Here is a 57671-nt window from a genome sequence, read left to right as displayed (position 1 = left end):
GAGGCGCGTGTTCCAGCTGTTGCTGTCCTGGTCATCGATGCGCGTACCGCTGTGGTCAGTGAGGCTGTCGGCGCTGTAATGTTGCCACGTTGCCTGTGCTTGTGGCGTCAGGCTGACGGTGTTGCCGTTTTGTAGCGCGGTATCGTAGCGGTAGCCGGTTTCCAGCGAGATGGCACTGGCGCTGGAGTCGTAATCCTCCGAACCAATACCGTCGTTATCAACACTGTTGTTGTAGAAGCCGTACTGATACCAGCTATCCACATACATCCCGTTATGATTTTTCGCATCCGCAAACCAGGTGGCATAAACACCCAGGTTATAGCCATCGGTATGGCCTTTAGCGGAGAACTGGCTGCCGTCCGCGCCTTTGTTACCGGTGCTGTCGGTGTCGGCGTTGACATAGCTGCCCATCCCCCCAACGGCCAGGCTCTGCTCACCGTTGCTCCAGGTCAGGACGTCACCGCCAAGCTGGAACTGGGAGTAGTTATTGTTGATATCAACATTACCGTCCGCCGCCTGCGAGTCCGAGGTACCGGCCTTAAAGCGCATCCAGACGCTACCGTCTTCGTTGTGGTACTGGCTGCCTTCGCGGTCGTAGAGCGTCTGCATTTGCAGGTTACGCACCATCCACTGGTTGCCAAGGTAAGCACCAATGTCGGCACGGTACTGTGGCGTGACGTCGCCACCATCACCACCGTCATCCGATGGGGTCGGTGTTAACGTTGTCGAGTTCAGATACCAGTTACCGTCGTCATGCTGGTACAGGCGGTATTCATACGCACTCATCATCACGCGCCCCTGCATCTGGAAACTGGCGTCATTGCCGCTGCCGCCAACGCTGGTACCGCCAACGTCAATCACTTCAATGCCGTTAGTGGTCGCCATACCCGTGTCACCGGAATTGGTGGGGGTAAATGTCACCGCCGTGGTACCGGAAACATCGCCGGAAATCACGAGTTTGTCCGTCGTAGAATTGTCATCACCCATATAGGTGTTCATGTACAGGCTACCGCCGGTACTCCTGTAGTCGCCGTTGATGGTCAGGGTGTGCCCCGTTTCACCGTTCTGGCTCATGGCGATGCTGCCACTGTTATTGACGTTACCGTTGACCGTGCCCGTGCCACCGAACGTCGCGCCGGAGGCAACATTCACGTTCTGGGTGCTGCTCGTCGCACCAATCACGCCGGTATCGGTAAGCCACAACGTGCCGTCATTGACATGGGTATCGCCGTTATAGGTGTTTTCCGCACTCAGAACGAGGGTGCCCTTGCCTGCTTTGGTCAGGGTTTTGCCGTCCCAGTTTGCGTTACCCGTCTGGTCAGACAGTACGCTGGTCACTTCAAAGGTTTTGCCGGCATCCAGGGTAAAAGTGCCGTGCGCCGGGGTCGCCGAGGTGGTGGTCGCATTCCAGCTTAACGCTTGCGTCAGCAGGTATTGCGAATCATCGTCAGGGTTAACCATGCCACTGACGGTCAGGTAATCCGGTGAGTTCGTAAGATCCATCGACAGGCTGGTAAAGTCGCCGCCGATCGCGTTGTCCATATCCATCAGGGTGATGGTTTCCAGATGCGCATCGGAACTGATGTCCTTCATGCCAGCACCACCCACCTGTAGCGTGCCATCCAGTGTGGCGCTATCACCGATGATCAATGGCTGCTGTGCCGATGTGCTACCAAGCTCGACGTCCAGCGTACTGCCGCTCTGTTGTGTCAGCGTGCCGCTGCCAAGATCCAGCGAGGTGCCCGCCGCCAGCGTCGTCGTGGCACCGGTATCGGTGGTGATGCCGCCAGTGGCGTTGATCGTATCACCTGCGTCCAGCACCAGACTGGCGTGGTTTGTCACCTCGCCCGTCCCCAACGCATTGACGCTGGCTGCCGTCAGCGTGCCGTCGTTGATGTCGGTACCGCCGCTATAGCTGTTATTGCCTGAGAGGATTAATTCTCCGCCGCCCTCTTTGGTGAGCGTTTTGCCATCCCAACCGGTGGTGCTGCTGGGGTCAAGTGAGCTGTCAACGTCTGCCAGGTCGGCGGCGACGTTAAAGCTGCCGTCCGGGTTGCTTAACGTAAAGGTACCGTTGGCATCGGTGGCCGCACCGTCAAGATCGGCGTACCAGGAGAGGGAAGCCGCCAGCTGATACTGCGAGCTGTCGCTGGCATTGATGCGACCATCCACGGTCAGGAAGTCGACCTCTTTTGCGTCAATTCCGGCAATGGTCAGGTTATCGAAATCGCCGCTGATGGCGCTGTTAGCATCAATCAGGGTGAACGTATTCGGGTTATTTTGCAGCGGGTCAGTGACGTTACCAATGCCGGTGATGTTCAGTGAGCCGTCCAGGTTAGCGCTGCCAGCGGTGATGATCGGGCTGCTGGCGCTGGCACCCAGGTCGATATTGAGCGTGCTACCGTCCTGCTGTGTGAACGCGCTGCTGCCAAGATCCAGCGTTGTCCCCGCTGCCAGCGTCGTCGTCGCACCGGTATAGGTGGTGATACCGCCAGTGACATTGACAGTATCGCCCGCGCCCAGCACCAGGGTAGCGTGGTTTGCCACCGCCCCCGTCCCCAGCGCATTGGCGCTGGCTGCCGTCAGCGTACCGCCATTGATTGTCGTGCCGCCGGTGTAGGTGTTATTGCCGGCGAGGGTCAGCGCGCCGTCGCCCTCTTTGGTCAGGGTTTTACCGTCCCAGTTTGCGTTACCCGTCTGGTTAGCCAGCGTCCCCGTGACCGTAAAGGTGTCGCCCGCATCCAGCGTGAAGTTGCCGGAGGCCCCGGAGGCGCTATGCGTACCGTCTGCATACCATGTCAGGCCCATGTTCAGCGTATATTGGGTGTTGTCAGTGGGGTTGATACCTGTGCTGTAGGTGAGATAGTCCGGCGTGGCTGCCGCGGCGTCGATTGTGACGCTATCAAAATCACCGACAATCGCATTCTGCGCGTCGATAATAATCGCCATCGCACCCAGTTCGGTATCAGAGGTGTAGGCCTGCGGTGACGGAGTCGAATGGATATACAGCGTGCCGTCAAGCGCGGCATCTTTGGTGGTGATCAGCGGAGTGGTGGCATCTGTCTGGGCGATGTTGAGCACACTGGTGCTTTGCAACGTCAAACCGTTGGTGATGGCCAGCGTATTGCCACCCATAGTAATGGTACCAGCGTTATCCAGCGAGCCGAGAGTGTCGGCGATGGTGTCGTCAGCCATGGTCCACGTACTGCTGTCATCAAGCGAGAGGTGACTGCCCGACGCCGTGACGCTGCCGTTTTTTATCGTGGAACCGTTGAAGTCCAGGGTGGATGCCGTTTTGCCTGCGACAATGTTGCCGTCAAATGTAGAGTCGGAAGCATTGATAGCCACGTCGCTGTCCAGTTGAAGGGCGGTTGGCGCGGTAAACGTACTGTTGCCGTCTATTATGATGGCGTCGTTATTGGTCAGGGTGGCACCGCTGACAACATGCAGCGCTGCGGCGGCACTGGAGTTGACCGTCGCACCATGGACTTTCAGTGTGTTATTTTGCCCGGTGACCTGGATTGCATCATTATCGGCAGTGATGTTCGACGTGGCGGAACCGGTAATGTTAGCCGTTGATCCCTTAACAACAATGCCAATGCCGTTAGATGTTACGGTGGTGCCCGTAAGCGTTAGCGTCGAGCCGCTGTACGCCTGAATCGCCGAACCATAGCCACTGTTCATGGGATCGGCGACATAGTCGTTCGTTACGCTGGAATCGGTAATATTGACCGTACTCGCGCCAGCAAATATGGTGGGACTGTCGGTGGCTGCGGAAGCGGTGGTGACTGTGCTGTCGGACATATCCAGAGTGGAGCCCTGGCTCAGGTTTATCTGATTCGCCCCCAGTTGGAGGTTGCTACCGTTCTCTATAATCAGGTGACTACCCTCCTGCACATAGATAGATTGTGCGTTGGGCATGTACCCGGAGTAGGTGCCTGCTGTTGCTGTCACGTCGACGCTGTCCAGCGTCAGCCTTGACTGATTCTGCAGCCCAATCAATAGATAGTCGCCGTTACCAGACACTTCGCCACCATGAAGTTCTGCCTGACCGCCCATTTCCAGGTTGAGCGCTGAAGTATATTCCCCGTCAGCCTCCACGGTGGCGTCGTAAAGAGTAAGCTGGGCACCGTTATTCACTTCAATTGCGGGTGAAACTGCGTGACCACCAGAATCCGGCAGGTAATTACCACCACCGTGTGTTGTAATGGTAATAGCACTCCCTTCTTCGTTACTGGCGGAAACGCCGAGGCCCGAAACATACAGCGCGCTGCCGTGATCCTTTGATGAGTAGTCAATGGTGGCGCTGGTGATGGCGTTCTCGCCCACGGAGGTATACTCTTCCGTATTCCCGGCCATGGCAAACGGGCTGGAAACACCGAGCGCGGCGATCAGCGCCTGAGCCAGCAAAGTGCGTTTTGCTTTCAGCGCCGGCTGTGCTTCAGGTTGTGTATCCGGGGAGGTTTTTATATTGTTGACGCCTGCCTGCGTTTTAAGTTTACTGTCGCCACACGCCAGCTCTGAAGTAACAACGTACATATTCCGCACGGCACTCCAGACAATACTGTAGATTTTATTCATATGTTACATCCATTAACATTGATATTAACTACAAGATGATGATTCACCTTGCAATGATAATTAATAGCTCATCAGACCGACGAGGATTGAATGCTGAAAGCGTTATAGGTTACGGTAAAAAAATAGCTGTATTAGCCTGCTGACGTTACCCGCTATAGTTCACGGTTCACACCGAATCGATCGTTGCCGGTGCTACTGGCAAGCGGTTTGATGCCAGTTGCCCTCTCGTCGTAACCGTCTACACGAGCCATATATCCCCTGGCACACGGATGATGATTATCCCTTGATGAGCCCGCTTCCAGTATAATCGGGAAATAATATCTATTATTGAGAAATAAGAGCGTAATAACGATTTTCAGAATTTATAAAGATGACCGGAATAGAAAACTTATCAATGTTATTTTCAAAACAAAAAATAAAACAGAATAAAACAAAGCAAAATGCATTCACCAAATAAATAGTTTTATCTAAATAATAGCAATGTTACCTCTGTTACAACGTTTATGCCGTTTGGGGGATTTTGGAATACCACCCACAAAAAAGGCCCTTTCGGGCCTTTTTAAGTAATCTATTTCACCACTCGCAACGCGGGGCGTCCACCACGAGGTGGCGACGGAGGCGTATCATCGCCATCGTCGCCATCGTCACTTCCCGGCTTATTGCCATCAATGACAGACATCACGGGTTCACCTTCAGCGCTGTCGTCATTCAGGCTGGCAACATCCTCGTCGTATGCCGCTTCCGGCTCGAACATGGTACCTGCGCCGTTTTCACGTGCGTAAATAGCCAGCACAGCAGCCAGCGGGACAGAAACCTGGCGTGGCACGCCGCCAAAGCGTGCATTAAAGCGCACTTCGTCATTTGCCAGCTCCAGGTTACCCACCGCACGTGGCGCAATGTTCAGCACGATCTGCCCGTCACGCGCGTATTCCATTGGAACCTGCACGCCCGGCAACGTCACATCCACCACCAGGTGCGGCGTGAGCTGGTTATCCAGCAGCCATTCATAGAAGGCGCGCAGCAGATACGGACGGCGTGGAGAAAGTTGTGACATTTCCACAGTCATTAGCCTCGGCCGAGACGCATTTCACGTTCCGGTTCAGTTAAAGATGCCAGGAAAGAGTCGCGTTCAAATACGCGAGTCATATAGCCTTTCAGCTCTTTAGCACCCGGGCCGCTGAACTCAACGCCCAGCGTTGGCAGACGCCACAGCAGAGGAGCCAGGTAGCAATCCACCAGGCTGAACTCATCGCTCAGGAAGAAAGGCTTCTGACCAAACACGGGCGCAATCGCCAGCAGCTCTTCACGCAGTTGTTTACGTGCAGCATCCGCTTCAGAGGAGGAACCGTTGACGATAACGTTCATCAGCGAGTACCAGTCTTTCTCGATACGTTGCATGTACAGGCGGCTTTCACCACGCGCAACCGGGTAAACAGGCATCAGTGGCGGATGCGGGAAACGCTCATCAAGATATTCCATAATGATGCGGGATTCCCACAGGGTCAGCTCACGATCTACCAGCGTCGGTACGCTTTGGCTCGGGTTGAGATCGATCAGATCCTGAGGTGGGTTATCCTTTTCCACATGCTCGATCTCAAAACTGACACCCTTCTCGGCCAGCACGATACGAACCTGATGGCTATAAATGTCAGTAGGACCAGAAAACAGCGTCATTACCGAACGTTTGTTGGCAGCGACAGCCATGAAAACCTCCAGGTATATTCAGAATTTTTACTGCTACCAGCCCCAACAGGGCCAGCCAGATGTTGTATCGCCCATCCCAGGGAAAACACATTGTTCAAGAATCGAACAAAAATCGAGTATTCACCGATATTTGGGCAGAAAATTGGATGATAGTTTACCAGATTTTATGACCTTTGTGGTGAGGGGATTCTGGAAATACGGAAAAAGAGGAGATATATGCATTGATTTTGTGGATAACCTAAGCATTATCCATAAAAAAACCCGCCGAAGCGGGTTTTTCGCCAATCGTTCTGCATAAGCAGAAAGCAGATTAACGTTTGGAGAACTGTGGACGACGACGTGCTTTACGCAGACCCACTTTCTTACGTTCAACCTGACGAGCGTCACGAGTAACGAAGCCAGCTTTACGCAGTTCAGAACGCAGGGATTCGTCGTACTCCATCAGAGCGCGGGTGATACCGTGACGGATCGCACCTGCCTGACCGGAGATACCACCACCTTTAACGGTGATGTACAGATCCAGTTTTTCTACCATGTCAACCAGTTCCAGCGGCTGGCGAACTACCATGCGGGCAGTTTCGCGACCGAAGTATTGTTCCAGAGAACGCTGGTTGATTACGATTTTACCGTTGCCCGGTTTGATAAACACGCGAGCGGCGGAGCTTTTGCGGCGACCAGTGCCGTAGTATTGATTTTCAGCCATTGCCTATAATCCCGATTAGATGTCAAGAACTTGCGGTTGCTGTGCCGCGTGGTTGTGCTCGTTGCCTGCATAAACTTTCAGTTTACGGAACATAGCACGACCCAGTGGGCCCTTTGGCAGCATGCCTTTAACCGCGATTTCAATCACACGCTCAGGACGGCGAGCAATCATCTCTTCAAAGGTCGCTTCTTTGATACCACCGATGTGGCCGGTGTGGTGGTAGTACATTTTGTCTTCGCGCTTGTTGCCGGTTACAGCAACTTTTTCTGCGTTCAGAACGATGATGTAATCACCGGTATCAACGTGCGGAGTATATTCCGCTTTATGCTTACCGCGCAGGCGACGAGCCAGTTCGGAAGCCAGACGGCCCAGAGTTTTACCGGTCGCGTCAACAACATACCAGTCGCGCTGTACGGTTTCTGGTTTAGCTGTAAAAGTTTTCATTAAAAGCTTACCCAAATAATAAGTTACACGTTGGTGAACACCCAAACGTTTAGTCAGTTGAGGTTCACACGACAAAGTCCGGCAAACCTACCCCTTCGAATAGCTAATGCCGACACATAGAAAGTTTCGGGAAAAAAACCTTCTCGTAACGTGGGGTCGCAAGATTATAGAGAAGTTGAGGTCAAAGATCGACCCCTAAATGTGATTCAAAACGGGTTTTTCGGGGGGGTGGATGTTGTGCGCTCTGGTGCTCTCACCCCCGGCTCCTCTCCCACCGGGAGAGGGAAACATGGATTACGGCATATGCTCCAGCTTCAGGTATTCCTCGCTCTGCATCTCCTGCAGGCGCGACAGGCAGCGCTGGAATTCAAATTTCAACCGCTCGCCCTGATATACCTCATATAAAGGAACCTCTGCACTCACCACCAGCTTGACGTGACGTTCGTAAAACTCATCCACCAGTGCAATGAAGCGCCGCGCTTCATTCTCCATCAACGGCGTCATTACCGGGACATCCAGCAGCATCACGGTGTGGAACAGGCGCGAAAGCGCAATGTAATCGTGTTGGCTGCGGGCATCCACACAAAGCGTCGCAAAAGAGACCGCCAGGGTTTGGTTCTCTACCCCCTGCGTTTGCAGCGGACGATGGTTAATCTCCAGCGCAGGGGTGTTATCACGTGCCGCTCCCGCCAGTGCCAGCCACAGTTTATTCATCTGACTGGTGGTTTCATCGTTTAAAGGGGAAAGCCACAGATGCGCCTGCGTCAGCGTGCGCAGGCGGTAATCCACTCCGGCATCGACGTTCATGATATCGCAATGCTGCTTAATGGCATCAATGGCAGGCAGGAAACGCGCCCGCTGCAGGCCGTTGCGGTATAGCTCATCCGGCGGGATATTCGAGGTGGCAACCAGCGTAATCCCGCGCGCAAACAGCGCTTTCATCAGGCCACCTAACAACATGGCGTCGGTGATATCAGAAACAAAAAATTCGTCAAAGCAGAGCACATCCGTTTCAGCCTTGAAGCGATCGGCAATAATCTCCAGTGGGTCACTTTTGCCCTGCAGCGCCGTCAGCTCTTCGTGAACCCGCAGCATAAAACGGTGGAAGTGCAGACGTTGTTTACGCCCCCCCGGCAGGCTCTGGTAGAACATATCCATCAGCCAGGTTTTACCGCGCCCGACGCCTCCCCACATATATAAGCCGCGCACCGGGGCGTTAGCCTGCGGCTCTTTTTTCCCAAGAAACCGACCGAATGCCGCCTTCAGCCCGCCGTGTTGTACGATTTCAGCGGGTTTGGCCGTGAGCTCCTGATAGATCACATCCAGACGGTTGACCGCTTCACGCTGAACATCGTCCGGCTGATGTGAGCCCTCATTCAGGGCATGAAGGTAACGCGATGAGGGGGACAGACTTTGCATAATCTTGTTGTTATTCCTTCGGTTAAACCTCACCAGCAGGCATGGCTGATGAAAAAAAGGCCGTTCTACACTACGCGATGATACGTCAGGATTCCACTTCTGCAGAAATAGCGGTTATAGTGGCGTTATCAGGCACAGGCAGGAGCCGAGCCAACACCCTACGGAACCACAAGACAACGGGAGAAGTTCATGACCTGGGAATATGCGCTAATCGGTTTAGTCGTCGGCATCATTATCGGTGCTGTGGCCATGCGTTTCGGTAATCGCAAATTGCGTCAACAACAGTCACTGCAGTACGAACTGGAAAAGAACAAAGCTGAACTGGAAGAGTATCGCGAAGAGCTGGTCAGCCACTTTGCCCGTAGCGCCGAGCTGCTGGATAACATGGCAACCGACTATCGTCAGCTGTATCAACACATGGCGAAAAGCTCCAGCAGCCTGCTGCCAGAGATGACGGCGGAGACGAACCCGTTCCGCAACCGTCTGGCTGACTCTGAAGCCGGTAACGACCAGGCACCGGTTCAGATGCCACGCGATTATTCTGATGGCGCGTCCGGCCTGCTGCGCGGTGGCGCAAAACGCGATTAATCGCACAACCTGAATTTATTTTACGGGCGCAGCGATTGCGCCCGTCCTTTCTCCCTGACCCCAGCTATTATTTAGTCAATTACCTCATTGTTCAGCGGTTTAAAATTCAATAACATCAGGATGTTTTTGGGGCCGTTCTTCTTTCATTCCAGGATACGAGAGTCAGCGTCGATGAACAAAAAAAACCAGCTGTTGAGCGCTTTAGCGTTAAGTGTCGGGTTATCTCTCTCGGCATCCTTCCCTGCTTCGGCCACGCTGCCTGCGCAGGTTCCGGGACAAACTGCCATTCCCAGCCTCGCGCCGATGCTGGAAAAAGTGCTACCTGCGGTAGTCAGCGTGCGAGTCGAAGGAACAGCGCGGCAAAACCAGCGCGTACCTGAAGAACTGAAGAAGTATTTCGGTGATGAGTCTCCCGACCAGTCAGCCCAGCCTTTTGAAGGTCTTGGCTCTGGGGTCATCATTGATGCGGCTAAAGGCTATATTCTGACCAATAACCACGTTATCAGCCAGGCGGATAAAATCAGCGTTCAGCTGAATGACGGGCGAGAATTTGACGCCAAACTGATCGGCGGCGATGACCAGAGCGACATTGCGCTATTGCAGATGCAAAACCCGGGCAACCTGACACAAATTACGATAGCGGACTCCGATAAGCTGCGTGTTGGTGATTTTGCCGTCGCCGTCGGTAACCCGTTCGGTTTAGGACAAACCGTCACTTCGGGTATCGTTTCCGCGCTAGGACGTAGCGGACTGAATCTGGAAGGGCTGGAAAACTTTATTCAGACCGATGCCTCGATTAACCGCGGCAACTCCGGCGGAGCACTGCTTAACCTCAACGGTGAGTTGATTGGCATCAACACCGCCATCCTTGCGCCGGGCGGCGGCAGCATCGGGATTGGTTTCGCCATTCCCAGCAATATGGCCAAAACCCTGTCACAACAGCTGATTCAGTTTGGCGAAGTCAAACGCGGTTTGCTGGGCATTAAGGGGATGGAGATGAGCGCGGATATCGCTAAAGCGTTCAACATCAACGTTCAGCGCGGGGCATTTGTCAGTGAAGTGCTGCCAAATTCCGGCTCGGCAAAAGCAGGCGTGAAATCCGGGGATGTGATCGTCAGCCTCAATGATAAACCGCTGAACAGTTTCGCTGAGCTGCGTTCGCGCATTGCAACGACTGAACCCGGTGCCAAAGTGAAGTTAGGTCTGATTCGTGATGGCAAGCCGCTGGACGTTGAAGTGACGCTGGATAAGAGTACGTCCTCTTCCGCCAGTGCTGAGCTTATCGCCCCGGCACTGCAAGGGGCAACGCTAAGCGACGGGCAGCTTAAAGACGGCACAAAAGGCATTACCGTTGATACCGTCGAGAAGAGCAGCCCAGCCGCACAGGCGGGGTTGCACCAGGATGATGTCATCATCGGTGTAAACCGCAACCGCGTGCAATCTATCGCGGAGATGCGCAAGGTGCTGGAGAGTAAGCCAGCGGTCATTGCCCTGCAGATTATGCGTGGCAATGAGTCTATCTATATTCTGTTGCGCTAATCATGTGTGATTCCGGGCATCTGGCTTCGTGTGATGTCCGGATAACTCATGTTATGCTGCAAATCGTTCCTTTTTTAACGACACGCGCATCATGCTTTTAAAGCTCTTTCGTTCCATTGCCATCGGTTTGATCGTTGCTGGCCTGCTGTTAGTGGCTATGCCGTCTTTACGTCAGTTCAACAAGCTGACGGCCCCCCAGTTTGACAGTACGGATGAAACACCGGCCACCTACAACCAGGCCGTTCGCCGTGCGGCACCTGCCGTGGTTAACGTCTATAACCGTGGCCTTAACAGCTCAAGCCATAATCAGCTGGAGATCCGCACGCTCGGTTCCGGTGTGATTATGGACGAGCGTGGTTACATCATTACCAACAAACACGTGATCAACGATGCCGACCAGATTATCGTCGCATTGCAGGATGGCCGCGTGTTTGAGGCTCTGCTCGTCGGCTCTGACAGCCTGACCGACCTGGCGGTACTGAAAATCAACGCCACGGGCGGCCTGCCGGTCATCCCGATTAACCGCAAACGTACGCCGCACATTGGCGACGTGGTGCTGGCGATTGGTAACCCGTACAACCTGGGTCAGACCATCACTCAGGGGATTATCAGCGCCACCGGTCGAATTGGCCTGAACCCCTCCGGGCGGCAGAACTTCCTGCAGACCGATGCGTCAATCAACCACGGTAACTCTGGCGGCGCGCTGGTCAACTCGCTGGGCGAGCTGATGGGCATCAACACCCTCTCGTTCGATAAGAGTAACGATGGCGAGACGCCGGAAGGTATCGGCTTTGCCATTCCGTTCCAGCTGGCCACCAAAATTATGGATAAGCTCATCCGCGATGGTCGGGTGATCCGCGGCTACATCGGTATTGGTGGGCGTGAGATTGCGCCAATGCACTCGCAAGGTGGCGGTATCGATCAGATCCAGGGCATTGTGGTCAACGAAGTCTCCCCTGGCGGTCCGGCGGCTAACGCAGGTATTCAGGTCAATGACGTCATTATATCGGTGAATGGCAGTCCGGCGGTATCGGCGCTGGAGACGATGGATCAGGTCGCAGAAATACGTCCTGGCTCTATCATTCCGGTCGAAGTCATGCGCAACGATAAGAAGCTGACGATTCAGGTAACGATTCAGGAATACCCGGCCACCAACTGACAGACATAAAAAAACGGAGCACCTGGCTCCGTTTTTTTTGCCGGGTAGCGCGAACGCTTACCCGGCCTGTAAGGGAAAGTCCGTTTTACTTGTTAACGAACTCTTCACCCAGAGTGATATCTTTCTTCAGCGTGTCCAGCATGCCTGTCATCGCGTTTTGTTCGAACGCGCTCAGCTTGCCAATTGACTGATGTTCTTCGATACCGTTTTTACCCAGCAACAGTGGCTGAGAGAAGAAGCGTGCGTGTGCGCCGTCACCTTCAACATAAGCACATTCAACAACACCTTTCTCACCCTGCAGGGCGCGAACCAGTGACAGGCCGAAACGTGCAGCCGCCTGGCCCATAGACAGAGTTGCAGAACCGCCACCCGCCTTCGCTTCCACCACTTCGGTGCCCGCGTTCTGGATACGTTTGGTCAGGTCAGCCACTTCCTGCTCGGTGAAGCTTACGCCAGGGATCTGCGACAGCAGAGGCAGAATAGTCACACCAGAGTGACCACCGATAACCGGTACTTCAACGTCGGTTGGCTGCTTGCCTTTCAGCTCAGCCACGAAGGTGTTGGAACGGATGATGTCCAGCGTGGTCACGCCAAACAGTTTGTTCTTGTCGTAAACACCGGCTTTCTTCAGCACTTCTGCCGCGATAGCAACGGTGGTGTTCACTGGGTTAGTAATGATACCGATACAGGCTTTCGGGCAGATTTCAGCGATCTGCTGTACCAGGTTTTTCACGATACCCGCATTGACGTTGAACAGGTCAGAGCGATCCATACCGGGCTTACGTGCCACACCCGCGGAGATCAGCACAACGTCAGCGCCCTGCAGCGCAGGACGTGCATCTTCACCGGAAAAGCCTTTGATTTTCACAGCTGTCGGGATGTGGCTCAGGTCAACCGCCACACCTGGGGTTACCGGAGCAATATCGTACAGGGAGAGTTCTGAGCCTGAAGGCAGTTGGGTTTTCAGTAGTAGGGCAAGCGCCTGGCCGATACCACCAGCAGCGCCGAGGACTGCGACTTTCATCCTAAACTCCTTATTATGGTTAACTTAAGTATCTGTAACTCCGTTGCGGCGACCATAATTCAGCAGGTAAATAATTACAATTTTCGTAGCTAAAGAATTTGAGGTCACTCGACTTTCTCTATCGTCAGAATGCTATCTGACAACAGACGGCAACGATTTAAGAGGTGGTTACAATACACCCTGCCACGCCACCAAAACAACATCAATTTGATAACATTTAATTTACTTTTAAGCTTATTTGCGTGGCGTGACCCAGGCATGTTTTCTGATAACGAAATCTGATAAAATCACTCCCTTTCATAACATTATTTCAGCCTGGGTTCAGGCAGATTGTTTGCATAAAAATTCATCCACATGCATAATAATGTTGTTTATACCGTTATATTCCGGGTGACTTATGCGAAGCTCGTCTAAGCAAGAAGAATTAGTAAAGGCGTTTAAAGCGCTACTCAAAGAAGAGAAATTCAGTTCTCAGGGAGAAATTGTTCAGGCGTTGCAGGAACAAGGCTTCGATAATATCAATCAGTCGAAAGTCTCCCGTATGCTGACCAAATTTGGCGCGGTGCGTACGCGTAATGCCAAAATGGAAATGGTCTATTGTCTGCCTGCCGAACTTGGCGTGCCGACAACCTCCAGCCCACTGAAGAATCTGGTTCTGGATATCGACTATAACGATGCCGTTGTCGTGATCCACACCAGCCCGGGTGCCGCACAGCTGATTGCCCGCCTGCTGGACTCCTTAGGTAAAGCAGAAGGTATCCTCGGCACCATCGCCGGTGACGACACCATCTTTACCACTCCGGCAAATAATTTCTCCGTCAAAGATCTCTACGAAGCGATTCTGGTTCTGTTCGAACAGGAACTGTAATCCTCTCTCCCCGTAGCACGGCTGCGGGGATTGTTCTGCTCCCGCTGCGTTTCCCCCTGTTTTCTCCCCTCCCTGCTTTGCCAAATAGTGCTTTTTACCACCCACTAACATTCACGCAGTGAATATTACCTCAATAAATCGCACAAAAAATCAAAAGCCAGTATCCCTCTGATTTAGTTAGACATAGCAAGAAGATGTGACGAAAAAATGACCATCACTATGCATTTTGGTTATAAAAATCACGTTTATTAACTCTTAATAACCATTGAAACAATTAGTCTGGTATTAATTTTTATCGTTATTAGTGTATACTTGATTTTGTGATGAGGGTCACGAAACAAAGACCCCAGTAAAAAATTCGACGAGGTAAAGAATCATGAAAATCAAAACTACTGTAGCGATGCTGAGCGTCCTGTCTGTTCTGTCATTCGGTGCTTTTGCGGCTGACTCCATCAACGCCGATCAGGCGCAATCCCGTCAGGCAATTGGCACAGTGTCTGTTGGTGCGGTCAGTGCGTCTCCGATGGACATGCATGACATGCTGAACAAAAAAGCGGAAGAACAGGGTGCGTCATCCTATCGCATCATTGAAGCGCGTACAGGCGACCACTGGCACGCAACCGCTGAGCTGTACAAATAAGTTTTAGTCATACCCGAAAACATCATTCTCCACTCAACGGCACCTGGCATAAAAATAGCAGTTCAACCCTTCTCGCCGTTGAGTACACCCTGCTCAGGAGTAAAGACTATGAAAACCCAATTAATCATCGCAACCCTCGGCCTGGCATCTGTACTTTCTTTCGGCGCGAGCGCAGCCGTTCACCAGGTCAATGCCGACCAGGCACAGACTCTACAGTCGATGGGGAGTATCTCTGTCACATCCGTAACCGGCTCTCCGATGGATATCCGTCAGGAGCTGGCAGCAAAAGCTGAAAAAGCGGGTGCCAGCAGCTATCGCGTCACCGAACTGAACCAGGGTGACCACTGGCATGCTACAGCGGAACTGTATAAATAAACCCTCGTCGTATCTCATCATACGACTTGCCCCTGACCAGAAGGTCAGGGGCTTTTTTTAACGCTTAAATCAGTGGCGCACGTTAAAACGTAACTGTCCTTCCAGCTCTTCTTCTGCTTCATCAAACAATAAAACCAGCGCGCCAAAACGTCTGCGCAGCTTATCAGGCAGATGGATAAACTCTATCTCCAGCGGTAACGGCAACTGGCTGTCGATGACCACTTCCCACAGCGTATCCAGATTCGTGACGCTTTCCTGTTCAAGGTCAAACACCTGGATAAATTCACGATAGAAGTCTTCCTGACTGTCAATCTCGTCAAAATCAAACGTATAGATTTTCATTACCAGCCACCCAGTCCAGGCGAGCGGCAAATGCCGCCCTGTCTATTATAATCCCCCGATATGCAGGGTTTTGACTTCCAGATACTCTTCCAGCCCCAACACAGACCCCTCACGCCCCAGACCTGACTCTTTTACGCCACCAAAAGGTCCCAGCTCTGTGGATACGGCACATTCGTTGATGCCAATCATCCCGCTTTCGATGGCCTGTGAGACGCGGAACACCCGCGACAGGTTCTGGGTATAGAAGTAAGCCGCCAGGCCATATGGTGTGTTATTGGCGCGCTGGATCACTTCATCTTCTGAGGTGAAACGGAAGCAGGCCGCGACAGGGCCAAACGTCTCTTCCCCTGCCAGCTTCATGCCTTCATGGCAGTCTCCGAGCACGGTTGGCATCCAGAAATTACCGCCAAGTGGGTGTGCCTTGCCGCCTGCCAGTACGGTCGCACCGTTGGCAATCGCATCTTCAACGTGTTCCCGCACTTTGTTGACCGCCGAAGGTTCAATCAGCGGCCCGACGACGACCCCTTCTTCCAGACCATTTCCGACCTTCAGCGCGTTCACCGCATCAGCAAGCTGATTAACAAACTTGTCGTAAACGGTTTCCTGAATATAGAAGCGATTAACGCTGACGCAGACCTGCCCGGCATTACGGAATTTGTTGGTAATCGCCCCTTTCACAGCTGCATCAATGTCCGCATCCTCAAAGACGATATAGGGAGCATTTCCTCCCAGCTCCATTGAGACTTTTTTCATTGTCTCTGCGGCGTTTCGCACCAGCGTTTTGCCCACAGAGGTCGACCCGGTAAACGTGATTTTACGCACGTCGTGGCTGGCCATGATCGCATCGCTGATTTCATGCGTGTTTCCCGCTACCGCGTTAAGCACGCCATCCGGCACACCCGCCTGTTTTGCCAGCGCGAGTAATGCAAAGGCGCTGAGCGGAGTGTTGTTTGCCGGTTTGATCACCCCCGTACACCCTGCTGCCAGCGCCGGGCCTAACTTGCGGGTAAGCATTGCCATCGGGAAGTTCCACGGCGTAATCGCCGCCACCACGCCGACAGGTTCGCGGGTTGCCAGAATGCGGGAGCCGGGTTTGACGGGTGGAATAATTTCACCATTCGCGCGTTTGGCCTGCTCGGCAAACCACTGGATAAAGCTGGCAGCATACTCGACTTCACCTTCTGCTTCTTTCAGGGGCTTACCCTGTTCGGTGGTCATTAACCGCCCGAGCCAGCTTTTATTCTCAATAATCAGTTCATACCAGCGATAGAGGATGGTTGAACGCTCTTTCGCGGTTCTGGCGCGCCATGAAGGGAAAGCTTTAGTTGCGGCGGCAATCGCCTCTTCGGTTTCGGTTTTACCGGCTTTCGCCACTTTTGCGATCACTTCACCGGTGGCCGGGTTGAGCACATCAAAGGTCGTGTCCAGCGTTTTCCAGATGCCGTTGACCAGATAGCCGGTCTGAAAAAGGATGTTGTCCTGAAGAGCCAGGGTAGTCATGTGTCCTCCCTTTCTGAATGTAAGAGCCTGCAGAACTAAGTATAGCTACAAAAAAACCGACGCTTTTGGCGTCGGTTTTTTCTTTAATCAGCTATCGGTCAGCGCATTTTCGTAACGGTGCAGCATAAACACCAGCCGCCCTACCGGCTCCGTCACCTGAGGTGGCGCTTCCCAGACCTTCAGTTTCTCCTGGTAGATATCCAGCTCTTCAAGCAGTTGTTTAAAGTAGCGACGGCGTTTGTCATCACTGGATGCGGAGAGCACGTGGTCGGCAGTGCGGCGCAGCTGACGGTGAAAGGCAGACAGATCGTCGTTGATCGGCACGGGGGCATTACGCAAGCGCTGATGTGCGATGATCATCGTTAACGCCAGGCGGAACTTGCCAATATCGTCCGGAAATTTATTCAACAATAAGAACAGTTGCTGATAAAGCGCGGGCAGGTGGTTCTCTTTTCGGCGCGCAGTGTTTGTCGTCAGAGACGATACGGCAGCCGACACGAACTGATTCAACAGCACACGGCCGGTTCGCGCCTGAGAGTTATCCCGCACCAGCAGGATCACCATCATTGCCAGAAAACACCCCACCAGCTGTCCTAATGCACTGTCAAGGAACTGGCTGAAATGGAACGTCATCGGGTTATCCAGCACAATGATGTTGATGGTGCTTGCCAGCGCCCCCAGCGAGCCAATACGGCGTTTCTGAACCTCGATGCCAATGAAGAACGCCAGCACCGCAAGGCTAATACAGAGCAACAACATGCTTTGCTGAGTCGACGGGATAATCACCAGGAAATAGAACGCACCTATCGGCAGCGCAGCGATTGTGCCGTACAGAAAGTCGATAGCAACCATACGCGGGTTGGGCAGACGCATTGCCAGCGACGTGACAACGGCAATCATCACCATAGCCCCACTACCGGACGTCCAGCCCGTCCACAGCCAGAACAACGTGCCGAGCATACAGGCAAGCGTGGTGCGCCAGAAATTGACCATTGCGTGGTGACGCTCGGCCGACTCTGCTTTGATCACCACTTCTCCCTGTAACACTTCCTCTTCAGCGGCACTGATTTTGGCATTGCCGATCACGCCACGTTTAAGCAACAGATAGCGCGTCGCCGCGCCGACCCAGGTGTAAATCGTCACCGGGGTGTCGCGCTCCCCGGTCCAGGCGATCACCCGTCGCATACGCTTGAGCTGTTTATGCACGTCCTGCACCGTCTCTACCGGCTCGGCAAACAGCTCACGGAAAGTATCGGTTATCGCTTCAGGGCGGGTGTTTTGAATCAGATACGTTTCACACGCCTGTGTAATCAGCGTTAAGGCGACGGTATTGATCGCTTTAAGGCGGCGGTTAGCACGCGCCCAGCGAGAGGACTCCATGTTCAGGTTACTGCGCATCCCATCCAGGGCCGTTGTGCGGCGCACCAGCCCACCCCAGGCTTTATCGACCTCAATTTTGTCACCATGCGCAATGCACAGCTGCATCAGTTGGTACTGGGAAACAATTAACGCATCCAGCTCGCGATCCACTTCCTGCTTGATGGAGCGCGGTGAGAAAAGCAGGTCAGCCACGATGGCGCAGACGATACCAATGACAATTTCGCTACAACGCTCCACGGCAAACTGTGGCGCGAGCAGCGGGTTGGCCTGGATGGTAATGATGATAATCAGTGCGGTATAGCCGGAGAGCCCCCAGGCATAGGAGTTTTCCACTTTTACCAGGGAGGAGATCCAGGTGCAGAAGCCCGCCCAGATACAGCACACCATCAGCATCAACAGCGGCGTGCGGATCATCAGAATAATAATGGCGAGTGCCGCAATACAACCGATAAACGTCCCGACGATACGCAACATCCCACGGTAGCGAATCGCGCCGGAGTAGGGTTCTCCCCCCGCCGCAAATGCAGGGCCTGCCGCGACAATCGCTGCCGTCAGCACCGCCCAGCGTGGCGTTTCCAGCTGGAAGTGAAAGCCAACAAACAGCGCCAGCACGATGGCACACGCCAGCTTCACGGCGAAGCGGATGTGCTGGCTGGCGATGGAAAAGATACCCATAACGATTAACCAAACTCACGCAGGCGATGTGCTATTTTACGGAAGATGGAATCCTGGCTGGCATCGCGATCCTTTGCACCAGTAATGACCACAGTTGCCGTAGTACCCGCAGGCCACAGGTTGCCCTGCTGTTCATCCAGATGGATACGCACCGGCACACGCTGTGCCAGACGTACCCATTCCAGATTGGAATCTACCGTCGCCATCCCTTTCTTGTCGTTGGTACTGCTGGCGTTCGTGACACCGGCAGCAACGCTATCCACAGTACCTTTAAATACGCGGTTGCTGCCGAGCGGCGTGATCTCCGCGCGATAGCCCGGACGCACCCCTTCAAGCTTGGTTTCTTCCATATAGGCAAGCACGTAGAAGGAGTTCTGTTTCACCAGCGCCACGGCAGTCGAGCCACGGGTAATAAATTCACCGGTATAGACGTTGAGGTTGGTTATCCAGCCATCCGAAGGTGCGCGAATAACCGTACGCTCCAGATCCAGCCTTGCCAGATCGCGCATCGCTTCGGCTTTCGCTAACTGATGCAGTACGGTTTGCAGCACGTTGTTGGACTGGTCAATCTCTTCGCGGGACATCGCCTGGACGCCCAGCTGGTTACGACGACCGGCCTCACGACGTTTTTCAGCGGCCAGCGCCTGGTAATAGGCCACGTCTGCTTCTGATTCTTCCAGCGCTTTCTGATAACGAGGCTGGTCGATAGTGAACAGCACCTGGTCTTTTTTCACCAGCTGGTTGTCGTGTACGTTCACCGCGGTGATAAGCCCGGCCACATCAGGGGCAATCGCCACCACATCGGCGCTGAAACGCGCATCGCGCGTCCACGGTGATTCGGTGTAATAAACCCAGGCGCGAAAGATAGCGATGAACGCGAGGGTAACCAATGCCATTGTGATGGCGGTACGGGAGATTTTTCTTGTTAGCGTTTTCACATCAACCTCAGACAAACAGGCGCGATATCAGGTAAAACAGGCAGCAATACAGCGCGGTATTGAACAATGCAGGATGCCAGACGAAATCGTAGATCCCGGTAGGGACCAGCACCCTGCGCACCAGCCAGAAAATCGCCAGTGATAAAAGAAGCTCAAAGAATATCGGTGGGAACGACAAACCGAACACCACGATAACGGGAAACAGACTCATGTTGACCTTGATAAGAGAGAGTGCAGGCGACAGATTTTTTTAGCGCACGCCACCGCAGAAGAGCAAGAAACGCCGGGCGAGAGTGGCGCAGTCGTTATGTAATTAATAATATATTAACGTAACTGTTATGCTGTTATCTATAATATGTGATCTAAATCACTTTTAAGCCAGAGTGAATAATGGAACGTTTAAAACGCATGTCGGTCTTTGCCAAAGTGGTTGAACTTGGCTCTTTTACCGCCGCAGCACGGCAACTTCAGATGAGCGTCTCTTCCATCAGCCAGACGGTGTCAAAACTGGAAGATGAGCTTCAGGTCAAGCTGCTCAACCGCAGTACCCGCAGCATTGGACTGACGGAGGCGGGTAAAATTTACTATCAGGGCTGTCGCCGCATGCTGCATGAAGTGCAGGATGTTCACGAGCAGCTCTACGCCTTTAACAACACGCCTATCGGCACCCTGCGCATTGGTTGTTCTTCAACTATGGCACAAAATGTTCTCGCTGCCATGACCGCAGAAATGCTTAAAGAGTATCCGGGGTTAACCGTCAATCTGGTGACGGGCATTCCGGCCCCGGATCTGATTGCCGATGGTCTGGATGTGGTGATCCGCGTAGGCGCATTGCAGGACTCCAGCCTCTTCTCTCGTCGGCTGGGCAGTATGCCAATGGTGGTTTGCGCCTCGAAAAGCTATCTGGCGCAGTACGGCATACCAGAAAAACCCGCCGACCTCAGTAACCACTCCTGGCTGGGATACAGCGTGCGTCCGGATAATGAATTTGAGCTGATTGCTCCGGAAGGACTTTCTACCAGACTGCTCCCTGAAGGCCGGTTCGTGACCAACGATCCAATGACCCTCTCCCGCTGGCTGGTTGCCGGTGCCGGGATCGCCTACGTACCGTTGATGTGGGTGATCAACGAGATCAACAGCGGTGAGCTGGAGATCCTGTTCCCGCGCTATCAGTCCGATCCGCGCCCGGTCTACGCTCTGTATACAGAGAAAGACAAGCTGCCGCTCAAAGTACAGGTCTGCATCAACTATCTGACTGAGTATTTTGTGAAAGTGGCGGAACTGTTCCAGGAAATGCGGGGGAGAAGGAAGGAGTAATTCAACAGCGCCTGAACGAATATCTGGCATGAATATTCTCTGAATGACTATAGCAGTCATTCAGGAATTCCCCTTCCCGACTATCAGGAATAGTTAATTGACACTTTTGCTACCCGTCATTTATCTTGTAGTCGTCTGAAATTCAGACTGTTATATTTTTGTTATACATATAAACAATAAAAATATATTTCTCAGGATCACTTTAAACAAGGAATAACAATGAATCTATTTGAAATGACACCGCCTTCACGGAGGCGCTACGGACTCGCCGCATTCATTGGCCTGATTGCAGGGATTGTCTCCGCATTTGTAAAATGGGGGGCTGAAGTCCCGCTTCCACCACGTAGTCCCATCGATTTATTCACCGGTGCATGCGGGCCAGAACAACTAATAAGAGCAGCAGGTCAGATCGATTGCTCACGCAATTTTTTAAACCCTCCGTATGTATTTCTGCGCGACTGGCTGGGGATTATTGATCCTAACGCGGCCGTTTATACATTTGCCGGACATATATTTAACTGGGTTGGCGTGACGCATATTATTTTCTCAATCGTCTTTGCCGTAGGTTATTGCATAGTTGCAGAAGTCTTCCCGAAAATAAAACTCTGGCAAGGCTTGCTGGCCGGTGCATTAGCTCAGCTGTTTGTCCACATGATCTCATTCCCGCTGATGGGGCTTACCCCACCGCTCTTTGATCTTCCGTGGTACGAACACGTTTCAGAAATCGTAGGCCATCTGGTCTGGTTCTGGTCAATTGAAATTATTCGTCGTGATCTGCGCAACCGCATCACTCACGAGCCGGATCCTGAAATCCCGTTAGAGCATTTACGTTAAAAAAAAGGCGCTACTTTTTGAGTAGCGCCTTTTTTTCATACTGCTTCCGATCAGACGGTACCGCCCACCGTCAGATTATCCACTTTCAGCGTTGGCTGACCGACGCCCACTGGCAGGCTCTGGCCCTCTTTACCGCAGACGCCCACACCGTTATCCAGCTTCAGGTCGTTACCGACCATAGAGATTTGCTGCATGGCTTCAATACCGGAGCCAATCAGGGTTGCGCCTTTTACCGCTTTGGTCACTTTACCCTTCTCAATCAGATAGGCCTCTGAAGTGGAGAAGACAAACTTACCGGAGGTGATATCCACCTGACCGCCGCCAAAGTTTGGCGCAAAGATACCGTAATCCACGGACTCGATAATCTCCTGCGGCGTGGATTTGCCCGGCAGCATGTAGGTGTTGGTCATACGCGGCATTGGCAGGTGCGCGTAAGATTCGCGACGACCGTTGCCCGTTGGCGCAACGCCCATCAGGCGTGCGTTGAGTTTGTCCTGCATGTAGCCTTTCAGCACACCGTTTTCGATCAGCACGTTGTACTGGCCAGGTGTACCTTCATCATCAATTGCCACAGAGCCACGACGGTCACGCATCGTACCGTCATCCACGATGGTACAGAGTTCAGAAGAGACAAGCTGACCCATCTGCCCGCTGAATACAGAAGTGCCGCGACGGTTAAAATCACCTTCCAGGCCATGCCCCACCGCTTCGTGCAGCAGCACCCCCGGCCAGCCCGCGCCCAGAACCACCGGCAATGTGCCCGCCGGAGCGGCGACCGCAGAGAGATTGACCAGCGCCATACGCACGGCCTCTTTCGCCCACGCGTCCGCGCGCACTTCACCGTCGACATCGCCCAGGAACCAGTCATAACCAAAACGACCGCCGCCGCCGCTTGAGCCGCGCTCACGCTTGCCGTCATCTTCCACCTGTACACTGATGGAAAGACGTACCAGCGGGCGCACATCTGCTGCCAGCGTACCGTCGGTTGCGGCTACCAGAATCAGTTCATATACACCGCTCAGGCTGGCAGACACTTCCTGCACGCGTTTATCCGTAGCGCGCGCGACGTTGTCCACGCGACGCAGGATATCCAGCTTCTCCTCGCGGCTCATGCTCTGCAGCGGGTCGATGCTGGTATAGAGTGCAGAATGCTGCACTTCACCCAGCGTTTTCACGCGACCATCGCCGGTTTCACGCACGATGGTACGCGCGGCCTGCGCACTCTGCTCCAGTGCGTTCAGGCTAATCTGGTCGGCATAGGCAAAACCAGTTTTCTCGCCGCTGACGGCGCGCACGCCGACGCCCTGATCGATGTTATAAGAACCATCTTTGATGATGCTGTCTTCTAAAACCCAGGATTCGTGATAGCTCGACTGGAAATAGAGATCGCCGTAGTCGAGACGGCGTTCGGTCAGTTGACCGAGAATGGAGAACAGGTTCTGATGGCTCAGGCCGTTCGCTGCGAGCAAATGTTCACTTACCAGGTTCAGACTCATCGTATTGCTACTCGTTCGTTGCCGCCCGGGGCGGTATAAAGATCATATTTATTGAGAGTGAGGCAATTACCTGCCCACGTCAAATCATTGCTGTGCATCTTTGCGCGGCTGGCGCAGCACTTCATTAATCTGCGGTTTATCCACTGGCCCCGTAATGCGGTAGCGCAGAATAGACACTTTGCTCCACAGCGGCCCCAGCACCTTGCTGGCGGCGAACACTGCCGCCCCGATTATCGGGTTCACCACAAAGGCCGTCGCAACACCCACGGTGGCGGAAATTTCCGGTGCCACCACAGCTTCCATATCCAGCTCGCGACGCACGAGATCCACCGACCCTTTCATCGCGATATCCGCTTCCAGGCCATCCACCAGGGTGTCGTCTGTGTGCAGCACGCCGTCCTTGATCCACGCCGTACTGCGGATGGAGTCATAATAAAAGCCTTCGCTGAAGGTATCGCTAAAGTCAAAACGCAGCTTACGCAACAACGCATCAAAGCTCAGCAGACGCAGGATCTGTCCGGCATGACCGGTACTTACGTCAGCAATTTCGCCCTTACCGATGTGGGTTTTCAGGATACCGTTAAGCGAAGCTTCGTCAGGCTTCCACGGTGCCGCACGCCAGTGCAGGTCGTAATCCATATCGAAGGACGAACCACGAAGCGGGGTACTGACACCAAAGAAACCCGTCGCCGCATCCAGCTTGTTGCCCTTAATGTTACCTTTCAGTGAGGTACGCTGTTCGCCCGGAGTATTCACCCATTCGCCCTCGGCCGTCAGACGGCCAAAGCCGGTATCCACCAGCCCGCCGGAGAGGCTCATGGTATTGCCCCGGACGGCAAAATCCCCGTCGATACGGCCATACTTTTGTCCCCATAGCCAGCACTCGGCACAGCGCAATTGCACATCGGGCCAGCCGCTGAAATCCACGCGGGACGTGTTACTCAGAGGCGACGTATTTGCCAGTGGGTCTTTACCGTTCTCAGTAGCCGGGTTGTAGTAGAGATAGCGGATCGCCGCCTGCCACGGCGCGTTCTTACGCATCGCCAGCGTGGCGTTAATTTCCCTGCCTTGTGCCTCCACTTTCGAGCCGTTATCCGTTGGCCTGGAGACAATGCTCAGGTTATTCCACTGCTGCCCACCCAGCGTCAGTGAAGGGGTGCGTATAGTGATGGCCTGGGGGAACTGGGCGGAATCACCCACGTTTTTCCCAACCCCTTGCTGGAACAGTGCCAGCCATTGTGCGCCATCCATCGGTGGGAGATTCAGCTCAACACCCGTCTGTTCTGGCAATGGCGGTGTGCTTCGGCTGTCCGTCGTCCAGATGGCTCTGTCGAGCGTGAGTTTCCGGTTAAGTAGCCAGCGGCTGTTGAAGTGGTTTGCCCCCCCCGCGCTGCCGATCAGTTCGAAGCTGTTCAGGTTGCCATCAACGTTAAGCTTCACCGGTAACGACTGTCCGGCTTTTTTATCCAGCGGTACAGGTAACTGGCTACTCAGGTTTTTCAGATCGCCCGTGATGTCGACTTTATAATGCGCACCAGCGTGATAAGGCAGATCAATCGCCACTTTGCCATTCCAGGAGGCCGCACCATCAAGCGATTCACCTATCGCTTGTGGCAGTACATCCATACGCGACGGCTGCCAGTGAGCATCCATGTTGATGGCCACCTGATAGGCTTTTTCACCCTCAGTGGTCGAAAAATCAATATTGATCGGCTGGTTAAACCAGGTGGCTTTAAGCGGCTCACTTTTCAGGTTACCGTTCACAAAGCTGAACTGTCCGCTAAGGTTTTTCAGGGTACTTTCAAGCGGTTTGATATACAGGCTGTTGTTATTGAGACGGACGTCGCCTTTCGCCGTGGTCATCTTGCCATCCAGCGGGATATCGAGATGTAAGCGAGCATTCACATCGCCATCAAGCTGCAGCTGTTGAAGCGTGGCACCCAGCGACTCTTTTAGCGGAGTCTCCTCAAAGTAAGGGCCAACCGCTTTACCCGGGCCGTTGATATCGGCATCAATGAGCAGTTTCTCTTTTGAGTAATCCGGGATATTTGCCGTCAGATTGCTGGCCGTCACGCCGCCCAGCGCAACGTTGTCCGACTTCATCCACAACCCGTCATTGAGAAAGTTGAGTTCAATATCGAGGTTTTTAAGCGCAGGCCAGTCCGGCTGGAAGGCAAAGGTCGCCTTGTGCAAAGGCACCAGCACCTGGAACTGACCTTCGTTATGTTTGTACGGGAACAGATGCGGGTTGCCGCCGTAGACCAGCGTGGCGTTATCCGCCTGTCCCCCCTGGATCGCGCCACTCAGGTAATCCACCAGCGCTTTACCCATCAGGTTTTCCGGGAAGTAACGCCAGGCCTGTGAACCGTCGTTCGTACTGATCCCCGCCAGAATACCCAGCCACGGCTCTTCACCTGTTGGCTGAAGATAGCGGAAATCACCACGCGCGTGTACGCCTTTGGCTTTCACATCAATATGGCGGCCATCCAGTTGAAAACCTTTATCATTATTCTGCCAGTTGAGAATAGCGCTACCTTTTTCAATTTCCAGCGGGGCGCGGAAAACCGTTTCGTAAGGCATTTTGGCGTCATGCATATCGGCTGTCAGCCTGCCGTTCTCAACGCTCCCTTCCAGCTTGCCGCTAAAGTGCTCTGCTCCCGGCAGTAATTTCCACTGCTTCCAGGCCAGATCTTTCCACGTGGACTGAAAACGGGTTTTCTCCGTTGCCTGTAACGGGATATCCAGCGCCAGGGTGTCTATTTTCCCGCTCGGCTGTGTCGCCAGCCAGATAGCCCCCAGATCCGGAGAGAGCTTTGTTGCCATTGAGCGAAGCCCTTCTACCGCCGCCAGATCCAGGTTGCTGGCACGGATGCGCAGCTCATCGCTGCGTTTACTGTTCGCGCCGCCAACATCCTGTTCCGGCATCCAGGCCAGCGTCAGCGCACCGCGCGGCCAGGGCTTGCTGTCCATCGTGATACGCGTGTCCGGGATAGCAAACTGCCAGCCCCCTTTCTCCTGCGTGACGTGTGCGGTGAGATTATCTACGGAAAGCTGATGCTGTTGGTTTTCACCTTTCCAGCTCGCCCCTCCCTGCTTTAGCCAGATATCACCACTGGCAAACACCCCTTTCGTCAGGGTCATCCAGCCTTCAAGGCTAAAGCGAGCCGTTTCCAGCTGCATGTTTTGCTGTAACCAGTCTCCCAGCCACGGCTTTACATCTACGTCGTCGGCCTGCAGCCACACCTTGCCGTTGTTCAACAAACCGTTGTCGTCACGCAGATCCATACGCACCTGCATGACACCATGTTGACCATTCAGACTGGAGAGATTGAGCTGCCCTTCAGCACGGTGGCGATCTTTGCCGTTGAGCCAGGTCAGCTGTGGGATCGTCAGCTCAGCACGCTGGCCCGAAAGGGTAATAAAGCTCACTTCGCTGTCGCGCAGATCGAAATGATCGAACTGACGCAGGAAGAGATCGCTGATGTGGTTGGTTTCAAGGCCCTGATCGCTGTCGCCACTGCTCAGCGGCGTATTGGTCAGTAACTGGAGTTGATAAAAGGTGAGATCGCGAAACTGCCAGCGCAGATGCAGCAAACTTTGCCAGACATCCAGCGCCAGGGTCACACGTTTGATTTTCAGGTAGCCACCGTCTTTCAGACTGGCATTGATATCCCGGACATCAAGCGTCGGACCAAAGTTCTGCCAGTTCGCACTGACCTGGCTCACGTCCACCGGTATACCAGTGGACGATTCGATTTTCGCCAGCACCTGCGGACGCCAGCTGTTCAGATGCGGCAAAACGAGGCGCAGCCCGCTCACGAGCAACGCGACAATCACGACAAGCGTTGCCCCTGTAAGCAGTAAAATCCCCGGCAATCGCCTCACGCATCTCTCCTTGTCAGCCTTTGATCTCGCAGCGCACTGCGTTTTACATCATCACCACGTCAAACTGTTCCTGGTTATAGAGTGGCTCGATTTGCACTTTTACCTGCTTGCCGACAAAGATTTCCACTTCCGCCAGCGCGTGTGACTCTTCGCCTTTCAGCGCCTCGGCCACCGCAGGGGAAGCATAGACCAGAAAACGGTCTGAGTCGTAGGCGTGATGAACGCGGACGATTTCACGCATGATTTCGTAACAAACGGTCTCCACCGTCTTTACCGTGCCACGGCCGTGACAGGTCGGGCATTCATTACACAGCACATGCTCCACACTTTCGCGGGTGCGCTTACGCGTCATTTCCACCAGACCCAGCTGCGAGAAGCCGTTGATACTGGTTTTTACGCGATCTTTACTCAGCGCTTGCTCCAGCGAATGCAGCACACGGCGACGGTGGTCTTCATTATTCATATCGATAAAGTCGATGATGATAATGCCGCCCAGATTACGCAAACGAAGCTGGCGCGCAATGGCCTGTGTCGCTTCAATATTGGTATTGAAAATGGTGTCATCCAGGTTGCGATGGCCAACAAATGCCCCGGTGTTGATATCCACGGTGGTCATCGCCTCGGTCTGATCGATAATCAGATAACCGCCAGACTTCAGCTCAACCTTGCGCTCCAGCGCACGCTGGATCTCATTTTCGACATCATAGAGATCGAAAATCGGCTGACGGCCAGAGTAATGCTCCAGCAGGCCTGGCATTTCCGGAATGTACTCTGCGGTGAATTCCAGCAGCGCTTCATACGTCAGGCGGGAGTCCACGCGAATTCTGTCGAGCTGTGCATCGGCAAAATCACGCAGGACGCGCTGAGCAAGCGCCAGCTCACCGTACAGCTGATAGCGGGTCTGGTTGCGTTTTTTACGCTCCATCACTTTCGTCCAGACGCGCTTCAGATAGGCGGCATCGGACGCCAGGTCTTCTTCGCTGATCCCTTCCGCTGCAGTGCGGATGATGAACCCGCCCTGTTCATCGCAGTAAGCGCTGACCACTTTCTTCAGGCGCTCGCGCTCGCTTTCACTCTCAATACGCTGGGAAACACCCACGTGCGATGCGCCAGGCATAAAGACCAGATAACGGGAAGGTAACGTGATGTCAGTAGTCAGACGGGCACCTTTGGTACCGAGGGGATCTTTCACCACCTGCACCATCAGATCCTGGCCCTGACGTACCAGCTCGGAGATGTCGCGCACGGCGAACTGCTTTTGCTCTTCGCCAGCCACGCACTCGGTGTGCGGCATGATGTCGGAGGCATGTAAAAATGCCGCCTTATCCAGTCCAATATCTACAAAAGCCGCCTGCATCCCCGGCAGTACACGACTGACACGACCTTTGTAGATATTGCCTACTATTCCGCGCCGCGCTTCACGCTCAATATGAATTTCCTGAAGAATGCCACCATCAATGTAGGCCACACGGGTTTCCGATGGCGTTACGTTTACCAACAATTCAGCCGTCATAATCATCCCTTCCCTCACGCAGTGAGTTAAAATTGCTCAGCAACTCATACGTTTCCACCAGCGGTAAGCCGACTACGGCGTGATAGCTGCCATTAATCTTCCTGACAAAACAGCCACCCAGCCCTTGAATACCGTATGCACCTGCTTTATCCATAGGTTCACCGCTGGCAATATAAGCGGCGATCTCGTCGTCGGTAAGCACTCTGAACGTGACGTCCGTCACCACCAGGCAATCCAGCACGTTCTGGCTGTCCGCCAGCGCCACGGCCGTCATCACCTGATGCGTTTGCCCGGACATTTTGCGTAGCATGCGCGCCGCATGCTCTGCATCGTGCGGTTTCTCAAGCACCTCACCGTTAAGGATAACGATGGTATCTGCCCCCAGGACCGGTAAGTCACGCGGTGTTTGTGCTACACCGGCCTGCGCTTTCTCTCGTGCCAGACGAGAAACGTACTGCTGAGCACTTTCGCCCTCAGCACGTTTTTCTTCGATGCCAGTCACGATGCGCTCAAAGGAAACCCCCAGTTGAGTGAGCAGTTCCTGGCGGCGCGGAGAACCAGAGGCAAGATATATAGACGTCATAGCAACCTTTTACTGCACAGCAAACTGCTGGCGAATTTTACGCATCAGCAAAAACAGCCACGGCCAGAGCACACCGTTTACTACACTACTCCAGAACACTTCCGGTCGGAAAGAGACGTTTATCACTAAAAACTCTGCCCAGAAAACAACGATATCCGCAGCAAGCGATAACAACATCACCACCAGAGCCTGTTGCCAGAGCGCGAGGTTACGAAAGAGCTGGAATTTGAGTGCGACGAGATACGCAATAATGCTCATGGATAAGGCACGTACGCCCAGCGTCGAGCCACTAATGAGATCCAGTATGGCACCCATCACAAAACCCGTGCCGACATTTACCCGGTGCGGCAGGGCAAGGATCCAGTAGAGCAAAATGAGCAAAACCCAGTTTGGCCGGAAAACGAGAATGTTGTCCGGCCAGGGCATGATTTGCAGTAACAACGCAATGAGAAACGAGAGCCAGATAACCCAGCGTCCCTGGCTACGATAACTTGCCACTACTGCCCTCCCACAGGGAGTTGCGGTGGTGGCGGCGCATCCAGAGGCGGCTGCGTTAACCCCGTCGCAGGTGCAGGTACTGGTGCTGGAGGCCCCATTGAGTCTACCGGAGGGAGAACCTGCGGCATCATCTGCATCAGGCGCTCATTCGCTACACGATGCACATCTTCCGGCGTCATTGGGTTAGTCCCGTTACGATCGGCACCCCACAGCAGCAGCAGGTAGCGCAGACGCTGTAAACCCGCCGTTGGACGCGCCTGAATCACGGTGTAAGCACGCTGTGTATCAAGCTTCACGGAAGAGACAACCGCAACCGGATACCCTTCAGGGAAACGACCACCCAGACCGGAGGTCACCAGTACGTCACCCACACGGATATCCGTGTTGGCAGGCAGGTGTTCCAGCTGCAGATCGTCCGTACAGCCGTTACCGGCCGCAATGACGCGGATGTCGTTGCGCAGCACCTGAATCGGTAACGCATGCGTGGCATCACAAATCAGCAGAACGCGGCTGGTTAGTTTGGCAACAGCAACCACCTGGCCCACAACGCCTTTATCACTGATAACAGGCTGACCTTCATACACACCGTTGGCGCTACCCTTGTCGATCACCACCTGATCGCTGTAAGGATCGTTGACGGTGGAGATCACCTGCGTAACCATTTTCTGCTCATCCTGACGCAGCGGTGAGCCAAGCAGTTCACGCAGACGCGCGTTTTCCTGCTTGTATTGCCCCAGCATCAGCAGCTCGCTGTTTTTCAGCAGCAGTTCCTGGCGTAATGCCCGGTTTTCGAGTTCGAGTTGGTCACGCGAAGACAGCGTTTGAGAAACGGAGTCGAGTAATTCACGGGGACCATTTGATACAAAGTAGAAAGGACTGACGGCGGTATCCATGTACGTTCTGATCTGGCTGAACGTACCGAGGCGGCTATCGGCAATAATGACCCCAAGCGCAACCAGAACCGCCAGGATGAGGCGAAACTGTAGCGATGGGCCACGGCTAAAAATTGGCTTCATAGGCTATGCGTATTCTCGCGTCAGAGAGAAAGGGTAGCGATGCGCTACCCTTTCACAATGACTACTCTTCGCTGAACAAGTCGCCGCCGTGCATGTCGATCATTTCCAGCGCCTTGCCACCACCGCGGGCGACGCAAGTCAGTGGATCTTCTGCAACTACGACAGGAATACCTGTCTCTTCCATTAACAGGCGGTCGAGGTTACGCAGCAGCGCACCACCACCGGTCAGCACCATACCGCGCTCGGAGATATCGGACGCCAGTTCTGGTGGGCACTGTTCCAGGGCAACCATCACCGCGCTCACGATACCGGTCAGCGGCTCTTGCAGCGCTTCCAGGATTTCGTTGGAGTTCAGAGTGAAGCCGCGTGGAACACCTTCAGCCAGGTTACGGCCACGAACTTCAATTTCACGAACTTCATCGCCAGGATAAGCAGAACCGATTTCATGCTTGATACGCTCTGCGGTGGCTTCACCGATCAGAGAGCCGTAGTTACGGCGAACATAATTAATAATGGCTTCGTCGAAACGGTCACCACCGATACGCACGGAAGAGGAGTACACCACACCGTTCAGGGAGATAACGGCCACTTCAGTGGTACCACCACCGATATCAACCACCATAGAACCGGTCGCTTCAGAGACGGGCAGACCCGCACCAATGGCTGCAGCCATTGGCTCTTCAATCAGGAACACTTCACGCGCACCCGCACCCTGAGCGGATTCACGGATTGCGCGACGTTCTACCTGTGTTGCGCCAACCGGCACACACACCAGAACACGCGGGCTTGGACGCATGAAGCTGTTGCTGTGAACCTGCTTGATGAAGTGCTGAAGCATTTTTTCAGTCACGAAGAAGTCAGCGATAACGCCGTCTTTCATTGGGCGGATTGCGGCGATGTTGCCTGGGGTACGGCCCAGCATCTGCTTCGCGTCATGACCCACTGCGGCCACGCTTTTTGGCGAGCCTGCACGATCCTGACGAATGGCCACAACGGAAGGCTCATTCAATACGATGCCTTGTCCTTTTACATAGATAAGGGTATTCGCGGTACCCAGGTCAATGGACAGGTCATTGGAAAACATGCCACGAAATTTTTTCAACATACTAAGGGATAATCCTGAAAGCTGGGGCGGAAAACAAAATCCGCTTACTTTACCAACCACACGCAGCAGCGACAAGGCGCAAAAATCATCTGCTACGGTGAAAATTAGTGCAGTACGTTTCCTTTGTTACAAATTAATCCCCTGAGTCCCTCAGGGCTGAGTAAACAGTGCGTCCCTCACTTTCATTTGTAACTCTTTAAGGTCGTTCACTGGCTTTTTGCTCGTCATACTCAAAGCTACAGGCGCGATATTCTACGTGAAAACAAATTAAACGGCAGGTCAAACAGAGTATCTTTGCAAATATTTTTTCACATTGGTGTCAAGCGGCTGAGAGGTAGCAAAAAAATCCCCCTGACCTCCCGTCACACCGCGCTCTGTCAACATCTGCCATTCGCTTCTCGAACGCACACCCGTGGCAAATACCTGCGTTTGCGTTCCTTTGCACGCTTCCACCAGGCTCTGCACCAGCAGCTGGTTTTCTGTACGCTTTTCGATATTCCTTACCAGCCCTGGATGCAGTTTCAATAATTCAACATCCAGCTCCTTGATCCAGTTGGTGCTGACCAGCGTCAGACCCGCCTGCGTGACTGCCACACGCGCACCGAGTGCATTGATCAAACGTACCACCGGGCGTAACCGGCTGATGTGTTGACCTACATCTGCCTCTGCAAGTTCAAAAATAATGTGTTTGCGTTGCGATTTTTCGCATTGCATTAATGTATCGCGCAACCAGCGTTGAAAACGCGGGCGAATTAACGACTCCACGGTAACCTGTAGCGCAAGGGTCTCTTCAGGCCAGAATGACAAAAACGGAATCAGCCGGGTAATTTGCTGGCGGTCATATTCTTCGGAAAGACCAAATTGCAGCACTATGGGCAGGTATTCCGCAGAGATAACCTCTTCCGTACCGTCAAATATACGACACAGTAATTCGCGGTGATGGACATTGCCGTTTTTCATGACCGCCGGTTTTTGGTAGATACGTGGCCCACCGCGACTCAGCATTTGCTCAATCAGCGTTCGCCAGCGCACATTACCGCGCCCTTTTTCCGGTAGCGAGTCGTCATAAACCGCCCAGCCATTCGCCCCCTGCAACACGGCGTTGCGGGTTGCCGCTTCTGCATGTTCCATCACCTGTTCTGTCGACTGCCCCCCGCGCCAGGCACAAATCCCTATATGCACCATGTCGTCTCTGTCGAGCATTTTGCTCTGTGGCAGCGCATCCACGGCCTTCAGCAGCTGGCTGGCAATGCTTTCCGACTCCTTCAGCGTGCGGTGAGGTAACAGTACGGCAAAGTCGCTGCGGTGATAACGAGCCAGCAGCGACCCAGGGTAGCGCATAATAAAAGTGGAGAGCAGGTTGATAAGCGTAAAGAGATTTTCTTCCGCCACATTCCTTCCCCAGGTATCGCGAAGCAGATCGAAATCGGGCAGACGGATCATCATGACCACCCCGTGTGTCCCCACTTTTTCCGGATCGTCCAGCAATGTAGCCAGCTGGTTATCAAAGAACAGGCGGTTGTTCAGACCTGTTTTATTATCCTGCGCAGCATAGGATCGGATCAGCGTATCCATCCGGCTACGCTGATCGCTGGCAAACTGGATTTCGGAAAGCAGTACATCCAGCGCACTGCTGGTGTGTGACGGCCATTCATAGACCGAGCCGCGCACCTGCGGGCCGCGTTCACCGTTCAGTATCCGCACTGAACGGGTCTCCAGTAACTCCTGGCCGGAGAGCTGACGACGCAGCCAGCGAACCGCGAGGAAAATCAGCAGCACAATAAAGGCCACAGAGAGCGTCAGCGGTGCGGTGGTCATTAATGAATGGAAGTAATTAGCCATCGGGTCCAGATAGACCATACGGATAGCCATGCCAGGATGTTTAAGCGAATGTACCGTTACTTCCCGATACTGACTTACGGTACCGGCTGGACGATAGCTTCCCTGTCGGGCATGGCTGAAAACCGTCAGCTTTCCCTGTGTGATGTCGACCTGGACAATATCAACAGGCACCATCAACTCATCCAACTCAAGCGACAGCGCCGGGAATGAGGTAGTGATCAGGCGAGTATCAATAACCGATGCAACCGACTGAACCCGATCAACCAGCTTGTCCTGAATCGCGTTATAAAAGCTCAGGGAGCAGCCAATCAGGGTGACAAAAATGGTAAGCCCCGTTAGCAGCGTGATAAAAGCTGAGAATTTCGTCGTTAATCGCATCCTTGAGATTACTCCGTGGGTTGATGTGGTAGCGAGTAAGTACTAACTTGCATTTCAGATGCGACATACTATCAAACCAAATGTATCTGGCAATTTATTGCGTTACATCGGCATTGCATTTCAATGAGCGAGTATAGTCTCAGAAATTATTTTCCTGTCACCATAGTAACGAGGATCCTGTATGCAGGCTTTGATCTTAGAACAACAGGACGGCAAAACCCTTGCCTCGGTGCAAACCGTTGAGGAGAGCCGCCTGCCGGAAGGTGAAGTAACCGTCGACATCGACTGGTCCAGTCTGAACTATAAAGATGCCCTGGCCATCACAGGCAAAGGTAAAATCATCCGCAATTTCCCGATGGTGCCAGGCATCGATTTTGCGGGCCGCGTGCATACAAGCGAAGATCCCCGCTTCCATGCAGGACAACAGGTGCTGCTCACCGGTTGGGGCGTAGGCGAGAATCACTGGGGTGGTCTGGCAACGCAGGCGCGTGTTAAGGGCGACTGGCTGGTGCCGATGCCGAAAGGTCTGGATGGCCGCAAAGCGATGATCATCGGCACTGCAGGCTTTACCGCCATGTTGTGCGTGATGGCGCTGGAAGATGCCGGTATCCGTCCTGAGTCCGGTGAGATTGTGGTGACCGGTGCCAGCGGGGGTGTCGGCAGCACTGCGGTAGCGCTGCTGCATAAACTTGGGTATCAGGTTGCTGCGGTATCTGGCCGCGAAAGCACGCATGACTATCTGCGTCAGCTCGGCGCAAGCCGCATCCTCGGCCGCGAAGAGTTTGCCGAAACCCGTCCGCTGGAGAAACAGATCTGGGCAGGTGCGGTAGATACCGTTGGCGATAAAGTCCTTGCGAAGGTGCTGGCGCAGATGAACTATGGCGGTTGCGTAGCGGCCTGCGGTCTGGCGGGAGGATTTGCCCTGCCAACGACAGTGATGCCATTTATTCTGCGTAATGTGCGTCTGCAGGGGGTGGACTCCGTCATGACGCCAGCGGTGCGCCGTGCAGAGGCCTGGGAGCGTCTGGTGCATGACCTGCCGGAATCGTTCTATGCCCAAAGTGCAACCGAAATCACCCTCAGCCAGGCTCCTGAGTATGCCAGTAAGATTATGGACAACCAGTTCCACGGTCGCGCGCTGGTGAAAATTGTCTAATCTTCAAATTTTCGTGACATATTCGCGATAAGCCCTCTCCTCCGTCATGCTTAGAAAAACGCATGACGGAGGATGCCATGAAAAACCGAAAACTGACGGAAGCCGACGTAACGGCGGAATCTGTCTTTATGTTACAGCGCCGCCAGATCCTGAAAATGCTTGGCATTAGCGCCACCGCCCTGACGCTTACCCCTGCAGCGCATGCCGACCTTCTCGACTGGTTTAAAGGCAACGATCGTCCGAAAGCCCCTTCCGGCGCGCCGCTCACCTTTACGAAACCCGCCCAGTGGCAAAACGCACTCACGCTGACGCCGGAAGACAAAGTCACCGGCTATAACAACTTCTACGAATTTGGCCTTGATAAGGCCGATCCTGCCGCCAACGCGGGGGGAATGAAAACCGATCCGTGGACGCTGAAAATTGATGGCGAAGTGGCAAAACCGCTGACGCTGGATCATCACGATCTCACCACCCGTTTTCCACTGGAAGAGCGTATTTACCGCATGCGCTGCGTGGAGGCATGGTCAATGGTCGTGCCCTGGGTAGGTTTCCCGCTGCATAAGCTGCTGGCGCTGGTTGAACCCACCAGCAACGCGAAATATGTCGCCTTCCAGACGCGCTACGCCCCGGACGAGATGCCGGGACAAAAGGACAGGTTTATCGGGGGCGGGCTTGAGTATCCTTACGTAGAGGGATTACGTCTCGACGAAGCAATGCATCCCCTTACGCTGCTAACCGTGGGTGTTTACGGTAAAGCGCTCCCGCCGCAAAACGGCGCACCCATCCGCTTAACCGTGCCGTGGAAATATGGCTTTAAAGGGATCAAATCCATCGTCAGCATTAAGCTGACCCGCGAACGTCCACCGACCACCTGGAACCTGGCCGCGCCAGACGAATACGGCTTTTTCGCCAACGTCAACCCGCATGTGGATCACCCACGCTGGTCGCAGGCCACCGAGCGTTTTATCGGCTCGGGCGGCGCGCTGGATGTGACGCGTCAGCCCACGCTGCTGTTTAACGGCTATGCGGATGAAGTGGCCTCCCTCTATCGTGGACTGAATTTACGGGAGAACTTCTAAGTGCGTTTAACCGCAAAGCAGATAACCTGGCTGAAAGTCATCTTACATTTAGCAGGATTGCTTCCTTTTATCTGGCTATTCTGGGCCACCAGCCACGGCCTCTTTAGTGCTGACCCGGCAAAAGATATTCAGCACTTCACCGGTAGGATGGCTCTGAAATTTTTACTGGCAACCTTGCTGGTATCACCGCTAGCGCGCTACGCTAAGCAGCCATTATTGATACGAACCCGTCGGCTTTTGGGGCTATGGTGCTTTGCCTGGGCCACGCTGCATCTGACCAGTTACGCGCTGCTGGAGTTAGGGATTAACAACCTGGCACTGCTGGGTCGCGAACTGGTGACGCGTCCTTATCTGACGTTAGGTATCGTCAGCTGGCTGGTTTTACTGGCATTAGCGCTGACATCAACGCAGTTTGCGCAGCGAAAACTGGGCAGGCGCTGGCAACTGCTGCACAACTTCGTCTATCTTGTCGCGATCCTCGCCCCCATCCATTACCTGTGGTCGGTGAAGATCCTCTCCCCGCAGCCGATCCTCTATGCGCTGCTGGCTCTGGCGCTTTTAGCGTGGCGTTATAAGAAGTTCCGCCAGTGGTTGCGATAGTTCGCGAAACTGTGCGTTTTCCCGCAGATTGCTTATCAACCGCGAATCTTTTTCGGATAGCGGTTGATAATCTTCCCTGATAAGACCAGTATTTAGCTGCCAAATGCTACGAAATCGTTATAATGTGCGACTTCGGTTTTCCGAACGGGGGTTTTAGGCCTCTGAAAAGATGACAATCGTGCTTTGAAGGTATATTTTGTTTTTTACCGGAAAATCACAGGAGATAGCGGCATAATGGCTGATAAATTCCAGATCTTAGTTTTGAACGGACCGAACCTGAACATGCTCGGTACCCGTGAGCCAGAGAAGTATGGCACGCTGACATTGAGTGAAATTGTTAACCGTCTTGGCACGGAAGCAGCCTCACTGAATGTAGATTTGGACCATTTTCAGTCAAACGCGGAGTACGCACTCATCGACCGTATTCATCAGGCTAAAGACAACGTGGACTATATCCTGATCAATCCGGCCGCGTTTACGCACACCAGTGTTGCTATTCGCGACGCACTGCTCGCGGTAAGTATCCCGTTTATCGAGATCCACCTGAGTAACGTGCACGCCCGAGAGCCGTTCCGCCATCATTCCTACCTTTCGGATATCGCCGCTGGCGTTATCTGCGGGCTGGGCGCTGACGGTTATTCATACGCTTTACAGACAGCGGTAAAACGTTTGTCACAATCACACTAAACAAGAGTACGGAACCCACTCATGGATATTCGTAAGATTAAAAAACTGATCGAGCTGGTTGAAGAATCAGGTATCTCCGAACTGGAAATTTCTGAAGGCGAAGAGTCTGTACGCATCAGCCGTGCAGCGCCAGCCGCTAGCTTCCCGGTAATGCAGCAAGCTTACGCTGCGCCAGTGCAGCAGCCTATGCTCTCCGCAGCCGTTGCGCCAGCAGCAGAAGCCGCGCCTGCAGCCGCTGCAGAAATCAGTGGTCACATCGTACGTTCCCCAATGGTTGGTACTTTCTACCGCACCCCAAGCCCGGACGCGAAAGTGTTCATCGAAGTGGGTCAGAAAGTCAATGTAGGCGATACCCTGTGCATCGTTGAAGCCATGAAAATGATGAACCAGATCGAAGCAGACAAATCAGGTACTGTGAAAGCGATTCTGGTCGAAAGTGGTCAGCCGGTAGAATTTGACGAGCCGCTGGTCGTCATCGAGTAACGAGGCGAACATGCTGGATAAAATTGTTATCGCCAACCGCGGCGAGATCGCACTGCGTATTCTTCGTGCCTGCAAAGAGCTGGGTATTAAGACTGTCGCTGTGCACTCAAGCGCGGATCGCGATTTAAAACACGTATTGCTCGCGGATGAGACGGTCTGTATTGGCCCGGCTCCGTCCGTAAAAAGCTATCTGAATATCCCGGCTATCATCAGCGCCGCTGAAATCACTGGCGCGGTGGCAATCCATCCGGGTTACGGCTTCCTCTCTGAGAACGCCAACTTTGCTGAGCAGGTTGAACGCTCAGGCTTCATCTTCATCGGCCCGAAAGCTGACACTATCCGCCTGATGGGCGACAAAGTGTCTGCAATCACCGCCATGAAGAAAGCCGGTGTACCAACCGTACCCGGCTCTGACGGCCCTCTGACCGACGATATGGATGCTAACCGTGCTCATGCTAAACGCATTGGCTACCCGGTTATCATCAAAGCGTCTGGCGGTGGCGGCGGTCGCGGTATGCGCGTTGTGCGCAGCGATGCTGAACTGGCTCAGTCCATCTCCATGACCAAAGCTGAAGCGAAAGCCGCTTTCAGCAATGACATGGTGTACATGGAAAAATACCTGGAAAACCCACGCCACATCGAAATTCAGGTGCTGGCTGACGGTCAGGGTAACGCTATCTATCTGGCAGAACGTGACTGCTCCATGCAGCGTCGTCACCAGAAAGTGGTCGAAGAAGCACCAGCACCGGGCATTACCCCGGAACTGCGTCGCTACATCGGCGAGCGTTGCTCCAAAGCGTGTGTCGATATCGGCTATCGCGGCGCGGGTACCTTTGAGTTCCTGTTCGAAAACGGCGAGTTCTACTTCATTGAGATGAACACCCGTATTCAGGTTGAACACCCGGTTACCGAAATGATCACCGGCGTTGACCTGATCAAGGAACAGCTGCGTATTGCAGCGGGTCAGCCTCTGTCCATCAAACAGGAAGAAGTTGTGGTTAAAGGCCATGCGGTAGAATGCCGTATCAACGCCGAAGACCCGAATACCTTCCTGCCAAGCCCGGGTAAAATCACGCGTTTCCACGCGCCGGGTGGCTTTGGTGTACGTTGGGAGTCTCATATCTACGCCGGTTACACCGTACCGCCGTACTATGACTCAATGATCGGTAAACTTATCTGCTACGGCGAAAACCGTGATGTGGCAATTGCCCGCATGAAGAACGCCCTGCAGGAGTTGATCATCGACGGTATCAAAACCAATATTGACCTGCAGATGCGCATCATGAGCGATGAGCACTTCCAGAATGGTGGGACTAACATCCACTATCTTGAGAAGAAACTCGGTATGTACGAGAAGTAAGACTGCTGCAACGCTAAAAGGCCGGATTATCCGGCCTTTTTTATTTCTGGGGATTGCAAAGCCCCATCATGTACAATCCCCGCTTTCTTCATCCACAAGGGACAAAAAATGGACAAGCGTTTTGTTCAGGCCCATAAAGAAGCGCGCTGGGCGCTGTGGCTGACCCTTCTCTATCTTGCCGCTTGGTTAGTAACTGCTTACTTACCAGATTCAGCTGTTGGTATTACCGGCCTGCCGCACTGGTTTGAAATGGCGTGTCTGCTGGTACCGTTGATTTTTGTTCTGCTCAGCTGGCTGATGGTGCGCTTTATCTTCCGTGATTTTTCGCTGGAGGATAATGATGCAAACTGAAATCATCACCGTGCTGGTTATCTATTTAATTGTGGTGTTTGGTCTCTCTTTCTACGCCATGCGCAAGCGCAGCACCGGGTCGTTCCTGAGCGAATATTTCCTCGGCAGCCGTTCGATGGGCGGATTCGTGCTGGCCATGACGCTGACCGCCACCTATGTGAGCGCCAGTTCGTTTATCGGTGGGCCGGGTGCCGCTTACAAGTACGGGCTGGGCTGGGTATTGTTGGCGATGATTCAGGTACCGACCATCTGGCTGTCGCTGGGGATTCTGGGCAAAAAATTTGCCATTCTCGCCCGCCGCTACAACGCCATTACGCTTAACGACATGCTGCTGGCACGTTACCAGAGCCGTGCAGTGGTCTGGATTGCCAGTATCAGCCTGATTGTCGCCTTTGTGGGTGCAATTGCCGTCCAGTTCATCGGTGGTGCGCGTTTACTGGAAACCGCCGCCGGAATTAAGTACGAAACCGGGTTGCTCATCTTCGGGATCACCATTGCGCTGTATACCGCGTTTGGCGGCTTCCGCGCCAGCGTGCTAAACGACACGATGCAAGGCATGGTCATGCTGATTGGTACCCTGGTACTGCTGGTTGGGGTGATCTATGCGGCAGGCGGTTTACACAATGCAGTACAAACGCTTGAGCAGATTGACCCTAAACTGGTGAGCCCACACGGTGCTGACGATATTCTGACGCCTGCCTTTATGACATCCTTCTGGGTTCTGGTCTGCTTCGGTGTCATTGGCCTGCCGCACACAGCCGTACGCTGTATCTCCTATAAAGACAGCAAAGCCGTTCATCGTGGCATTGTGATTGGTACCATTGTCGTGGCATTGCTGATGCTGGGGATGCATCTGGCTGGCGCGCTGGGACGTGCTGTATTACCGCACCTGAGCGTGCCGGATCAGGTGATCCCAACGCTGATGGTCGAGGTTCTTCCACCGTGGGCCGCCGGGCTGTTCCTCGCCGCGCCAATGGCGGCAATCATGTCCAATGTGAACGCACATCTGTTGCAGGCTTCAGCCACAATTATCAAAGATCTGTGGCTCAGCGCGCGTCCGGCTAAAATGCATAATGAGCATAAGCTGAAACGCATCTCCACCTGGACAACGTTAGTGCTCGGCATCCTGATGATGTTAGCCGCATGGCGTCCGCCAGAGATGATTATCTGGCTGAACCTGCTGGCCTTCGGCGGGCTGGAAGCTGTCTTCCTCTGGCCACTGGTGCTTGGCCTCTACTGGGAGCGCGCAAATGCTGCCGGAGCGCTGAGCGGAATGATTGTCGGCGGCGTGCTCTATGCCGCCCTCGCAACGTTTAAAATTCAGTATCTGGGCTTCCATCCCATTGTGCCTGCGTTACTGTTAAGTTTACTGGCGTTTGTGGTGGGGAACCGTTTCGGTCAACCCGTCCCACAGCCCGCTATGATTTCTACTGATAAATAAAGAGTTTTGCCATGCCGTGGATCCAACTAAAACTGAATACAACCGGTGCTAACGCCGAAGAGCTGAGCGATGCGCTGATGGAGGCCGGTTCGGTCTCTATCACCTTCCAGGACACGCATGATACGCCAGTCTTTGAGCCGCTGCCGGGCGAGACGCGCCTGTGGGGCGATACCGACGTTATTGGCCTGTTCGATGCAGAAACCGATATGAAAGAGGTTGTCGCCATTCTGGAAAACCACCCGCTGCTGGGCGTGGGCTTCGTGCATAAAATTGAGCAACTGGAAGACAAAGACTGGGAACGCGAGTGGATGGATAACTTCCACCCGATGCAGTTCGGCAAGCGCCTGTGGATCTGTCCGAGCTGGCGTGAAGTTCCCGATGCCAGTGCGGTCAACGTGATGCTTGATCCAGGTCTGGCATTTGGTACCGGCACTCACCCAACAACGTCCCTGTGCCTGCAGTGGCTGGATGGCCTGGATCTGGACGGCAAGACGGTGATCGACTTCGGCTGTGGATCCGGGATCCTCGCCATTGCGGCACTGAAACTGGGTGCGGCGAAAGCCATCGGGATCGATATCGATCCGCAGGCAATTCAGGCCAGCCGCGATAACGCAGAGCGTAATGGTGTATCCGACCGTCTGGAACTCTATCTGCCGGACGCACAGCCAGAGGCCATGAAAGCCGATGTCGTGGTCGCTAACATTCTGGCAGGCCCATTGCGTGAACTGGCACCGTTAATCAGCGTGCTGCCCGTTGAAGGCGGTCTGCTGGGGCTTTCTGGTATCCTGGCAAGCCAGGCAGACAGCGTTTGCGAAGCCTATGCCGATCTGTTCGCGCTCGACCCGGTGGTTGAGAAAGAAGAGTGGTGCCGTATTACTGGTCGTAAAAAATAATCTTCTTCTGGCGTGGTCATCTGACCACGCCCACCTCTGCCTGTATATTTCCCCCGCTCCTGACCCTCTCTGCGGAGCAACTGGCGAAATTCACCCATACGATGCAGCATGACAACAACCGCCCGGTGCAGCCGCTTCATGGCCGCGTCATTGTTGAATAACGTACATTTTTCGCACTGAGATCATGTTCTAAAATGCGATGCAGATCGCAAAGATGCGGGATAATCTGCTGCTAAAAACAGCAGATTATCCCGATCAAGTGATTCATTTATTCAGAAATGATGAGAAGTTACGGGAAATTGTAAGCGACCATAAAATAACCTAATCAACATAACATAATGATTTAAATAATGAATAATTCTCACCAGAACGGCTGAGCGGCGATTCCTTGATCTACAACAGAGGATTGTTCAAAGTTTGGCCTTTCATCTCGTGCAAAAAATGCGTAATATACGCCGCCTTGCAGTCACAGTATGGTCATTTCTTAACTCATGCGCATCGGACACCACCAGCTCAGAAATCGCCTGATCGCAGCCCCTATGGCAGGTATTACCGACCGGCCGTTCAGGACGCTGTGCTATGAGATGGGAGCAGGTTTAACCGTATCCGAGATGATGTCGTCTAACCCGCAGGTGTGGGAAAGCGATAAGTCCCGCCTTCGGATGGTGCACATTGATGAACCCGGTATTCGCACCGTGCAAATTGCCGGAAGCGTACCTGAAGAAATGGCAGATGCCGCGCGTATCAACGTGGAAAGTGGTGCCCAGATTATTGATATCAATATGGGTTGCCCGGCCAAGAAAGTGAATCGCAAGCTTGCAGGTTCAGCCCTTCTGCAATACCCCGACCAGGTGAAGTCAATCCTGACGGCGGTTGTCAGCGCAGTGGACGTCCCTGTTACGTTGAAGATTCGCACGGGTTGGTCGCCGGAACACCGTAACTGTGTAGAGATTGCCCAACTGGCCGAAGACTGTGGCATTCAGGCCCTGACCATTCATGGACGCACCCGCGCCTGTTTGTTCAATGGTGACGCTGAATACGACAGCATTCGGGCAGTTAAGCAGAAAGTTTCCATTCCGATTATCGCGAATGGTGACATTACTGACCCGCTTAAAGCCAGAGCTGTGCTCGACTATACGGGAGCTGATGCTCTGATGATAGGACGTGCCGCTCAGGGAAGACCCTGGATCTTTCGGGAAATCCAGCATTATCTGGACACTGGGGAGCTGCTTGCTCCACTGCCGCTGGCAGAGGTTAAGCGCTTGCTTTGTTCGCATGTTCGGGAATTGCATGACTTTTATGGTCAGGCAAAAGGGTACCGAATTGCGCGTAAACACGTCTCCTGGTATCTCCAGGAGCACGCTCCAGATGACCAGTTTCGGCGCACATTCAACGCCATAGAGGATGCCAGCGAACAGCTGGAGGCGTTGGAGGCATACTTCGAAAATCTTGCGTAATGAAATAAAGAGCTGACAGAACTATGTTCGAACAACGCGTAAATTCTGACGTACTGACCGTTTCCACCGTTAACTCTCAGGATCAGGTAACTCAAAAGCCCCTGCGTGACTCGGTTAAACAGGCACTGAAGAACTATTTTGCTCAACTGAATGGTCAGGATGTTAATGACCTGTATGAGCTGGTACTGGCTGAAGTTGAACAGCCACTGTTGGACATGGTGATGCAATACACCCGCGGTAACCAAACCCGCGCTGCGCTGATGATGGGTATCAACCGTGGTACTCTGCGTAAGAAACTGAAAAAATACGGCATGAACTAATTTCGATTAGCTAATTGCTTGTTTAAAAAGGCGCTCTTCGGCATGGGGAAGCGCCTTTTTTATTGCCCGCATTCACGACCGTCAACGCTTTGTAAACCTTCTCTTTTCTCGCTTTTAAACCGCCGCGTTTCGTGTATATTTCCACCACCTTACAGGTTCTCTTCTCCCGGAATGACACAATGATTCGTAAATACTGGTGGCTCGTGGTCTTTGCTATCTCCGTTTTCATTTTCGATGCGTTGCTGATGCAATGGATTGAACTGATGAGCACCGAAACCGATAAGTGTCGTAATATGAATTCCGTGAATCCACTCAAACTCGTCAACTGTTCTGAGCTCGACTAACCTCCTGACATCACCTATAACTTTGTTATCACACATAAAATTAAGGGCTTTAAATCACTTTTAGTCGTTATCTGACGGTGATAATGTCTCAGCCCTTCCGAACCACTCTAGCGTAACGCCTCTCAACGAGTAGAACAGACCATGCTGGTTAGCCAATACAACCAATTCCTCGTCTTCACCTCCTTTGTTGTCGCTATCCTTGCTGCCTATACCGCGCTAAATATGGCCGCGCGCGTCGCCGGAAGCCAGGGTGCCGCAGCCCGTATCTGGCTGGCCGGTGGCGGTATTGCAATGGGCATTGGCGTATGGGCTATGCACTTTATTGGCATGCTGGCGATGGATCTCTCCATGAGCATGAGTTACAACGCCACGTTGACGGTGCTCTCGATGGTCATCGCCATTGGCTCGTCAATGTTTGCGCTGTGGCTCGTCAGTTGCGAGAAGTTACGTTTGCGCCGCCTGTTGCCCGGCGCGCTAGCGATGGGCGCAGGTATTGTCGCCATGCATTACACCGGCATGGCAGCGCTGGAGATCACTCCCGGTATTATCTGGGATAAAACATGGGTGGCCATTTCGGTTGTCATCGCGCTTGCCGCTTCACTCGCCGCATTGTGGCTGACCTTCCGCCTGCGTCACGAAGCCGCACAGGTTGCCCTGATGCGCCTGGGGGCCGCCATCACGATGGGGATTGCCATCGCCGGTATGCACTATGCCGGTATGAAAGCCGCACAGTTTCCGATGTCGACGATGGCACACCACCACGGGATTAACGGCAGCTGGCTGGCGGTTCTGGTGAGCGTGGTTGCGCTCTCCATTCTGGGGATCACATTACTCGTATCCATGCTGGACGCCCGCCTTCAGGCGCGCACCTCTTTGCTGGCCTCTTCTCTTGCAGAAGCTAACCGGGAACTGGCCCAGTTGGCGCTGCACGACACGCTGACGCGTCTGCCTAATCGCATCCTGCTGGAAGACCGTCTCGATCAGGCCATCAGCAAAGCGGACCGCGAAGGGATACATTTTGCCTTGATGTTCATGGATCTCGACGGTTTCAAAGCCATCAATGATGCCTATGGCCATGATGTCGGCGATAAGCTGCTGGTCGCCGTTACGCAGCGTTTGCTGCTCCCCCTGAAAGGCCAGTTCACTCTGGCACGTATCGGGGGGGATGAGTTTGTCCTGCTGACCGAGGCGGAAGGCCCGGATGATGCGGCGTCTCTGGCAAGTTCACTGGTTCGTGCCATTGATAACCCGTTTAATCTGGATCCTTATGAACTGGTTGTAACCCTCAGCATTGGTATTGCACTTTACCCTCACGACGGCAAAACCGATCGTGAACTGATGTTTAACGCGGATGCGGCGATGTACCACACGAAGCATATGGGCCGTAACGGTTATCACTTTTTCCAGCCCTCCATGAACACCCTGGCGCAGTCCCATCTCCAGCTGATGAACGATCTGTGGCTGGCCGTCGAGCGTGCTGAGTTACGCCTGCTCTACCAGCCCAAATTCCATGCCCCGGCAGGACCAATCCTCGGTTTTGAGGCGCTGCTGCGCTGGCAACACCCAAAGCAGGGGTTACTGACGCCAGAGCTGTTCCTGCCGCTGGCAGAAAAAACAGGCCTGATCATTCCTATTGGCAACTGGGTGATCAACGAAGCTTGTCGTCAGCTGCGTGAATGGCACCTTCAGGGGCATCAGAGCTGGTCGATGGCCGTGAATCTGTCGACACTGCAGTTTGAACAACCTTCGCTGGTTAAGACGGTTCTCGGCTGCCTGGCGCGTCACAACGTGCCGCCGGAAATGCTGATCCTTGAAGTCACTGAAACAACGGCAATGAGCAACCCGGAGGAGAGCGTTCGGGTGCTGACAGAGCTAACAGATGCGGGCGTGAAAGCGTCGATTGATGACTTTGGTACAGGGTATTCGAGCCTGTTGTATCTCAAACGCTTACCTGCCTGTGAGTTGAAAATCGATCGTGCTTTTGTGAAAGAGTTAAGTGGCGAAAGCGATGATGCGACAATTGTTTCGGCAATAGTCGCTCTGGCAAAAACGCTGAACCTGAAAGTCGTGGCTGAAGGTGTGGAAACTGAAGAGCAGCAAACGTTTTTGACGGAGCTGGGTTGTAACACCCTTCAGGGCTATCTGTTAGGTAAACCGGTTAGTGCGCTGGATATTGAAGCACTTTGCGAGCACGGAGAAATGTTACCTGACGCTGAACCGTAAATATCATCATAGGGCGGTACTCGCGTAACATGCAGTGTCGCCAGAATGTTATCAACCAGCGCAGGAGCTTGTTGATAAAGATTAAAACTGTCTTTATTCATTAACCAGTTTTTAATTATTCCGCTAAAAAAACCATGAAAAACGATCAACGTCAGTTCAACATTCACCTGTGGTGAAATGAGTTTCTGCGAAATGCATTTTTCCAGCGAAACACGCAGAGATTCATAGTTAAAGCCAATACGTCTTCTGATTTCACACTCTGAAATCATATCGCTATTAAATTCACATTTATGATACAGGATCTGTAAAAGTGCACACTGGCGGGGTTCGTGCGCAATATATTGCAATGCAGTGATGAATTTTTCACGAATGACTAACAACGGATCATCATTTTCGGAAAGAGATAACCGGTCGTGAATAATTTCACGAAACGGTAATTGCTGCTCCCAGATAGCATTAAATATTTCTGATTTGCTGGTGAAATGCCAGTAAACCGCCCCGCGTGTAACCTTTGCAGCATCAGCGATATCCGTCAGCGTCGTGTTGGCTACACCACGCGTGGCAAACTGCGTGATAGCCGCTTCAAGCAGTTGCTGTCGGGTTTTTTGAGCCTCTTCTTTCTTTTTACGTGCCATAGACCTCTACTCATTACTCACATGGTTGATGCATTGTTTGAAAATACAGGCTGGGTTTTGTAAGCAAAAGTATTCCCTAAAATTCATTTTAGTTTTGCACAAAAAAAGTCAATTCAATGAATTTATAATTTATATGAATGTATAAAGACAATTAAATTCACAATGCAGATGCATTAAACTCTTAAAATCTCATTTATCCGATAAACTTATCAGAAACATACTGTTGAATTTACCGGGTCCGATTCTGATTTTTGTATCGCCGCCCATTTATTCGCACTTATAAATTAAAAAACACTAAATACCCTCATTATTATATACAGCTACATTTTGTTTTGTCTCCCCTGCCCCGATCGCCGATCCACGAACGAATATCGGTTAATGGGTATTTAAAGGAACAGTAATGACGAATCACTTCAGACTCTTACCTTTATCCGGTTTTATTGTCTGCGCCGCACTGCTCACCGGATGTGATGGGCAGGAAAACCAGCCACAACATCCGCAAGCGCCTCAGGTCAGCGTTCATATTGTGAAAAGCGCACCACTGGCAGTGACAACTGAACTTCCTGGCAGAACGGACGCTTTCCGCGTCGCGGAGGTTCGTCCCCAGGTTAACGGCATCATCCTGCGTCGCAACTTTACGGAAGGTAGCGATGTGCAAGCGGGCGACTCGCTTTATCAGATTGATCCCGCAACGTATCAGGCGGCGTATGACAACGCCAAAGGGGAGCTGGTAAAAGCACAGGCGGCAGCGAATATTGCCCACCTGACGGTGAAACGTTATCTCCCGCTGGTCGGCACGCAGTACGTGAGTAAACAGGAGTACGACCAGGCGGTGGCGACGGCTCAACAAGCTGATGCCAGCGTTGTGGCCGCACAGGCAGGCGTCGAAAGTGCGCGTATCAATCTTGCCTATACCAAAGTCACGTCCCCTATCAATGGCCGTATCGGTAAATCCAGCGTGACTGAGGGGGCGCTCGTCACCAACGGGCAGGCGACCGCACTGGCAACGGTACAACAGCTTGATCCGATTTATGTCGACGTCACACAGTCCAGCAATGATTTTATGCGACTCAAGCAGACGAGCCTGCAAAAAGGGGATACCACCAGCAGCGTCGAATTGCTGATGGAAAACGGTCAACCTTATCCGCTGAAAGGTACGCTGCAGTTCTCAGATGTCACGGTCGATGAAAGTACCGGCTCGATTACCCTGCGCGCCATTTTCCCAAATCCTCAACACCTGCTGTTACCGGGCATGTTTGTCCGCGCGCGCATTGATGAAGGTACGCAGCCGGATGCCATTCTGATTCCACAGCAAGGGGTGACACGTACACCACGTGGTGACGCAACCGTACTGGTTGTTAACGATAAAAACCAGGTTGAGTCACGTACGGTCGTTGCCCCACAGGCGATTGGCGATCGCTGGCTGGTGACGGAAGGGCTGAAAAACGGTGATCGTGTTATTGTCAGCGGCTTACAAAAAGCCAGACCAGGCACCACCGTCGTCGCCACACCCGACACCGCTGATAATCCTGCCAGTTAAGGGACGACAACATGGCTAATTTCTTTATACAAAGGCCGGTTTTCGCCTGGGTACTCGCCATCATTCTGATGATTGCGGGCGGGCTGGCTATTCTCAAACTTCCTGTTGCACAGTATCCAACCATTGCACCACCCGCCGTTGCCATAACAGCAACCTACCCGGGTGCTGACGCCCAGACGGTGCAGGATACCGTGACCCAGGTTATCGAACAGAACATGAACGGTATCGATAACCTGATGTACATGTCCTCCACCAGCGATTCCGCAGGTAGCGTCACTATCACGCTAACCTTCGAGTCAGGAACAGACCCGGACATTGCGCAGGTTCAGGTTCAGAACAAACTTCAGCTCGCCATGCCGTTGCTGCCGCAAGACGTACAGCAACAAGGGATTGGCGTCGAGAAGTCCAGTAGCAGCTTCCTGCTGGTTGCTGGCTTTGTTTCAGACAATAAAAATCTCACCCAGGATGATATCTCTGACTATGTCGCTTCTAACGTCAAAGATGCGATTAGTCGAACCACGGGGGTAGGTGATGTTCAGCTGTTTGGTGCCCAGTACGCGATGCGCATCTGGCTCGACAGCAATGCGATGAATAAATACCAGCTGACGCCGCTGGATGTTATCAACCAGTTGAAAACACAGAATGACCAGATTGCAGCGGGCCAGTTAGGCGGAACCCCGTCTGTTCCGGGCCAGCAACTGAACGCCTCCATCATTGCGCAAACCCGCCTTAAATCACCGGAAGAGTTTGGCCGCGTGACGCTGAAGGTGAACCAGGACGGTTCTATGGTTCATCTGAAGGATGTGGCGCGCATTGAACTGGGTGGCGAAAACTACAATATGGTCACCAGGATCAACGGACAGGCGGCAACCGGTCTGGGGATTAAGCTCGCAACCGGTGCAAACGCGCTGGATACAGCTGCAGCCATCAAAAGCAAACTGGCACAACTGCAACAGTTCTTCCCGCAAGGGCTAAAGGTGGTCTACCCGTATGACACCACGCCTTTTGTGAAAATCTCTATCCATGAAGTGGTGAAGACACTGTTTGAGGCGATTATTCTCGTCTTCCTGGTCATGTACCTGTTCCTGCAAAACCTGCGGGCGACGCTCATCCCCACGATCGCGGTTCCGGTCGTCCTGCTGGGTACCTTCGCGGTTCTGGCGGCGTTCGGGTTCTCCATCAACACCCTGACGATGTTTGGGATGGTGCTGGCGATAGGTCTGTTGGTCGATGACGCCATTGTGGTGGTCGAGAACGTCGAACGTGTCATGGTTGAGGACAAGCTGCCGCCAAAAGAGGCAACGCAGAAGTCGATGGAGCAGATCCAGGGCGCACTGGTGGGCATTGCAATGGTGCTCTCGGCAGTCTTTATTCCAATGGCCTTTTTTGGCGGATCGACGGGGGCCATCTATCGTCAGTTCTCGTTAACGATCGTTTCGGCAATGGCGCTGTCCGTGCTGGTCGCGCTGATCTTAACGCCAGCGCTATGTGCAACATTACTTAAACCCGTCTCCAGTGAACATCACGAGAAGAAAGGTGGCTTCTTTGGCTGGTTCAATGCGCTCTTTGATAAGAGTGTGGAACATTACAGCAACAGCGTGAGCGGTATTTTACGTAAGACCGGGCGCTATCTGGTGGTGTATGTGATCATCGTTGGCGGCATGGCGGTACTGTTCCTGCGCTTACCCACCTCATTCCTGCCTGAAGAGGATCAGGGGGTGTTTATGACGATGGTTCAGCTCCCCGCTGGCGCGACACAAACGCGAACTCAGCAAGTGCTCGATCAGGTTAATGATTATTACCTGAACAAAGAGAAGGCCAATGTTGAATCCGTCTTTACCGTTAACGGTTTTAGCTTTAGCGGCCAGGGTCAGAACTCCGGTATCGCCTTTGTGAGCCTGAAACCCTGGGAAGATCGGCCTGGTGCGGAAAATAGCGTTGAAGCGATCGTTAGCCGTGCAACGAAAGCATTCAGTCAGATAAAAGATGGCCTCGTATTTCCATTTAACCTGCCAGCAATCATCGAGCTTGGTACCGCAACGGGCTTCGACTTTGAGCTGATTGATCAGGCAAACCTGGGCCATACACAGCTAACTCAGGCACGTAATAAGCTGCTTGGCATGGTTAAAGAGCACCCAGACCTGCTGGTACGCGTACGTCCTAACGGACTGGAAGATACCCCTCAGTTCAAGCTGGATGTCGATCAAGAGAAAGCACAGGCGCTGGGCGTCAGTCTCTCTGACGTCAATCAGACGATCTCGACGGCCTTAGGGGGAACCTATGTAAATGACTTTATCGATCATGGACGCGTGAAGAAAGTTTACGTGCAGGCCGATGCTCATTTCCGCATGCTGCCAGGGGATATCAACAACCTCTATGTGCGCAGCGCAAATGGCGAGATGGTACCTTTCTCCGCCTTTAGCAGTTCTCACTGGGTGTACGGCTCACCTCGTCTGGAACGCTACAACGGGATGCCGTCTATGGAGATCCTCGGCGAATCCGCACCGGGTAAAAGTACCGGTGAAGCGATGGTCATGATGGAGAGCCTCGCAGCGAAACTGCCTTCCGGTATCGGCTATGACTGGACGGGAATGTCATATCAGGAACGGCTTTCAGGTAACCAGGCACCTGCGCTGTACGCCATATCACTGATTGTGGTGTTCCTGTGCCTGGCTGCCCTTTATGAAAGCTGGTCCATTCCTTTCTCCGTCATGCTGGTTGTACCGCTGGGGGTCATTGGTGCGCTTCTGGCGGCGTCTCTGCGCGGGTTGAACAATGACGTTTACTTCCAGGTTGGCCTCCTGACAACGATTGGCTTATCGGCCAAAAATGCCATTTTGATCGTTGAGTTTGCCAAAGACCTGATGGAGAAAGAGGGTAAAGGCATTATTGAGGCAACGCTGGAAGCCTCAAGGATGCGTCTTCGCCCTATCCTGATGACTTCGCTTGCCTTTATTCTTGGCGTTTTGCCACTGGTGATTAGCCGTGGAGCCGGGAGTGGCGCACAAAATGCCGTCGGGACAGGGGTCATGGGAGGCATGCTTTCTGCAACGCTCCTGGCTATCTTCTTCGTACCTGTTTTCTTCGTTGTTGTCCGGCGACGGTTTACAGGCCATAAAGATTAATGAATACCTGAAAGGCACCCCCGGTGCCTTTTTTATTTTTAACTGAAACAGTGAATTAGGTGTCTTATAATCACAGCGTTATTTGCATTAAGTAAAAATGCCCCCCTTACAACACCCTACTTTCGCCATTAATCCATCCGGGTATGTCACCTTTCTCCACGATTTTTACAATCAACATAATTTGAGATTATTCCCCATGCAACGTGGGCTTATCACAGTGGTAAAATAGCCTCCAGTTCGTTAATAGCCCTCCTGGCTTTATAGCGGATGAGAAATAATACTGAGGTAACATCATGAAAAGATTCATTTCCGTTGCACTACTCGCTGCGCTGCTTGCTGGGTGCGCGCACGACTCACCATGTGTGCCGGTATACGACGATCAGGGCCGACTGGTTCATACCAATACCTGTATGAAGGGTACGACCCAGGATAACTGGGAAACCGCGGGTGCTATCGCTGGTGGTGCTGCTGCAGTGGCTGGTTTGACGCTGGGTATCGTTGCCCTGACTAAATAACCCCCAGGGGCATCACTCTTTGAAAGCGCGGCTCTGTCCGCGCTTTTTGCTTTTAAATAGTGCAGCATTTTCAGATAAGTAAAAAAATAGCCCCACCATTTCTCTACAGATTAATTTTAGCCTGAAGCCAGTCACATCTTTTTTGTGTATCTATTTAAATTTCATATTCCATCGTGATGATTTTCACATATTAATTACATTTAATACCCTGCCAATATTCACGCCAGCAACTACCTGATGTTTTTAGCTAACAGATAATCAAACTTTTGCTCTGATTTGTGGCGCAGGTTGTAATTTCGCACCGTTTCGGGGCATTCGATTTATTTAACCCTGTCTACACTCAGCATTATGCGTTCACTTGTCTCTTATTTTGTTGAGCGCAAAACCTGGCATTACGTTTGCTTTATAAACGTTGGCCAATGCCACAGACAGGTCAAAGCGTTTAAAACGCCTCTATAACGATAAATTTCGCCACACAGGATGCATTATGAAAAAGACGATGATAGCCAGCCTGGCCGCCGCGGGCGTGTTGTTTGCTGTAGCGGGTCAGGCCCATGCGGGTACGACACTGGACGCCGTGAAAAAGAAAGGGTTTGTACAATGCGGTATCAGTGACGGTTTGCCTGGCTTCTCTTATGCCGATGCGAACGGCAAATTTACGGGTATTGATGTTGATGTCTGCCGTGGCGTAGCCGCTGCCGTTTTCGGCGATGACAGCAAAGTCAAATATACCCCGCTGACGGCGAAAGAACGTTTCACGGCGCTTCAGTCTGGCGAAGTTGATATGCTCTCCCGTAATACCACCTGGACTTCCTCCCGTGACGCGGGAATGGGAATGTCATTTACCGGGGTCACCTATTACGACGGCATTGGTTTCCTTACCCATAATAAAGCGGGCCTGAAAAGCGCCAAAGAACTGGACGGTGCGACCGTTTGTATTCAGGCTGGTACCGATACCGAGCTTAATGTCGCTGATTATTTCAAAGCGAATAACATGAAGTACACCCCAGTGACCTTCGATCGTTCTGACGAATCAGCCAAAGCACTGGAGTCCGGTCGTTGCGATACGCTGGCATCCGATCAGTCGCAGCTGTATGCCTTGCGTATTAAGCTCAGCAACCCTGCGGAGTGGATTGTCCTGCCTGAAGTTATCTCCAAAGAGCCTCTTGGGCCGGTTGTCCGCCGTGGCGATGAAGACTGGTTCTCTATCGTTCGCTGGACATTGTTCGCCATGCTGAACGCAGAAGAGATGGGCATCAACTCGAAGAACATTGATGAAAAAGCAGCCAACCCTTCCAACCCGGATATGGCACATTTGCTGGGTAAAGAGGGTGATTTCGGCAAAGACCTGAAGCTGGATAACAAGTGGGCCTACAACATCATCAAACAGGTTGGTAACTACTCTGAGATCTTTGAACGCAATGTGGGATCGGAAAGCCCGCTGAAGATCAAACGTGGCCAGAACAATCTCTGGAATAACGGCGGCATTCAGTACGCACCGCCAGTTCGTTAAGCATTTGCTGTAACGGGCACTGCGCACGCAGTGCCCAGTCCAGAGTCATGGTTACCGAGGTTTCTTTATGTCCCATCACCGCCCAATCGTAAAAGGATCGTTATCCTTTTCTCATCCCGCGGTCCGCGCCTGGCTATTCCAGATTATTGCTATCATCGCGGTTGTGGTCATCGTCGTTTATTTAATTCATAACACGGTTACCAACCTGAATAATCGCGGTATCACCTCCGGCTTTGCATTTCTGGATCGCAGCGCGGGTTTTGGTATTGTTCAGCATCTTATTGATTATCAGGAAGGAGATACGTACGGACGCGTGTTTGTGGTCGGCTTACTGAATACGCTGCTGGTTTCAGCACTCTGTATTGTTTTCGCCTCCATACTGGGATTCTTTATTGGCCTGGCCAGATTGTCAGAAAACTGGCTGCTGCGAAAACTGTCGACAATTTATATTGAGACGTTTCGCAATATCCCGCCACTGTTGCAGATCTTTTTCTGGTATTTCGCCGTACTGCGTAACCTTCCAGGTCCACGCCAGGCTGTCGATGCATTCGGCCTGCTTTTCCTGAGTAACCGTGGACTTTACATTCCCTCACCACAGGTTGCGGAAGGGTTGTATGCTTTTATCGCCGCCATTGTGCTTGCTCTTGTGATCTCTGCAGGGCTATTCCGCTATAACCGTAAACACCAAATCAAAACGGGTCAGCTTCGTAAGACATGGCCAACTGCGGTTGCCCTTATCATCGGTCTGCCGTTACTGACACACTGGCTGTTTGGTGCCGCGTTGCACTGGGATATTCCGCATCTTCGTGGTTTTAACTTCCAGGGTGGGATGGTATTAATCCCTGAACTGGCATCCCTGACGCTGGCGCTTTCGATTTATACCTCTGCATTTATTGCTGAAATCATTCGCGCGGGGATCCAGGCCGTGCCATATGGGCAGCATGAAGCTGCACGCTCTCTGGGATTACCGAATACGGTGACGCTTCGTCAGGTCATTATTCCGCAGGCTTTACGGGTCATCATCCCGCCACTGACCAGCCAGTACCTCAATATTGTCAAAAACTCGTCCCTGGCAGCAGCCATTGGCTACCCCGATATGGTGTCACTGTTCGCCGGAACCGTACTTAACCAGACCGGGCAAGCCATTGAAACCATCGCCATTACCATGTCTGTCTATCTGATCATCAGCCTGGCGATCTCGTTGCTGATGAACCTTTATAACCGCCGTATCGCCCTGGTTGAGCGCTAAGGAATTCTGATGACTAAAGCAATATTGTCGCACTCCTCGCGTCCTGCCCGCTCGACAGGTGGGCGCGTTATTCTCTGGGCACGTAAGAACCTGTTTTCCAGTTGGAGCAATAGCCTGCTGACAGTTGTCTGCCTGTGGCTCATGTGGGAATTAATCCCACCATTGCTGAACTGGGTCTTTTTGCAGGCGAACTGGGTGGGTTCAACTCGCGCTGACTGCACGAAAGCAGGCGCATGCTGGGTATTTATCCACGAGCGTTTTGGCCAGTTCATGTATGGATTGTACCCGCACGAACAACGCTGGCGGATTAACCTGGCGCTTGTTATCGGTTTGCTCTCTATCGCCGTGATGTTCTGGAAAAAACTGCCTCACCGTGGCCGCTACATTGCCTGCTGGGCAGTTGCCTATCCCATTATTGTATGGGTGCTGTTGTATGGCAGCGTTCTGGGGCTGGATCGTGTTGAAACTCGCCAGTGGGGCGGCCTGACGCTAACGTTGATCATCGCCTCCGTCGGGATAGCCGGCGCACTGCCGTGGGGAATTTTACTCGCACTTGGACGGCGTTCAAAAATGCCGGTCGTACGTGTGCTCTCCGTCATTTTCATTGAGTTCTGGCGTGGTGTGCCGCTTATCACCGTTCTGTTTATGTCTTCGGTGATGTTGCCGTTGTTTATGGCAGAAGGCACGACGATCGACAAACTGATCCGGGCCCTCGTCGGGGTAATTCTGTTCCAGTCGGCCTATGTTGCTGAGGTAGTACGCGGTGGTCTGCAGGCATTACCTAAGGGTCAGTACGAAGCAGCGGAATCACTGGCATTGGGTTACTGGAAAACGCAGGGGCTGGTGATACTCCCGCAGGCACTCAAGCTGGTTATTCCTGGTCTGGTCAACACAATCATTGCGCTCTTTAAAGATACCAGTCTGGTGATCATCATCGGACTTTTCGATCTCTTCAGCAGTGTGCAACAAGCCACCGTTGACCCTGTCTGGCTGGGCATGTCCACCGAGGGATATGTCTTTGCTGCTCTGATCTACTGGATCTTCTGTTTTAGCATGTCGCGCTATAGCCAGCATCTGGAAAAGCGCTTTAACACCGGGCGTACACCGCACTGAGGAAATTATGAGCCAGATTACTATGACACCCGCCGACGCGATGATTACGCTGGAAAACGTCAATAAATGGTACGGACAGTTTCACGTCCTGAAAGACATTAATCTTAAGGTAAAGCAGGGTGAACGAATCGTACTTTGCGGCCCTTCAGGTTCAGGGAAATCAACGACCATTCGCTGTATTAACCACCTTGAGGAACATCAGCAGGGTCGCATTGTTGTTGATGGCATTGAGCTGAATGAAGACATCCGCAACATCGAACGCGTGCGTCAGGAAGTGGGGATGGTGTTTCAGCACTTTAATCTGTTCCCCCACCTGACCGTTTTGCAGAACTGCACGCTGGCACCGATTTGGGTGCAAAAGATGCCGAAAAAGGAAGCCGAGGCGCTGGCGATGCACTATCTGGAACGCGTGCGTATTGCAGAGCACGCCAATAAATTCCCTGGGCAGATATCAGGTGGTCAACAACAGCGTGTGGCTATCGCCCGTTCACTGTGCATGAAACCCAAAATTATGCTGTTCGATGAGCCAACATCCGCGCTGGATCCAGAAATGGTGAAAGAGGTGCTGGATACCATGATTGGGTTGGCCCAATCCGGGATGACCATGTTGTGCGTAACACATGAAATGGGGTTTGCCAGAACTGTGGCCGACCGGGTGATCTTTATGGATCGTGGAGAGATTGTTGAGCAGGCACCACCGGATGAATTCTTTGCGCATCCGAAGTCCGAACGTACCCGGGCATTTTTGTCACAGGTGATTCACTAACCGTTTGATCTGTCCGGTGACGCTACGCTTACCGGGTTGACTGGTTTACGGAAAATATAACGCAAAAAGGCCATCCTTACGGATGGCCTTTTCACTTGTTTGATGTCTGGCAGTTCCCTACTCTCACATGGGGAGACCCCACACTACCATCGGCGCTACGGCGTTTCACTTCTGAGTTCGGCATGGGGTCAGGTGGGACCACCGCGCTAAAGCCGCCAGACAAATTCTTTTACTTCTTGCCGAACTTTAACCTAAGTATAAAGTGGTGCTGATACCCAGAGTCGAACTGGGGACCTCACCCTTACCAAGGGTGCGCTCTACCAACTGAGCCATATCAGCACGCTAAATTTGATGCCTGGCAGTTCCCTACTCTCACATGGGGAGACCCCACACTACCATCGGCGCTACGGCGTTTCACTTCTGAGTTCGGCATGGGGTCAGGTGGGACCACCGCGCTAAAGCCGCCAGGCAAATT

The 57671-nt window shown here is 53.0% G+C and carries 49 protein-coding genes, 1 tRNA gene, 2 rRNA genes and 1 pseudogene (1 of these 53 running past the window's edge); 29 read left to right on the top strand and 24 right to left on the bottom strand.

Going from position 1 to position 57671, the window contains the following annotated elements:
• The 6 genes from ACHHZ6_RS05915 to zapE form a co-directional block, all read right to left on the bottom strand.
• Positions 1–4581, bottom strand: the 5' portion of a protein-coding gene (locus ACHHZ6_RS05915) for an autotransporter outer membrane beta-barrel domain-containing protein (RefSeq protein ID WP_395121903.1). The gene continues 276 nt to the left of window position 1, outside the view; 4581 of the gene's 4857 nt are visible here — the first part of the coding sequence; it begins with the start codon at positions 4579–4581; its stop codon lies off the left edge, out of view.
• Between the two features lie 568 nt (positions 4582–5149).
• Positions 5150–5641, bottom strand: coding sequence for a ClpXP protease specificity-enhancing factor (gene sspB / locus ACHHZ6_RS05910; RefSeq protein ID WP_182272811.1), 492 nt, complete (start codon positions 5639–5641; stop codon positions 5150–5152).
• 5 nt (positions 5642–5646) lie between these two features.
• On the bottom strand, positions 5647–6285 hold the full coding sequence (gene sspA / locus ACHHZ6_RS05905) for a stringent starvation protein SspA (RefSeq protein WP_003860438.1): 639 nt from the start codon (positions 6283–6285) through the stop codon (positions 5647–5649).
• A gap of 310 nt (positions 6286–6595) precedes the next feature.
• The gene (rpsI, locus tag ACHHZ6_RS05900) at positions 6596–6988 is read right to left on the bottom strand and encodes a 30S ribosomal protein S9 (RefSeq protein ID WP_000829818.1); all 393 of its coding nucleotides are present in this window, start codon (positions 6986–6988) and stop codon (positions 6596–6598) included.
• Positions 6989–7003: 15 nt separating this feature from the next.
• Positions 7004–7432, bottom strand: a complete 429-nt coding sequence (rplM, locus tag ACHHZ6_RS05895; protein WP_131635278.1) for a 50S ribosomal protein L13 — start codon at positions 7430–7432, stop codon at positions 7004–7006.
• A gap of 294 nt (positions 7433–7726) precedes the next feature.
• On the bottom strand, positions 7727–8851 hold the full coding sequence (zapE, locus tag ACHHZ6_RS05890; protein WP_196390542.1) for a cell division protein ZapE: 1125 nt from the start codon (positions 8849–8851) through the stop codon (positions 7727–7729).
• A 189-nt stretch (positions 8852–9040) separates the two neighbouring features.
• Between zapE and zapG the strand changes: the two genes are divergently transcribed.
• The 3 genes from zapG (at position 9041) to degS (ending at position 12137) form a co-directional block, all read left to right on the top strand.
• Positions 9041–9439 (top strand): Z-ring associated protein ZapG, encoded by a 399-nt coding sequence (gene zapG / locus ACHHZ6_RS05885; protein ID WP_006178827.1) that lies wholly within the window; start codon positions 9041–9043, stop codon positions 9437–9439.
• A gap of 171 nt (positions 9440–9610) precedes the next feature.
• Entirely contained in the window at positions 9611–10978 is a 1368-nt protein-coding gene (gene degQ / locus ACHHZ6_RS05880) for a serine endoprotease DegQ (RefSeq protein ID WP_182272813.1), read from the top strand.
• Positions 10979–11069: 91 nt separating this feature from the next.
• Positions 11070–12137, top strand: a complete 1068-nt coding sequence (gene degS, locus ACHHZ6_RS05875) for an outer membrane-stress sensor serine endopeptidase DegS (RefSeq protein ID WP_182919023.1) — start codon at positions 11070–11072, stop codon at positions 12135–12137.
• Between the two features lie 85 nt (positions 12138–12222).
• Here degS and mdh read toward each other — a convergent pair whose 3' ends face one another.
• A complete protein-coding gene (gene mdh, locus ACHHZ6_RS05870; RefSeq protein ID WP_182272815.1) occupies positions 12223–13161 on the bottom strand; it encodes a malate dehydrogenase in 939 nt (312 codons plus the stop codon).
• Between the two features lie 397 nt (positions 13162–13558).
• Here mdh and argR point away from each other — a divergent pair, with 397 nt between their 5' ends.
• The 3 genes from argR (at position 13559) to yhcN (ACHHZ6_RS05855) (ending at position 15044) form a co-directional block, all read left to right on the top strand.
• On the top strand, positions 13559–14029 hold the full coding sequence (gene argR / locus ACHHZ6_RS05865; protein WP_182919024.1) for a transcriptional regulator ArgR: 471 nt from the start codon (positions 13559–13561) through the stop codon (positions 14027–14029).
• Positions 14030–14405: 376 nt separating this feature from the next.
• Positions 14406–14669, top strand: a complete 264-nt coding sequence (yhcN, locus tag ACHHZ6_RS05860) for a peroxide/acid stress response protein YhcN (RefSeq protein WP_182272817.1) — start codon at positions 14406–14408, stop codon at positions 14667–14669.
• A 108-nt stretch (positions 14670–14777) separates the two neighbouring features.
• Positions 14778–15044, top strand: a complete 267-nt coding sequence (yhcN, locus tag ACHHZ6_RS05855) for a peroxide/acid stress response protein YhcN (protein ID WP_182272818.1) — start codon at positions 14778–14780, stop codon at positions 15042–15044.
• A 69-nt stretch (positions 15045–15113) separates the two neighbouring features.
• Here the strand turns inward: yhcN (ACHHZ6_RS05855) and ACHHZ6_RS05850 are convergent, their stop codons facing one another.
• The 5 genes from ACHHZ6_RS05850 to aaeX form a co-directional block, all read right to left on the bottom strand.
• Positions 15114–15386, bottom strand: a complete 273-nt coding sequence (locus ACHHZ6_RS05850) for a barstar family protein (protein ID WP_182272819.1) — start codon at positions 15384–15386, stop codon at positions 15114–15116.
• A 45-nt stretch (positions 15387–15431) separates the two neighbouring features.
• On the bottom strand, positions 15432–16886 hold the full coding sequence (locus ACHHZ6_RS05845) for an NAD-dependent succinate-semialdehyde dehydrogenase (RefSeq protein WP_182272820.1): 1455 nt from the start codon (positions 16884–16886) through the stop codon (positions 15432–15434).
• 87 nt (positions 16887–16973) lie between these two features.
• Positions 16974–18941 carry a p-hydroxybenzoic acid efflux pump subunit AaeB gene (aaeB, locus tag ACHHZ6_RS05840; protein ID WP_182272821.1) on the bottom strand — a complete coding sequence of 656 codons (1968 nt, stop codon included), beginning with the start codon at positions 18939–18941 and terminating at the stop codon, positions 16974–16976.
• Between the two features lie 5 nt (positions 18942–18946).
• On the bottom strand, positions 18947–19879 hold the full coding sequence (gene aaeA / locus ACHHZ6_RS05835; protein WP_182919025.1) for a p-hydroxybenzoic acid efflux pump subunit AaeA: 933 nt from the start codon (positions 19877–19879) through the stop codon (positions 18947–18949).
• Positions 19880–19886: 7 nt separating this feature from the next.
• Positions 19887–20090 carry a p-hydroxybenzoic acid efflux pump operon protein AaeX gene (gene aaeX / locus ACHHZ6_RS05830; RefSeq protein WP_000051841.1) on the bottom strand — a complete coding sequence of 68 codons (204 nt, stop codon included), beginning with the start codon at positions 20088–20090 and terminating at the stop codon, positions 19887–19889.
• Positions 20091–20269: 179 nt separating this feature from the next.
• Here aaeX and aaeR point away from each other — a divergent pair, with 179 nt between their 5' ends.
• Together aaeR and ACHHZ6_RS05820 are read left to right on the top strand one after the other, a co-directional pair.
• The gene (gene aaeR, locus ACHHZ6_RS05825; protein WP_182272823.1) at positions 20270–21196 is read left to right on the top strand and encodes an HTH-type transcriptional activator AaeR; all 927 of its coding nucleotides are present in this window, start codon (positions 20270–20272) and stop codon (positions 21194–21196) included.
• A 219-nt stretch (positions 21197–21415) separates the two neighbouring features.
• A complete protein-coding gene (locus ACHHZ6_RS05820) occupies positions 21416–22030 on the top strand; it encodes a YagU family protein (protein ID WP_182919026.1) in 615 nt (204 codons plus the stop codon).
• A gap of 50 nt (positions 22031–22080) precedes the next feature.
• On the opposite strand, the gene tldD is transcribed toward ACHHZ6_RS05820, so the two are convergent.
• From tldD to csrD, 8 genes are all read right to left on the bottom strand, one after another.
• Positions 22081–23526, bottom strand: coding sequence for a metalloprotease TldD (gene tldD / locus ACHHZ6_RS05815; RefSeq protein WP_395121902.1), 1446 nt, complete (start codon positions 23524–23526; stop codon positions 22081–22083).
• A gap of 84 nt (positions 23527–23610) precedes the next feature.
• Positions 23611–27411 carry an AsmA2 domain-containing protein YhdP gene (gene yhdP / locus ACHHZ6_RS05810; RefSeq protein WP_395121901.1) on the bottom strand — a complete coding sequence of 1267 codons (3801 nt, stop codon included), beginning with the start codon at positions 27409–27411 and terminating at the stop codon, positions 23611–23613.
• 43 nt (positions 27412–27454) lie between these two features.
• The gene (gene rng / locus ACHHZ6_RS05805; RefSeq protein ID WP_112013115.1) at positions 27455–28924 is read right to left on the bottom strand and encodes a ribonuclease G; all 1470 of its coding nucleotides are present in this window, start codon (positions 28922–28924) and stop codon (positions 27455–27457) included.
• Positions 28914–29507 (bottom strand): nucleoside triphosphate pyrophosphatase, encoded by a 594-nt coding sequence (locus tag ACHHZ6_RS05800; RefSeq protein WP_182272826.1) that lies wholly within the window; start codon positions 29505–29507, stop codon positions 28914–28916. The genes rng and ACHHZ6_RS05800 overlap by 11 nt, the downstream gene beginning before the upstream one ends.
• Positions 29508–29516: 9 nt before the next feature.
• On the bottom strand, positions 29517–30005 hold the full coding sequence (gene mreD, locus ACHHZ6_RS05795; RefSeq protein WP_182272827.1) for a rod shape-determining protein MreD: 489 nt from the start codon (positions 30003–30005) through the stop codon (positions 29517–29519).
• Positions 30005–31021 carry a rod shape-determining protein MreC gene (gene mreC / locus ACHHZ6_RS05790; protein ID WP_182272828.1) on the bottom strand — a complete coding sequence of 339 codons (1017 nt, stop codon included), beginning with the start codon at positions 31019–31021 and terminating at the stop codon, positions 30005–30007. Before mreC ends, mreD begins: the two co-directional genes overlap by 1 nt.
• Positions 31022–31082: 61 nt before the next feature.
• Positions 31083–32126: a rod shape-determining protein MreB gene (gene mreB, locus ACHHZ6_RS05785; protein WP_000913396.1), complete on the bottom strand. Its 1044-nt coding sequence runs from the start codon at positions 32124–32126 to the stop codon at positions 31083–31085.
• A 279-nt stretch (positions 32127–32405) separates the two neighbouring features.
• Positions 32406–34346, bottom strand: a complete 1941-nt coding sequence (gene csrD / locus ACHHZ6_RS05780; protein WP_182919029.1) for an RNase E specificity factor CsrD — start codon at positions 34344–34346, stop codon at positions 32406–32408.
• Positions 34347–34527: 181 nt separating this feature from the next.
• Here csrD and ACHHZ6_RS05775 point away from each other — a divergent pair, with 181 nt between their 5' ends.
• The 14 genes and pseudogenes from ACHHZ6_RS05775 to ACHHZ6_RS05710 all read left to right on the top strand — a co-directional run bounded on the left by ACHHZ6_RS05775 (position 34528) and on the right by ACHHZ6_RS05710 (position 46740).
• Positions 34528–35502, top strand: a complete 975-nt coding sequence (locus ACHHZ6_RS05775) for an MDR family oxidoreductase (RefSeq protein WP_395121900.1) — start codon at positions 34528–34530, stop codon at positions 35500–35502.
• 77 nt (positions 35503–35579) lie between these two features.
• Positions 35580–36581, top strand: a complete 1002-nt coding sequence (msrP, locus tag ACHHZ6_RS05770; RefSeq protein ID WP_395121899.1) for a protein-methionine-sulfoxide reductase catalytic subunit MsrP — start codon at positions 35580–35582, stop codon at positions 36579–36581.
• Positions 36582–37181, top strand: coding sequence for a protein-methionine-sulfoxide reductase heme-binding subunit MsrQ (msrQ, locus tag ACHHZ6_RS05765; protein ID WP_182272832.1), 600 nt, complete (start codon positions 36582–36584; stop codon positions 37179–37181).
• 234 nt (positions 37182–37415) lie between these two features.
• Entirely contained in the window at positions 37416–37868 is a 453-nt protein-coding gene (gene aroQ / locus ACHHZ6_RS05760; protein WP_025756653.1) for a type II 3-dehydroquinate dehydratase, read from the top strand.
• Positions 37869–37889: 21 nt separating this feature from the next.
• Positions 37890–38351, top strand: a complete 462-nt coding sequence (gene accB / locus ACHHZ6_RS05755; RefSeq protein ID WP_395121898.1) for an acetyl-CoA carboxylase biotin carboxyl carrier protein — start codon at positions 37890–37892, stop codon at positions 38349–38351.
• A 10-nt stretch (positions 38352–38361) separates the two neighbouring features.
• Positions 38362–39711 (top strand): acetyl-CoA carboxylase biotin carboxylase subunit, encoded by a 1350-nt coding sequence (gene accC, locus ACHHZ6_RS05750; RefSeq protein WP_182272834.1) that lies wholly within the window; start codon positions 38362–38364, stop codon positions 39709–39711.
• Between the two features lie 108 nt (positions 39712–39819).
• A complete protein-coding gene (locus ACHHZ6_RS05745; RefSeq protein ID WP_182272835.1) occupies positions 39820–40062 on the top strand; it encodes a YhdT family protein in 243 nt (80 codons plus the stop codon).
• Positions 40052–41503, top strand: a complete 1452-nt coding sequence (gene panF / locus ACHHZ6_RS05740; protein ID WP_395122009.1) for a sodium/pantothenate symporter — start codon at positions 40052–40054, stop codon at positions 41501–41503. The genes ACHHZ6_RS05745 and panF overlap by 11 nt, the downstream gene beginning before the upstream one ends.
• Before the next feature lie 11 nt (positions 41504–41514).
• On the top strand, positions 41515–42396 hold the full coding sequence (gene prmA, locus ACHHZ6_RS05735; RefSeq protein ID WP_182272836.1) for a 50S ribosomal protein L11 methyltransferase: 882 nt from the start codon (positions 41515–41517) through the stop codon (positions 42394–42396).
• Between the two features lie 5 nt (positions 42397–42401).
• Positions 42402–42557: pseudogene (locus ACHHZ6_RS05730) on the top strand (carbonic anhydrase); the annotation flags it as partial.
• 330 nt (positions 42558–42887) lie between these two features.
• Positions 42888–43853 carry a tRNA dihydrouridine synthase DusB gene (dusB, locus tag ACHHZ6_RS05725; protein ID WP_182919033.1) on the top strand — a complete coding sequence of 322 codons (966 nt, stop codon included), beginning with the start codon at positions 42888–42890 and terminating at the stop codon, positions 43851–43853.
• Between the two features lie 23 nt (positions 43854–43876).
• Complete coding sequence (fis, locus tag ACHHZ6_RS05720) at positions 43877–44173, top strand: DNA-binding transcriptional regulator Fis (protein ID WP_000462905.1); 297 nt, start codon at positions 43877–43879, stop codon at positions 44171–44173.
• Between the two features lie 179 nt (positions 44174–44352).
• Entirely contained in the window at positions 44353–44517 is a 165-nt protein-coding gene (locus ACHHZ6_RS05715) for a DUF2556 family protein (protein ID WP_114978886.1), read from the top strand.
• Positions 44518–44658: 141 nt separating this feature from the next.
• A complete protein-coding gene (locus ACHHZ6_RS05710; protein WP_196390555.1) occupies positions 44659–46740 on the top strand; it encodes a bifunctional diguanylate cyclase/phosphodiesterase in 2082 nt (693 codons plus the stop codon).
• Here the strand turns inward: ACHHZ6_RS05710 and envR are convergent.
• Positions 46656–47375: an acrEF/envCD operon transcriptional regulator gene (envR, locus tag ACHHZ6_RS05705; protein WP_182272839.1), complete on the bottom strand. Its 720-nt coding sequence runs from the start codon at positions 47373–47375 to the stop codon at positions 46656–46658. The two genes, ACHHZ6_RS05710 and envR, sit on opposite strands and share 85 nt — an antisense overlap.
• Before the next feature lie 400 nt (positions 47376–47775).
• Here envR and ACHHZ6_RS05700 point away from each other — a divergent pair, with 400 nt between their 5' ends.
• The 7 genes from ACHHZ6_RS05700 (at position 47776) to ACHHZ6_RS05670 (ending at position 57196) form a co-directional block, all read left to right on the top strand.
• Positions 47776–48915 (top strand): efflux RND transporter periplasmic adaptor subunit, encoded by a 1140-nt coding sequence (locus ACHHZ6_RS05700; protein WP_182919035.1) that lies wholly within the window; start codon positions 47776–47778, stop codon positions 48913–48915.
• Between the two features lie 11 nt (positions 48916–48926).
• The gene (locus ACHHZ6_RS05695; RefSeq protein ID WP_182919036.1) at positions 48927–52040 is read left to right on the top strand and encodes an efflux RND transporter permease subunit; all 3114 of its coding nucleotides are present in this window, start codon (positions 48927–48929) and stop codon (positions 52038–52040) included.
• Positions 52041–52333: 293 nt separating this feature from the next.
• A complete protein-coding gene (locus tag ACHHZ6_RS05690) occupies positions 52334–52555 on the top strand; it encodes a lipoprotein (RefSeq protein WP_008502867.1) in 222 nt (73 codons plus the stop codon).
• 487 nt (positions 52556–53042) lie between these two features.
• Positions 53043–54068, top strand: coding sequence for an amino acid ABC transporter substrate-binding protein (locus tag ACHHZ6_RS05685; protein ID WP_395121897.1), 1026 nt, complete (start codon positions 53043–53045; stop codon positions 54066–54068).
• 67 nt (positions 54069–54135) lie between these two features.
• Entirely contained in the window at positions 54136–55317 is a 1182-nt protein-coding gene (locus ACHHZ6_RS05680) for an amino acid ABC transporter permease (protein ID WP_182272843.1), read from the top strand.
• A gap of 9 nt (positions 55318–55326) precedes the next feature.
• Positions 55327–56430 carry an amino acid ABC transporter permease gene (locus ACHHZ6_RS05675; protein ID WP_182272844.1) on the top strand — a complete coding sequence of 368 codons (1104 nt, stop codon included), beginning with the start codon at positions 55327–55329 and terminating at the stop codon, positions 56428–56430.
• A gap of 7 nt (positions 56431–56437) precedes the next feature.
• Positions 56438–57196, top strand: coding sequence for an amino acid ABC transporter ATP-binding protein (locus ACHHZ6_RS05670; RefSeq protein ID WP_014072042.1), 759 nt, complete (start codon positions 56438–56440; stop codon positions 57194–57196).
• A gap of 104 nt (positions 57197–57300) precedes the next feature.
• Here the strand turns inward: ACHHZ6_RS05670 and rrf (ACHHZ6_RS05665) are convergent.
• The 3 genes from rrf (ACHHZ6_RS05665) to rrf (ACHHZ6_RS05655) form a co-directional block, all read right to left on the bottom strand.
• Positions 57301–57416: ribosomal RNA gene (gene rrf / locus ACHHZ6_RS05665) — 5S ribosomal RNA — on the bottom strand.
• Between the two features lie 43 nt (positions 57417–57459).
• Positions 57460–57535 (bottom strand) — tRNA-Thr (locus tag ACHHZ6_RS05660).
• A 14-nt stretch (positions 57536–57549) separates the two neighbouring features.
• Positions 57550–57665 (bottom strand): 5S ribosomal RNA (gene rrf, locus ACHHZ6_RS05655).
• Positions 57666–57671 lie beyond the last annotated feature (6 nt).

It is taken from the genome of Enterobacter cloacae complex sp. 2024EL-00214 (assembly GCF_043945575.1).
In the GTDB taxonomy this organism is placed as follows: domain Bacteria; phylum Pseudomonadota; class Gammaproteobacteria; order Enterobacterales; family Enterobacteriaceae; genus Enterobacter; species Enterobacter cloacae_P.
Note: the sequence above shows the minus strand (reverse complement) of the source record. Positions and strands in the feature narration are given on the sequence as shown.

Excerpts from the sequence above, each read along its gene's own strand:
- sspA (WP_003860438.1), bottom strand. The coding sequence starts at position 6,285 with ATGGCTGTCGCTGCCAACAAACGTTCGGTAATGACGCTGTTTTCTGGT.
- rpsI (WP_000829818.1), bottom strand. The coding sequence starts at position 6,988 with ATGGCTGAAAATCAATACTACGGCACTGGTCGCCGCAAAAGCTCCGCC.
- rplM (WP_131635278.1), bottom strand. The coding sequence starts at position 7,432 with ATGAAAACTTTTACAGCTAAACCAGAAACCGTACAGCGCGACTGGTAT.
- zapE (WP_196390542.1), bottom strand. The coding sequence starts at position 8,851 with ATGCAAAGTCTGTCCCCCTCATCGCGTTACCTTCATGCCCTGAATGAG.
- zapG (WP_006178827.1), top strand. The coding sequence starts at position 9,041 with ATGACCTGGGAATATGCGCTAATCGGTTTAGTCGTCGGCATCATTATC.
- degQ (WP_182272813.1), top strand. The coding sequence starts at position 9,611 with ATGAACAAAAAAAACCAGCTGTTGAGCGCTTTAGCGTTAAGTGTCGGG.
- degS (WP_182919023.1), top strand. The coding sequence starts at position 11,070 with ATGCTTTTAAAGCTCTTTCGTTCCATTGCCATCGGTTTGATCGTTGCT.
- mdh (WP_182272815.1), bottom strand. The coding sequence starts at position 13,161 with ATGAAAGTCGCAGTCCTCGGCGCTGCTGGTGGTATCGGCCAGGCGCTT.
- argR (WP_182919024.1), top strand. The coding sequence starts at position 13,559 with ATGCGAAGCTCGTCTAAGCAAGAAGAATTAGTAAAGGCGTTTAAAGCG.
- yhcN (WP_182272817.1), top strand. The coding sequence starts at position 14,406 with ATGAAAATCAAAACTACTGTAGCGATGCTGAGCGTCCTGTCTGTTCTG.
- yhcN (WP_182272818.1), top strand. The coding sequence starts at position 14,778 with ATGAAAACCCAATTAATCATCGCAACCCTCGGCCTGGCATCTGTACTT.
- ACHHZ6_RS05850 (WP_182272819.1), bottom strand. The coding sequence starts at position 15,386 with ATGAAAATCTATACGTTTGATTTTGACGAGATTGACAGTCAGGAAGAC.
- ACHHZ6_RS05845 (WP_182272820.1), bottom strand. The coding sequence starts at position 16,886 with ATGACTACCCTGGCTCTTCAGGACAACATCCTTTTTCAGACCGGCTAT.
- aaeB (WP_182272821.1), bottom strand. The coding sequence starts at position 18,941 with ATGGGTATCTTTTCCATCGCCAGCCAGCACATCCGCTTCGCCGTGAAG.
- aaeX (WP_000051841.1), bottom strand. The coding sequence starts at position 20,090 with ATGAGTCTGTTTCCCGTTATCGTGGTGTTCGGTTTGTCGTTCCCACCG.
- aaeR (WP_182272823.1), top strand. The coding sequence starts at position 20,270 with ATGGAACGTTTAAAACGCATGTCGGTCTTTGCCAAAGTGGTTGAACTT.
- ACHHZ6_RS05820 (WP_182919026.1), top strand. The coding sequence starts at position 21,416 with ATGAATCTATTTGAAATGACACCGCCTTCACGGAGGCGCTACGGACTC.
- tldD (WP_395121902.1), bottom strand. The coding sequence starts at position 23,526 with ATGAGTCTGAACCTGGTAAGTGAACATTTGCTCGCAGCGAACGGCCTG.
- rng (WP_112013115.1), bottom strand. The coding sequence starts at position 28,924 with ATGACGGCTGAATTGTTGGTAAACGTAACGCCATCGGAAACCCGTGTG.
- ACHHZ6_RS05800 (WP_182272826.1), bottom strand. The coding sequence starts at position 29,507 with ATGACGTCTATATATCTTGCCTCTGGTTCTCCGCGCCGCCAGGAACTG.
- mreC (WP_182272828.1), bottom strand. The coding sequence starts at position 31,021 with ATGAAGCCAATTTTTAGCCGTGGCCCATCGCTACAGTTTCGCCTCATC.
- mreB (WP_000913396.1), bottom strand. The coding sequence starts at position 32,126 with ATGTTGAAAAAATTTCGTGGCATGTTTTCCAATGACCTGTCCATTGAC.
- csrD (WP_182919029.1), bottom strand. The coding sequence starts at position 34,346 with ATGCGATTAACGACGAAATTCTCAGCTTTTATCACGCTGCTAACGGGG.
- ACHHZ6_RS05775 (WP_395121900.1), top strand. The coding sequence starts at position 34,528 with ATGCAGGCTTTGATCTTAGAACAACAGGACGGCAAAACCCTTGCCTCG.
- msrP (WP_395121899.1), top strand. The coding sequence starts at position 35,580 with ATGAAAAACCGAAAACTGACGGAAGCCGACGTAACGGCGGAATCTGTC.
- aroQ (WP_025756653.1), top strand. The coding sequence starts at position 37,416 with ATGGCTGATAAATTCCAGATCTTAGTTTTGAACGGACCGAACCTGAAC.
- accB (WP_395121898.1), top strand. The coding sequence starts at position 37,890 with ATGGATATTCGTAAGATTAAAAAACTGATCGAGCTGGTTGAAGAATCA.
- accC (WP_182272834.1), top strand. The coding sequence starts at position 38,362 with ATGCTGGATAAAATTGTTATCGCCAACCGCGGCGAGATCGCACTGCGT.
- ACHHZ6_RS05745 (WP_182272835.1), top strand. The coding sequence starts at position 39,820 with ATGGACAAGCGTTTTGTTCAGGCCCATAAAGAAGCGCGCTGGGCGCTG.
- panF (WP_395122009.1), top strand. The coding sequence starts at position 40,052 with ATGCAAACTGAAATCATCACCGTGCTGGTTATCTATTTAATTGTGGTG.
- prmA (WP_182272836.1), top strand. The coding sequence starts at position 41,515 with ATGCCGTGGATCCAACTAAAACTGAATACAACCGGTGCTAACGCCGAA.
- dusB (WP_182919033.1), top strand. The coding sequence starts at position 42,888 with ATGCGCATCGGACACCACCAGCTCAGAAATCGCCTGATCGCAGCCCCT.
- fis (WP_000462905.1), top strand. The coding sequence starts at position 43,877 with ATGTTCGAACAACGCGTAAATTCTGACGTACTGACCGTTTCCACCGTT.
- ACHHZ6_RS05715 (WP_114978886.1), top strand. The coding sequence starts at position 44,353 with ATGATTCGTAAATACTGGTGGCTCGTGGTCTTTGCTATCTCCGTTTTC.
- ACHHZ6_RS05710 (WP_196390555.1), top strand. The coding sequence starts at position 44,659 with ATGCTGGTTAGCCAATACAACCAATTCCTCGTCTTCACCTCCTTTGTT.
- envR (WP_182272839.1), bottom strand. The coding sequence starts at position 47,375 with ATGGCACGTAAAAAGAAAGAAGAGGCTCAAAAAACCCGACAGCAACTG.
- ACHHZ6_RS05700 (WP_182919035.1), top strand. The coding sequence starts at position 47,776 with ATGACGAATCACTTCAGACTCTTACCTTTATCCGGTTTTATTGTCTGC.
- ACHHZ6_RS05695 (WP_182919036.1), top strand. The coding sequence starts at position 48,927 with ATGGCTAATTTCTTTATACAAAGGCCGGTTTTCGCCTGGGTACTCGCC.
- ACHHZ6_RS05690 (WP_008502867.1), top strand. The coding sequence starts at position 52,334 with ATGAAAAGATTCATTTCCGTTGCACTACTCGCTGCGCTGCTTGCTGGG.
- ACHHZ6_RS05685 (WP_395121897.1), top strand. The coding sequence starts at position 53,043 with ATGAAAAAGACGATGATAGCCAGCCTGGCCGCCGCGGGCGTGTTGTTT.
- ACHHZ6_RS05680 (WP_182272843.1), top strand. The coding sequence starts at position 54,136 with ATGTCCCATCACCGCCCAATCGTAAAAGGATCGTTATCCTTTTCTCAT.
- ACHHZ6_RS05675 (WP_182272844.1), top strand. The coding sequence starts at position 55,327 with ATGACTAAAGCAATATTGTCGCACTCCTCGCGTCCTGCCCGCTCGACA.
- ACHHZ6_RS05670 (WP_014072042.1), top strand. The coding sequence starts at position 56,438 with ATGAGCCAGATTACTATGACACCCGCCGACGCGATGATTACGCTGGAA.